The 54479-nt window shown below is 62.5% G+C and carries 62 protein-coding genes, 1 tRNA gene, 3 pseudogenes and 1 riboswitch (2 of these 67 cut by a window edge); of the genes and pseudogenes, 41 read left to right on the forward strand and 25 right to left on the reverse strand.

All coding sequences use genetic code 11. The features are described from left to right. From E0E29_RS02045 to E0E29_RS02050, 3 genes and pseudogenes are all read left to right on the forward strand, one after another. Positions 1-395 (forward strand): annotated as a pseudogene (locus E0E29_RS02045) (DUF5714 domain-containing protein) (its annotated part extends 118 nt beyond the left edge of the window); the annotation flags it as partial. Continuing rightward, positions 387-845, forward strand: a complete 459-nt coding sequence (locus E0E29_RS18550) for an arsenate reductase ArsC (RefSeq protein ID WP_278045145.1) — start codon at positions 387-389, stop codon at positions 843-845. The pseudogene E0E29_RS02045 and the gene E0E29_RS18550, both read left to right, overlap by 9 nt. A gap of 124 nt (positions 846-969) precedes the next feature. Continuing rightward, a complete protein-coding gene (locus tag E0E29_RS02050) occupies positions 970-1419 on the forward strand; it encodes a helix-turn-helix transcriptional regulator (protein WP_130848417.1) in 450 nt (149 codons plus the stop codon). A gap of 139 nt (positions 1420-1558) precedes the next feature. Here the strand turns inward: E0E29_RS02050 and E0E29_RS02055 are convergent, their stop codons facing one another. The 3 genes from E0E29_RS02055 to E0E29_RS17955 all read right to left on the reverse strand — a co-directional run bounded on the left by E0E29_RS02055 (position 1559) and on the right by E0E29_RS17955 (position 2500). Then, on the reverse strand, positions 1559-1909 hold the full coding sequence (locus tag E0E29_RS02055) for a DUF2200 domain-containing protein (protein WP_130848418.1): 351 nt from the start codon (positions 1907-1909) through the stop codon (positions 1559-1561). Positions 1910-2016: 107 nt separating this feature from the next. Further along, on the reverse strand, positions 2017-2337 hold the full coding sequence (locus E0E29_RS02060) for a hypothetical protein (RefSeq protein WP_130848419.1): 321 nt from the start codon (positions 2335-2337) through the stop codon (positions 2017-2019). Next, positions 2327-2500, reverse strand: coding sequence for a hypothetical protein (locus E0E29_RS17955; protein WP_165449760.1), 174 nt, complete (start codon positions 2498-2500; stop codon positions 2327-2329). Before E0E29_RS17955 ends, E0E29_RS02060 begins: the two co-directional genes overlap by 11 nt. 133 nt (positions 2501-2633) lie before the next feature. Between E0E29_RS17955 and E0E29_RS19085 the strand changes: the two genes are divergently transcribed. After that, a complete protein-coding gene (locus E0E29_RS19085) occupies positions 2634-3251 on the forward strand; it encodes a helix-turn-helix domain-containing protein (RefSeq protein ID WP_341273090.1) in 618 nt (205 codons plus the stop codon). 84 nt (positions 3252-3335) lie between these two features. Here E0E29_RS19085 and E0E29_RS02070 read toward each other — a convergent pair whose 3' ends face one another. Both E0E29_RS02070 and E0E29_RS02075 read right to left on the reverse strand, forming a co-directional pair. Then, positions 3336-3992 (reverse strand): hypothetical protein, encoded by a 657-nt coding sequence (locus tag E0E29_RS02070; protein WP_130848420.1) that lies wholly within the window; start codon positions 3990-3992, stop codon positions 3336-3338. 140 nt (positions 3993-4132) lie between these two features. Continuing rightward, positions 4133-5035, reverse strand: a complete 903-nt coding sequence (locus tag E0E29_RS02075; protein ID WP_130848421.1) for a LysR family transcriptional regulator — start codon at positions 5033-5035, stop codon at positions 4133-4135. Between the two features lie 142 nt (positions 5036-5177). Between E0E29_RS02075 and E0E29_RS02080 the strand changes: the two genes are divergently transcribed. Genes E0E29_RS02080 through E0E29_RS02100 form a run of 5 tightly spaced genes read left to right on the forward strand, consistent with a single transcriptional unit; the run spans position 5178 to position 8582 of the window. Then, the gene (locus E0E29_RS02080; protein WP_130848422.1) at positions 5178-5759 is read left to right on the forward strand and encodes a DapH/DapD/GlmU-related protein; all 582 of its coding nucleotides are present in this window, start codon (positions 5178-5180) and stop codon (positions 5757-5759) included. Further along, positions 5756-6295 carry a flavodoxin family protein gene (locus E0E29_RS02085; protein WP_130848423.1) on the forward strand — a complete coding sequence of 180 codons (540 nt, stop codon included), beginning with the start codon at positions 5756-5758 and terminating at the stop codon, positions 6293-6295. Before E0E29_RS02080 ends, E0E29_RS02085 begins: the two co-directional genes overlap by 4 nt. Positions 6296-6308: 13 nt before the next feature. Further along, positions 6309-7283: an alpha/beta hydrolase gene (locus E0E29_RS02090; RefSeq protein ID WP_130848424.1), complete on the forward strand. Its 975-nt coding sequence runs from the start codon at positions 6309-6311 to the stop codon at positions 7281-7283. A 24-nt stretch (positions 7284-7307) separates the two neighbouring features. Further along, the gene (locus E0E29_RS02095) at positions 7308-7817 is read left to right on the forward strand and encodes a cyclophilin-like fold protein (RefSeq protein ID WP_130848425.1); all 510 of its coding nucleotides are present in this window, start codon (positions 7308-7310) and stop codon (positions 7815-7817) included. A gap of 12 nt (positions 7818-7829) precedes the next feature. Continuing rightward, complete coding sequence (locus E0E29_RS02100; RefSeq protein ID WP_130848426.1) at positions 7830-8582, forward strand: carboxymuconolactone decarboxylase family protein; 753 nt, start codon at positions 7830-7832, stop codon at positions 8580-8582. Positions 8583-8660: 78 nt separating this feature from the next. Here E0E29_RS02100 and E0E29_RS02105 read toward each other — a convergent pair whose 3' ends face one another. Both E0E29_RS02105 and E0E29_RS02110 read right to left on the reverse strand, forming a co-directional pair. Further along, positions 8661-9146, reverse strand: coding sequence for a hypothetical protein (locus tag E0E29_RS02105; RefSeq protein ID WP_130848427.1), 486 nt, complete (start codon positions 9144-9146; stop codon positions 8661-8663). Positions 9147-9320: 174 nt separating this feature from the next. Continuing rightward, entirely contained in the window at positions 9321-9944 is a 624-nt protein-coding gene (locus E0E29_RS02110; protein ID WP_130848428.1) for a TetR/AcrR family transcriptional regulator, read from the reverse strand. 152 nt (positions 9945-10096) lie between these two features. Here E0E29_RS02110 and E0E29_RS02115 point away from each other — a divergent pair, with 152 nt between their 5' ends. From E0E29_RS02115 to E0E29_RS02135, 5 genes are all read left to right on the forward strand, one after another. After that, positions 10097-10690, forward strand: coding sequence for a sugar O-acetyltransferase (locus E0E29_RS02115; protein WP_130848429.1), 594 nt, complete (start codon positions 10097-10099; stop codon positions 10688-10690). Positions 10691-10704: 14 nt separating this feature from the next. Next, on the forward strand, positions 10705-11466 hold the full coding sequence (locus E0E29_RS02120; protein ID WP_130848430.1) for an EFR1 family ferrodoxin: 762 nt from the start codon (positions 10705-10707) through the stop codon (positions 11464-11466). A gap of 187 nt (positions 11467-11653) precedes the next feature. Then, complete coding sequence (locus tag E0E29_RS02125; protein WP_130848431.1) at positions 11654-11905, forward strand: hypothetical protein; 252 nt, start codon at positions 11654-11656, stop codon at positions 11903-11905. A 62-nt stretch (positions 11906-11967) separates the two neighbouring features. Then, a complete protein-coding gene (locus E0E29_RS02130; protein WP_130848432.1) occupies positions 11968-13380 on the forward strand; it encodes an MATE family efflux transporter in 1413 nt (470 codons plus the stop codon). Positions 13381-13396: 16 nt separating this feature from the next. Continuing rightward, entirely contained in the window at positions 13397-14002 is a 606-nt protein-coding gene (locus tag E0E29_RS02135) for a cytidylate kinase-like family protein (protein ID WP_130848433.1), read from the forward strand. Between the two features lie 68 nt (positions 14003-14070). Here the strand turns inward: E0E29_RS02135 and E0E29_RS02140 are convergent, their stop codons facing one another. Beyond that, the gene (locus tag E0E29_RS02140; protein ID WP_130848434.1) at positions 14071-14640 is read right to left on the reverse strand and encodes a 3'-5' exonuclease; all 570 of its coding nucleotides are present in this window, start codon (positions 14638-14640) and stop codon (positions 14071-14073) included. A 161-nt stretch (positions 14641-14801) separates the two neighbouring features. On the opposite strand from E0E29_RS02140, the gene E0E29_RS02145 reads away from it, so the two are divergent. Genes E0E29_RS02145 through E0E29_RS02155 form a run of 3 tightly spaced genes read left to right on the forward strand, consistent with a single transcriptional unit; the run spans position 14802 to position 16393 of the window. Next, positions 14802-15629 carry a TrmH family RNA methyltransferase gene (locus E0E29_RS02145; RefSeq protein WP_130848435.1) on the forward strand — a complete coding sequence of 276 codons (828 nt, stop codon included), beginning with the start codon at positions 14802-14804 and terminating at the stop codon, positions 15627-15629. A gap of 20 nt (positions 15630-15649) precedes the next feature. After that, positions 15650-16045, forward strand: coding sequence for a DUF5655 domain-containing protein (locus E0E29_RS02150; protein ID WP_130848436.1), 396 nt, complete (start codon positions 15650-15652; stop codon positions 16043-16045). Between the two features lie 12 nt (positions 16046-16057). Then, entirely contained in the window at positions 16058-16393 is a 336-nt protein-coding gene (locus E0E29_RS02155) for a YqfO family protein (RefSeq protein ID WP_130848437.1), read from the forward strand. Positions 16394-16737: 344 nt separating this feature from the next. Here the strand turns inward: E0E29_RS02155 and E0E29_RS02160 are convergent. Further along, positions 16738-16980, reverse strand: a pseudogene (locus tag E0E29_RS02160) (transposase); the annotation flags it as partial. 10 nt (positions 16981-16990) lie between these two features. Between E0E29_RS02160 and E0E29_RS02165 the strand changes: the two are divergent. Both E0E29_RS02165 and bcp read left to right on the forward strand, forming a co-directional pair. Beyond that, positions 16991-18031, forward strand: coding sequence for an alcohol dehydrogenase (locus E0E29_RS02165; protein ID WP_130848438.1), 1041 nt, complete (start codon positions 16991-16993; stop codon positions 18029-18031). A gap of 23 nt (positions 18032-18054) precedes the next feature. Then, positions 18055-18513 carry a thioredoxin-dependent thiol peroxidase gene (gene bcp / locus E0E29_RS02170; protein ID WP_130848439.1) on the forward strand — a complete coding sequence of 153 codons (459 nt, stop codon included), beginning with the start codon at positions 18055-18057 and terminating at the stop codon, positions 18511-18513. 11 nt (positions 18514-18524) lie between these two features. On the opposite strand, the gene E0E29_RS02175 is transcribed toward bcp, so the two are convergent. Next, on the reverse strand, positions 18525-19187 hold the full coding sequence (locus E0E29_RS02175; protein WP_165449761.1) for a putative ABC transporter permease: 663 nt from the start codon (positions 19185-19187) through the stop codon (positions 18525-18527). A 112-nt stretch (positions 19188-19299) separates the two neighbouring features. On the opposite strand from E0E29_RS02175, the gene E0E29_RS02180 reads away from it, so the two are divergent. After that, the gene (locus E0E29_RS02180) at positions 19300-20343 is read left to right on the forward strand and encodes a linear amide C-N hydrolase (RefSeq protein ID WP_242622338.1); all 1044 of its coding nucleotides are present in this window, start codon (positions 19300-19302) and stop codon (positions 20341-20343) included. A gap of 76 nt (positions 20344-20419) precedes the next feature. On the opposite strand, the gene E0E29_RS02185 is transcribed toward E0E29_RS02180, so the two are convergent. The 4 genes from E0E29_RS02185 to E0E29_RS02200 all read right to left on the reverse strand — a co-directional run bounded on the left by E0E29_RS02185 (position 20420) and on the right by E0E29_RS02200 (position 24306). Further along, the gene (locus E0E29_RS02185; protein WP_130848442.1) at positions 20420-21607 is read right to left on the reverse strand and encodes an ABC transporter permease; all 1188 of its coding nucleotides are present in this window, start codon (positions 21605-21607) and stop codon (positions 20420-20422) included. After that, on the reverse strand, positions 21604-22140 hold the full coding sequence (locus E0E29_RS02190; protein WP_130848443.1) for a hypothetical protein: 537 nt from the start codon (positions 22138-22140) through the stop codon (positions 21604-21606). The genes E0E29_RS02185 and E0E29_RS02190 overlap by 4 nt, the downstream gene beginning before the upstream one ends. Positions 22141-22304: 164 nt before the next feature. Next, positions 22305-23609, reverse strand: coding sequence for a sensor histidine kinase (locus E0E29_RS02195; RefSeq protein ID WP_130848444.1), 1305 nt, complete (start codon positions 23607-23609; stop codon positions 22305-22307). Next, entirely contained in the window at positions 23593-24306 is a 714-nt protein-coding gene (locus tag E0E29_RS02200; protein ID WP_130848445.1) for a response regulator transcription factor, read from the reverse strand. Before E0E29_RS02200 ends, E0E29_RS02195 begins: the two co-directional genes overlap by 17 nt. 114 nt (positions 24307-24420) lie before the next feature. After that, positions 24421-24529: riboswitch (TPP riboswitch) on the forward strand. A 221-nt stretch (positions 24530-24750) separates the two neighbouring features. On the opposite strand from E0E29_RS02200, the gene thiW reads away from it, so the two are divergent. From thiW to thiC, 5 genes are all read left to right on the forward strand, one after another. Next, positions 24751-25275, forward strand: coding sequence for an energy coupling factor transporter S component ThiW (gene thiW, locus E0E29_RS02205; RefSeq protein ID WP_130848446.1), 525 nt, complete (start codon positions 24751-24753; stop codon positions 25273-25275). Between the two features lies 1 nt (position 25276). After that, positions 25277-26104 (forward strand): hydroxyethylthiazole kinase, encoded by an 828-nt coding sequence (gene thiM / locus E0E29_RS02210; protein WP_130848447.1) that lies wholly within the window; start codon positions 25277-25279, stop codon positions 26102-26104. Further along, positions 26085-26726, forward strand: coding sequence for a thiamine phosphate synthase (gene thiE / locus E0E29_RS02215; RefSeq protein ID WP_130848448.1), 642 nt, complete (start codon positions 26085-26087; stop codon positions 26724-26726). The genes thiM and thiE overlap by 20 nt, the downstream gene beginning before the upstream one ends. 81 nt (positions 26727-26807) lie before the next feature. Beyond that, positions 26808-27611: a bifunctional hydroxymethylpyrimidine kinase/phosphomethylpyrimidine kinase gene (gene thiD / locus E0E29_RS02220; protein WP_130848449.1), complete on the forward strand. Its 804-nt coding sequence runs from the start codon at positions 26808-26810 to the stop codon at positions 27609-27611. Between the two features lie 26 nt (positions 27612-27637). Then, positions 27638-28945: a phosphomethylpyrimidine synthase ThiC gene (gene thiC, locus E0E29_RS02225; protein WP_130848450.1), complete on the forward strand. Its 1308-nt coding sequence runs from the start codon at positions 27638-27640 to the stop codon at positions 28943-28945. A gap of 53 nt (positions 28946-28998) precedes the next feature. Here the strand turns inward: thiC and E0E29_RS02230 are convergent, their stop codons facing one another. The 7 genes from E0E29_RS02230 to E0E29_RS02260 all read right to left on the reverse strand — a co-directional run bounded on the left by E0E29_RS02230 (position 28999) and on the right by E0E29_RS02260 (position 35396). After that, on the reverse strand, positions 28999-29700 hold the full coding sequence (locus E0E29_RS02230) for a hypothetical protein (protein ID WP_130848451.1): 702 nt from the start codon (positions 29698-29700) through the stop codon (positions 28999-29001). Then, entirely contained in the window at positions 29697-31109 is a 1413-nt protein-coding gene (locus E0E29_RS02235) for a M20 family metallopeptidase (protein WP_130848452.1), read from the reverse strand. The genes E0E29_RS02230 and E0E29_RS02235 overlap by 4 nt, the downstream gene beginning before the upstream one ends. Before the next feature lie 47 nt (positions 31110-31156). Then, positions 31157-31798, reverse strand: coding sequence for a helix-turn-helix transcriptional regulator (locus E0E29_RS02240; protein ID WP_130848453.1), 642 nt, complete (start codon positions 31796-31798; stop codon positions 31157-31159). Between the two features lie 102 nt (positions 31799-31900). After that, positions 31901-32416: a flavodoxin family protein gene (locus E0E29_RS02245; RefSeq protein WP_130848454.1), complete on the reverse strand. Its 516-nt coding sequence runs from the start codon at positions 32414-32416 to the stop codon at positions 31901-31903. 72 nt (positions 32417-32488) lie between these two features. Further along, positions 32489-33511 carry a glycosyltransferase family 2 protein gene (locus tag E0E29_RS02250; protein ID WP_130848455.1) on the reverse strand — a complete coding sequence of 341 codons (1023 nt, stop codon included), beginning with the start codon at positions 33509-33511 and terminating at the stop codon, positions 32489-32491. A 14-nt stretch (positions 33512-33525) separates the two neighbouring features. After that, the gene (gene glf / locus E0E29_RS02255; protein ID WP_130848456.1) at positions 33526-34686 is read right to left on the reverse strand and encodes a UDP-galactopyranose mutase; all 1161 of its coding nucleotides are present in this window, start codon (positions 34684-34686) and stop codon (positions 33526-33528) included. 137 nt (positions 34687-34823) lie between these two features. After that, positions 34824-35396: an inorganic diphosphatase gene (locus tag E0E29_RS02260; RefSeq protein WP_130848457.1), complete on the reverse strand. Its 573-nt coding sequence runs from the start codon at positions 35394-35396 to the stop codon at positions 34824-34826. Positions 35397-35606: 210 nt separating this feature from the next. Between E0E29_RS02260 and E0E29_RS02265 the strand changes: the two are divergent. The 4 genes and pseudogenes from E0E29_RS02265 to E0E29_RS02280 all read left to right on the forward strand — a co-directional run. Continuing rightward, positions 35607-35963: pseudogene (locus tag E0E29_RS02265) on the forward strand (DUF6017 domain-containing protein); the annotation flags it as partial. Positions 35964-36136: 173 nt separating this feature from the next. Further along, positions 36137-36451 carry an imidazolonepropionase gene (locus E0E29_RS02270; RefSeq protein WP_130848458.1) on the forward strand — a complete coding sequence of 105 codons (315 nt, stop codon included), beginning with the start codon at positions 36137-36139 and terminating at the stop codon, positions 36449-36451. Between the two features lie 50 nt (positions 36452-36501). After that, complete coding sequence (locus tag E0E29_RS02275; protein WP_242622339.1) at positions 36502-37305, forward strand: IS3 family transposase; 804 nt, start codon at positions 36502-36504, stop codon at positions 37303-37305. Positions 37306-37381: 76 nt separating this feature from the next. Beyond that, a complete protein-coding gene (locus E0E29_RS02280; protein WP_242622340.1) occupies positions 37382-38134 on the forward strand; it encodes a DUF3801 domain-containing protein in 753 nt (250 codons plus the stop codon). A 60-nt stretch (positions 38135-38194) separates the two neighbouring features. Here E0E29_RS02280 and E0E29_RS02285 read toward each other — a convergent pair. After that, positions 38195-38279 (reverse strand) — tRNA-Leu (locus tag E0E29_RS02285). A gap of 152 nt (positions 38280-38431) precedes the next feature. Here E0E29_RS02285 and E0E29_RS02290 point away from each other — a divergent pair. After that, positions 38432-39271 carry a pyridoxamine kinase gene (locus E0E29_RS02290; protein ID WP_130848460.1) on the forward strand — a complete coding sequence of 280 codons (840 nt, stop codon included), beginning with the start codon at positions 38432-38434 and terminating at the stop codon, positions 39269-39271. A gap of 50 nt (positions 39272-39321) precedes the next feature. On the opposite strand, the gene E0E29_RS02295 is transcribed toward E0E29_RS02290, so the two are convergent. Together E0E29_RS02295 and E0E29_RS02300 are read right to left on the reverse strand one after the other, a co-directional pair. Next, entirely contained in the window at positions 39322-40080 is a 759-nt protein-coding gene (locus E0E29_RS02295; RefSeq protein WP_130848461.1) for an SDR family NAD(P)-dependent oxidoreductase, read from the reverse strand. A 31-nt stretch (positions 40081-40111) separates the two neighbouring features. Next, on the reverse strand, positions 40112-41668 hold the full coding sequence (locus E0E29_RS02300) for an oligosaccharide flippase family protein (RefSeq protein ID WP_242622341.1): 1557 nt from the start codon (positions 41666-41668) through the stop codon (positions 40112-40114). 169 nt (positions 41669-41837) lie between these two features. On the opposite strand from E0E29_RS02300, the gene pyrE reads away from it, so the two are divergent. The 5 genes from pyrE (at position 41838) to uvrA (ending at position 48800) form a co-directional block, all read left to right on the forward strand. Beyond that, positions 41838-42512: an orotate phosphoribosyltransferase gene (gene pyrE, locus E0E29_RS02305; RefSeq protein WP_130849050.1), complete on the forward strand. Its 675-nt coding sequence runs from the start codon at positions 41838-41840 to the stop codon at positions 42510-42512. A gap of 94 nt (positions 42513-42606) precedes the next feature. Then, on the forward strand, positions 42607-43284 hold the full coding sequence (locus tag E0E29_RS02310) for a JAB domain-containing protein (protein WP_130848462.1): 678 nt from the start codon (positions 42607-42609) through the stop codon (positions 43282-43284). 104 nt (positions 43285-43388) lie between these two features. Then, positions 43389-45356, forward strand: a complete 1968-nt coding sequence (gene uvrB / locus E0E29_RS02315; RefSeq protein WP_130848463.1) for an excinuclease ABC subunit UvrB — start codon at positions 43389-43391, stop codon at positions 45354-45356. Positions 45357-45622: 266 nt separating this feature from the next. Continuing rightward, a complete protein-coding gene (locus E0E29_RS02320) occupies positions 45623-45949 on the forward strand; it encodes a TIGR04076 family protein (RefSeq protein WP_130848464.1) in 327 nt (108 codons plus the stop codon). A 19-nt stretch (positions 45950-45968) separates the two neighbouring features. Then, positions 45969-48800: an excinuclease ABC subunit UvrA gene (gene uvrA, locus E0E29_RS02325; protein WP_130848465.1), complete on the forward strand. Its 2832-nt coding sequence runs from the start codon at positions 45969-45971 to the stop codon at positions 48798-48800. Here uvrA and E0E29_RS02330 read toward each other — a convergent pair. Beyond that, positions 48797-49030 (reverse strand): hypothetical protein, encoded by a 234-nt coding sequence (locus E0E29_RS02330; RefSeq protein ID WP_130848466.1) that lies wholly within the window; start codon positions 49028-49030, stop codon positions 48797-48799. The genes uvrA and E0E29_RS02330 overlap by 4 nt on opposite strands. A 131-nt stretch (positions 49031-49161) precedes the next feature. Here E0E29_RS02330 and E0E29_RS02335 point away from each other — a divergent pair, with 131 nt between their 5' ends. The 6 genes from E0E29_RS02335 to E0E29_RS02360 all read left to right on the forward strand — a co-directional run. Then, entirely contained in the window at positions 49162-49383 is a 222-nt protein-coding gene (locus tag E0E29_RS02335; protein WP_130848467.1) for a hypothetical protein, read from the forward strand. Between the two features lie 652 nt (positions 49384-50035). Continuing rightward, positions 50036-50521 (forward strand): COG2426 family protein, encoded by a 486-nt coding sequence (locus E0E29_RS02340; RefSeq protein ID WP_341273091.1) that lies wholly within the window; start codon positions 50036-50038, stop codon positions 50519-50521. A 45-nt stretch (positions 50522-50566) separates the two neighbouring features. Further along, positions 50567-50908 carry a hypothetical protein gene (locus E0E29_RS02345; RefSeq protein ID WP_130848468.1) on the forward strand — a complete coding sequence of 114 codons (342 nt, stop codon included), beginning with the start codon at positions 50567-50569 and terminating at the stop codon, positions 50906-50908. Positions 50909-50942: 34 nt separating this feature from the next. Further along, positions 50943-53156: an SF1B family DNA helicase RecD2 gene (gene recD2, locus E0E29_RS02350; protein WP_423202427.1), complete on the forward strand. Its 2214-nt coding sequence runs from the start codon at positions 50943-50945 to the stop codon at positions 53154-53156. A gap of 805 nt (positions 53157-53961) precedes the next feature. Further along, complete coding sequence (locus tag E0E29_RS02355; RefSeq protein WP_130848470.1) at positions 53962-54144, forward strand: type II toxin-antitoxin system antitoxin; 183 nt, start codon at positions 53962-53964, stop codon at positions 54142-54144. Beyond that, positions 54141-54479 carry the 5' portion of a ComF family protein gene (locus E0E29_RS02360; RefSeq protein WP_130848471.1) on the forward strand. Its footprint extends 324 nt past the window's final position, so only the first 339 of its 663 coding nucleotides appear in the window; it begins with the start codon at positions 54141-54143; the stop codon falls past the right edge of the window. Before E0E29_RS02355 ends, E0E29_RS02360 begins: the two co-directional genes overlap by 4 nt.

Genomic DNA, 54479 nt, shown 5'->3' on the forward strand with positions numbered 1-54479 from the left:
TAGGAGCGGCTCTGCTCACCGCCTACAAGAACGCCGGTGGGCAGCTAGAGCTGGAGAAGGCCCTTCACGAGATCTACAGCCGGGGGAAAAAGGTCCCCGGTGGGGCCTGCGGCTTCTGGGGTGCCTGCGGCGCGGGGATCGGTACAGGCCAGTTTATGGCCATTGCCACAGCCTCCACCCCCCTGGCCAAGGAGCCCTGGGGCCTGAGCAATCAGATGACCGCCCGGGCCCTGGACAGCATCGGCAGGGTTGGCGGCCCCCGCTGCTGCAAGCGGGACTCCTTCCTGGCCATCCTCTCCGCCATTGACTTTACACGTGAGCACCTGGGGGTGGAGATGACGCGGACTCTCCCCGTCTGCTCTTACAGCAGCCGGAACAACCAGTGCATCGGCAAGCGCTGCCCCTTCTCGGCAGTCAACCACAAAAAGCCCAGAGTGGCCTTCCTCTGCGTTCACAACTCCTGCCGCAGCCAGATGGCGGAGGCACTGGGCAAAAAGCTGGCCGGTGATGTGTTTGAGAGCTTTTCCGCGGGCACCGAGCCAGGCGCCCGCATCAATCCCGACGCGGTGCGTCTGATGAAGCAGGTCCACGGCATCGACATGGAGCAGACCCAGCACAACAAGCCCCTCTCTGATCTGCCGGCGGTGGACATTGTGGTCACCATGGGCTGCAACGTCCAGTGTCCCACCTTCCCCTGCTCCCACCGGGAAGACTGGGGGCTGGATGATCCCAGCGGTAGTGAGGACAGCGCGTTCCTTTCCGTCATGGCGCAGATCGAGAAAAAAGTGCTTGATCTGAAACACCGCATCCAAACGGGCGAGCTGAGCGGCAAAGCATCCCTGTGACCGCCTCCACCTGAACCTCTGAAAATGTCAGGAATCCGGGCAAAAGTGGCCGTTTCCCTTGGTAGATTTTTGGTGCTCCGGACGGTATACTGATCGCAGAAACCAATCACAGGAGGGATGCGCCATGAGTTTGGGAAGCAGCCTGTACCACGCCCGGAAAAAGAGCGGGCTGACCCAGGAGGCTGTGGCGGAGAAGCTGGGAGTGAGCCGCCAGACCATCTCCAAATGGGAGACCAACGAGACCCTGCCCGACATTCGCCAGTCCAAGGGGCTGGCCATGCTCTACCACATGACCCTGGACGAGCTGATCGAGTACGACTTTGATGAGCAGCAGGCCCAGCAGATGATCGAAAGCGTCAGCGACGAGGCCCAGGCCCGGATCGACTGGAACAAGGTGTGGAGCAAGAAGTATCCGGTGCTGGCCACCTATCACCAGAAGGTGCGCATCGATGACTACGCCCCCACTTTACGTGAGATGCTCACCCAGCTGCGGGTGGACTACGGCTACAATCACACCGACGCCCTGCTGGTGCTCAAGGATATTCTGGCCCGGGTATGGAAGGGCCAGGTGTGACACAGGCACCGGTGACTCAAACCGAATGCCTGTACGTCAAATATTCTTTCACCAAAAATCCCCCTATGCTGTGCTTGTCTGGTTTACAAGCGCAGCATAGGGGGATCTTCTCTTTCATGGGCCGCCGGACGGACGCCATTCAGGTCCGCAAGATCTTCTCCATGGACTTTCCCTTGGCCAGTTCATCCACCAGCTTGTCCAGATACCGGATCTCCCGCATCAGCGGGTCCTCGATCTCCTCCACCCGGATACCGCAGATCTTGCCGGTGATGAGGACGCGGTTGGGGTTCATCGCGGGGGCGTTCCGAAAAAAGTCCCCATAGCTGGTGTCGGACTGCTCCAGCCGGGCGATGTCCTCCGCGGTATATCCGGTGAGCCAGGCGGTCACCTGGTCCACCTCGTCCCGGCTGCGGCCTTTCTTCTCCGCCTTGTTCACCAGAAGGGAATAGAGCTTGGCGAAGGGCATCTGCGTCACATCGGTGCGCGGCATGGCGTCAACCTCCCGGAAGCTCTGCAAAGGCAAACAGAGCCTCGTTGATTTTCAAACTCAGTGGTTCCATGATACCATATGTCCGCTCGGCTGGCAGCCGTGGGCGCTCAGTAGAGCGTCCACCAGTACTCCACCAGCCTGCGGTATCGGTTTCCTTTGGGCGGCAGCTCCGTACACCTCCGCACCGCCCGGCTCGTTTTCCGCTTGAGGTACTGCTGGGTGCCGCTGCTTCTGGGCTGCTTGATATGGAAGCCGCTGTGCAGCAGCCTCCCGCTGTCAAAGCCGCCGTCAATATAGCCGATGTGGGGCGCATAGCTCAGATGCCGGATCAGAAAGAGCAGCTTCTCCCCATGCTTGATGCTCTGGAGGCGGCGATATCCCCTGCCGCGGCTCCCTCCCGGCGTCTTGCCGCTCCACTCATGCATCATCCCGACGGTCCCGCTGCTTCAGCCGGTTTCTGTCATATGCCTTCCGGTTTGGCACGGTACGGGTGACAGGACTGAGGCCATACCAGGAGCCCCGCTGCCTGGCATGATAGGCCCGCTGTTCCTTTTTGCTCCGCTTGTCCAACGGCACCATTTGGGTCCTCATGGTTCTGTGTTTCCCCTTTCCTTTGTGACAACTTCTTTACATTTCTCTCCAGCGCCTTGCGTTTCGGCGTCAGATGGGCTATATTGATTCTCCCATGCAACCAACCCGACGGGCAAGAATGGAGGCGATCTTTATGGCGATCATCCAGTTTCCGGTGATCGATCCGGTGGCGACCGGTGCAAACATCACACGGCTGCGCCGTGAGCGCGGTTTCACCGTGCGGGATCTTCAGCAGTTCTTCGGCTTTGAGGAACCCCAGGCGATCTACAAGTGGCAGAGAGGGCAGAGCCTGCCCAGCATCGACAACCTGTACGCCCTCAGCGCATTGCTCCACATCTCCATGAACGAGATCCTGGTTCCCTCTTCTCATATCGATTCTCTTGAGCAGCAGGCCGCGGCCTGCTGCTCAAATCATATCACGGCGGTTTTCTTCCGGGCGCAGGGGGTATGGCAAAGCTTCAGTGCCGCGCAGGCCCTTATCCGCCCGGCGCCCACCGCCCCGCTCCGCCAGATGGCAGAGGGGACATGCGGCATTCCGGACGACTTTTCTTACCACATACCTCAGGCGAACCTGAAAAGGAATGGAGACGTATTGGCGGATTTGGGCAGTGAGCGGATTTACGGTGGACAAATCACGGAGCAGGAAGCGCGCGGTACGAAGCAAATCACGAATCAAGCGACCCGGCACAGCTCATGCCGCTACCTCGTATCAAACATACTAGACTTCTCTGCAGAACACGCAGCCTCATAGTTCATCTGCGCCTGAACCGGCCGCAGCAGCGCCGCCGTTTTGCCATACCCGCCGCGCCCGAAGGCGTGGCGTTTTTTGTCTCTGTCAGGCGCCGGCGTTTCCACCGTCCGCCGCCCGTTCAATCACGTCGTTCAGGATGGTCTCAAAGCTGTCGTTGAGATCAAAGGGAGGCACATAGTCCACCTCCGTATTGACCAGGCATTTATCCATCTCCATGGAGCACGCGTCGGCCTGCTTGCTCAGAGCGGCGGCCAGAGCACGGACCCTCTTCCGGTCAAAGTCGATGGTGACCACCTGCCTGGCATCACATCGATAGGTGACCTGGTTCCCGTCGCTGTTGAACCGGTACCCGGAGCCGCCCCCGGGAATGTTCTTCTCGCTGCTGCGCAGGGCGGTCATGCTGCGGAAGGTCCTGGCCAGGGCCTGCCGCTGCCGGTTGAGCCCTGTCTCACTGTCCAGATCCAGCGTCAATCTGCTTTTGGCGTCCCGGATGGCCCGGCTGAGCTTCTCCCGCTCGCCCATCATCTCCATGAGAAAGCCCACGATCTCATTGGCGTGTCCGGCGTACTCGCTGGAGGCGTTTTCCTCCACCACCACATCCTGATCGTCGGCCATCACCTTGCTGCGCAGGTGCGTCGTCCTGACCTTGAGGATATTCTGCCGGTCCTCCAGGATGTCCATGGCCTGGAGCATGACCGCCTGGAGCTTGTTCTGGACTCGGAACGCGTCTTTCAGGTTCATTTGGCTTGCCTCCCCTTGTCTTTTGTCCCATCCATCATAGCTCCAAGTACACCATCTGTCATTGAACTGCTGGTTTAGTCCAGCCCTTCTCCCCAAATGCCAGTCAGAAAAACGGACAGCGGGATATCCCCGCTGTCCGTTTACATTTCTCCGGTTTCTTCCGTTCCCGCCGCCAGCTGGGCATCCAGGCCCTCCAGGAAGAGCTCCGCCGCCCTGGAAAAGATCTGGGATTTTTTCCACACCAGATACATCCCCAGCTCCAGTCTGGGCTTCAGAGGCCGGAAGCACAGATTGCTGCCGGTGGTGTTCACCAGTTTGTCCAGAGTGAAGGCGTAGCCCATCCCCTCATCCACCATCAGAGACGCGTTGTAGATGAGATTGTAGGTGGCCACGGTGTGGAGCTCGGAGGGCTCCCGCCGAAGCCAGCGGTACAGGCCGCTTTTGTTGTCCACCTGCCGGGAGAGGATCAGAGGCTTGTCCCACAGGTCCCGGGGAGAGACAGAATCCCGGTGGGCCAGGGGGCTGTCCCGCCGCATCAGCACCCCCCAGGTGTCCTTCATGGGCAGCTCCATATAGTGATACTTGGTCTTGTCGATGTCCCCCAGCAGCACCCCGAAATCCAGCAGCCCCTTATCCAGCCGTTCGCACACGTCCACGGCGTCCCCGCTGACGATGTGGAACCGGATGCCCGGATAGCACGCCTGGAGACGGTTGGCGGCCCGCGCGATCTGGCGCACCCCATCCGTCTCGCCGGTGCCGATATAGATGTCCCCGCTGACGGCGTCGTCGGACCGCATGACCTCCCGCTCCGCGCGGTCCACCAGCTCCAGGATCTCCTCCGCCCGTTTCCGCAGCAGCATGCCCTCCTGCGTGAGGGTGATCTTCCGGTTGCCCCGGACCATCAGCTGCTTGCCCAGCTCCTCCTCCAGCTCCCGAAGCTGCCGGGACAGGGTGGGCTGGGTCAGGTGCAGGGACTGGGCCGCCGCCGAGATGTTCTGCTCCCGGGCCACGGCCAGAAAGTATTGCAGCACTCTCAGTTCCATACCGTTCACCTCCTGATGCTCCGATGATAACACAGTTTAGCCATAGTTTTCAAGCATAATAAACTATTCGATATAGGTATTTGTTATCCATTTCAGCAGGTGGTACAATGGAAGCAGAAATTAGTTAAAGTGGGAGTATACGATGGATCTTAACGCATTTTTGGAGCATTTGAACAGCGGAAAGACTGTGCAGGGGGGCAGCGAAGCCCATCAGTTCATGCACGGCGTCAGCCAGGAAGCCCTGCGCATCACCGCCGAAATGAACAGCGGCTACCATGAGCCGGAGGAGCTGCGTGCCCTCTTTTCCCGGCTGATCGGACAGCCGGTGGACGAGAGCTTCGGGCTTTTTCCACCCTTCTACACCGACTGCGGCAAAAACATCCACATCGGGAAGCACGTTTTTATCAACATGGGGTGTAAATTCCAGGACCAGGGCGGCATCTACATTGGAGACGGCGCCCTCATCGGCCACAACGTGGTGCTGGCCACCCTCAACCACGCCAAATCCCCCAAGGACCGGAGCAGCATGATCCCCGCCCCCATCCGCATCGGCAAAAATGTGTGGATCGGCTCCAATGCCACCATCCTGGCCGGCGTGACCATCGGCGACGGCGCCATCGTGGCCGCCGGGGCGGTGGTGGCCAGGAATGTCCCGGAAAACACCATCGTGGGCGGCGTGCCCGCCAAGATCATCCGACACCTGCGTGAGGAGGAAATGCAATGAGCAAGAAAGTCCTGGTCATCTCCACCAGTCTGCATCCCGGCAGCAACTCCGACCTGCTGGCCCAGCGCTTCACCCAGGGCGCCCGGGAGGCAGGACATGAGGTGGAGGTCCTCTCCCTGCGGGGCAAGGACCTGCGCTTCTGCAACGGCTGCCTAGCCTGCCTGAAAGCCCCCCGGTGCGTCATCCAGGACGACGCCAACGACATCGTGGAGAAAATGGGGGCGGCGGAGGTTCTCTGCTTTGCTACCCCGGTCTACTACTACGGTATGTCCGGTCAGATGAAGACCCTGCTGGACCGTGCCAATCCTCTCTATTCCGCCGACTACGCCTTCCGGGACATCTACCTTCTGGCCTCCGCCGCGGAGGAGGACCCGCACACCGTGGACGGCACCGTCACCGGCCTCACCGGCTGGGTCGACTGCTTTGAGAAGGCCCGCCTGGCCGGCACTATCTTTGCCGCCGGCGTCAACGACCCCGGAGAGGTCCAGGGCCATCCCGCTCTGGAGCAGGCCTATGAGCTGGGCAAGCGAATTTGAGGAGGTAACCGATATGCACGCCAAATATAACGGCTATTCTTTTCCGCTCCGGGATACCGTCACCCGGGAGAAGGTCCATTTCCACAACCGCTACGGCATCACGCTGTGCGGTGACCTTTACCTCCCCAAGGCATCCACCGGGAGTCTGCCTGCCATCGCGGTGGCCGGTCCCTTCGGCGCCATGAAGGAGCAGTGCGCCGGGCTCTATGCCGAGGAGCTGGCCAGCCGTGGCTTTGCCGTCCTGGCCTTTGACCCCTCCTTCATCGGGGAGAGCGGAGGCGAGGTGCGGAACGTGGCCTCCCCCGATATCAACACCGAGGACTTCTCTGCCGCCGTGGACTTCCTCTCCACCCGCGATTTCATCGACCCGGAGCGGGTTGGCATTCTGGGCATCTGCGGCTGGGGCGGCATGGCCCTCAACGCCGCCGCCATGGACACCCGCATCAAGGCCACGGTGACCTCCACCATGTACGACATGACCCGGGTGAACGCCAAGGGCTACTTTGATTCCGCCGACAGCGCCGACGCCCGTTATGAGACGAAAAAAGCCCTCAACACCCAGCGGACGGAGGACTATAAAACCGGGACCTACGCCCGGGCGGGAGGCGTGGTGGACCCCCTCCCTGAGGACGCCCCCTTCTTCGTGAAGGACTACTATGACTACTACAAGACGGAGCGGGGCTACACCGAGCGTTCCCTCAACTCCAACGAGGGCTGGAACACCACCTCGTCCCTTTCCTTTATGAACATGCCCATCCTGCGGTACAGCAACGAGATCCGCAGCGCCGTGCTGGTCATCCACGGGGACAAGGCCCACTCCTGCTACTTCAGCAAGGACGCCTTCGCCGACATGGTGAAGGACAATCCCTATGCCGACAACAAGGAGCTGCTCCTCATCCCCGGCGCCGTCCACACCGACCTCTACGACCGGAAGGATGTCATTCCCTTTGACCGGATCGAGACCTTCTTCCGTCAGTACCTGAAGTAAATTTGATACGGAAGGTATGCCGCCATGACCGGAATCCTGACCATGCTCCTGGCCATCCTGGGCCTCTCCGCCTGCTCGGCGGCGGAAGTTCCCGCAGCCCCCGTCACCCCGCCCCCCACACAGGCGGTGGTATCGGAGCAGGAGACGCCCTCGCCCTCCGGAGAGACGGCGTCCGGTGAGGAGGAGACCAAGTTGAAGATCACAGTGGGAGACGAGGAGCTGCTGGCCACCTTCGAGGACAACCCCTCCGCTGAGGAGTTCCGGGACCTGCTGGCCCAGGGCCCAGTGACGGTGGAGATGGACGACTATGGCGGCTTTGAAAAGGTGGGACCCCTGGGCACGACTCTGACTCGGAGCGATGAACAGATCACCACACAGCCCGGCGACGTGATCCTCTACCAGGGGAACCAGATCACCATCTACTACGGCACCAACACCTGGAGCTTTACACGGCTGGCCAGGATCGACGACCCCACCGACCTGCGGGAAAAGCTGGGGGATGGGACGGTCTCGGTCACCTTTTCTCTGGAATAGGAGGTCATTTACATGGCAGTCAAGCAGACCGCGGGCCGGGAGGCCCTGGGGGAGTTCGCCCCCAAATTCGCGCAGCTCAACGACGACGTACTGTTCGGCGAGGTGTGGAGCCTGGAGGACAAGCTCTCTCTCCGGGACCGCTCCCTGGTGACGGTGGTGGCCCTCATGGCCCAGGGGCTGGTGGACAGCTCCTTCCAGTACCACCTGGCCACTGCCCGGAAGAACGGCATTACCCGGGAGGAGATTGCCGAGATTTTGACCCACGCCGCCTTCTACGCCGGCTGGCCCAAGGCCTGGGCGGCCTTCCGCATGGCCAAGGAGGTATGGGCTGAGGATGCCGGCGATGACGGCAAAGCCCGCCACCAGCAGGAGATGGTCTTCCCCATCGGCGCCCCCAATGACGGCTTTGCCCGGTACTTCGTGGGCCGGAGCTACCTGCACCCCCTCTCCACCGACCAGGTGGGGGTATACAACGTGACCTTTGAGCCGGGCTGCCGCAACAGCTGGCACATCCACCACGCCGCCATGGGCGGCGGACAGCTGCTCCTCTGCGTGGCCGGCCGGGGCTGGTACCAGGAGTGGGGCAAGGAGGCCCGGGAGCTGCACCCCGGCGATGTGGTCAACATTCCGCCGGAGGTCAAGCACTGGCACGGCGCCGCCCGGGACAGCTGGTTCTCCCACCTGGCCCTGGAGGTACCCGGTGAGAACACCTCCAATGAGTGGCTGGAGGCCGTCTCCGACGAGGCATTCGGACATCTGGACTGAGTTTCCTGCACACAAAAGCGTTCCCCGTGCGGCTGTAAAGCCGCACGGGGAACGCTTTTGCCCTCTGTTGCCTGTACCTTACTTCTTAGTGAAACGTTCGGTGAAGAAGGTGGTGAAATCCGCCAGCTCCGCCTCCTGAGAGACGTAGACATACAGCTTTTCGTCCTCCAGCCAGTCGTAGGCGTTGATGGCGATGTAACCATGCCGGTCGGGGTAGATGACGAAGGCGTCGGTGGGGTACTTGTTCCGGTAGGCCTTCAGGATCTCCGCCCGGCGGTACCAGGTGGGCTCGCCGCAGCCGGAGAGGTCGGGGACCGTTGGCACCACCACGATGGTCTCGCTGTCTTCATTCCAGCCCACGATGAGATTACCGATCTTGGTCTTGCTGCCGTGGACGAAGCCGTAATTGAACCGGGACACATCCTCGGTATAGCCGAAGATCAGCCGGTAGTCGCCCCCGTTCTCCACCACCTGGTCAAAGAGGGCGCGCATCTTTTTGGCGTTGGCGTTGCTCTTCTCCATGTCGATCTCGGGTCCCTTGAACAGTTTTCCGAAAAATCCCATAGCTGTATCCTCCCAGCGTCCATTTATTTGTAAGCCGCGCAGCCCGGTTTCCGGGCGGCCCGTCGCTCACGCAGAATAAAGATAAAATTTTATTTTTGTATTTATTTAGGGTGAAAAACAGATCCGCCGGGATCAGGCCGCAGCCGTGATGGCAGACGGATCTGGGTATCCTTTTCAGCGGGGCTTGTCGTCCTTCCGCATCTGCTCCAGGCAGTCCACGATGGCTCCGATCTGGACATTCACCGCCGCGTCGGCGGCCTCGGGCACCAGCAGCGGAAGGGAGGAGGGGATGGCCCGGCGGAGGACCATGACTGCCAGGCTCAGGTTGGTGAAGAGGGCCACCCGCCCGTCGTCCGGCCGGATGCCGAAGCACTCCAGAAGCCGTGCAAACAGCCGAAGCTGCTTCTCGCGAAAGTGCCGGTAGCTCTCCTCGGACAGCCTGCGGAAGAGGACCTGCTGCTCCTCAATGGTCATGACGGCGATGCCGTTGCGCTCGCCGTAGCAGCAGGTGCGGAGGAACCCCTCCACCCCCTCCCGCCAGGTGAGGGCCGGGTCCTCCATCAGCTGCCGGGCACAGGCCAGGATCTTGGGCTGCTGGTGGTAGAGAGTCTCCACGATCAGGTCCTCTTTGCTGGAAAAAAAGGTGTAGAAGAAGGTGCGGGAGATGCCCACCTCCCGGTAGATCTGCTCCACCGTGGTGTGCTGGATGCCCTGGCGGGCCATGAGCGCCAGGGCGGTGGTGACCAACGCCTCCCGGATGCGTTCCCGCTCCTCCTCGGAATAGGCTACTTTAGGCACTTCACCACCTCCGCTTCATAAAGATTATTTTTAAAATTTGTCTTTATTTTACCACGCAGGTCCTCACAGGGCAAGAGGAAATGGGACGGTTTGCCCCCAGCGGCCTTTTGTGGTATCCTATACCGGAACAACGACCAAAAAGGAGACCACCCATGGAATATCTGGAGATCGTCAAAGACCCCGCCGGCCATATGGGCCAGAACCGGAACCTGCCGCCGGACCTGAAAACCAAGGCCCGGCAGCTGTGCTGGGAGTTCAACCAGTCCCCGCCTGACGCCGCCGAGCGGCGGCAGGAGATCCTGCGGGAGCTCTTCGGCACCTGCCATCCCCTGACCTTCATCGAGCCCTCTTTCCGCTGCGACTTTGGCTTCAACATCCACACCCACGGCCTAGCCGTCATCAATTATAACTGCGTCATCCTGGACACCTCCCCCGTCCACATCGGGGCGGGGGCATTCCTTGCGCCGGGGGTCTGCCTGAGCTGCGCCGGCCATTCCATCGACCCCGAGCAGCGCTCGTCCGGCATCAGCACCTCCAGGCCCATCACCCTGGAGGAGGACGTGTGGATCGGCGCCAACGCCGTGGTCTGCGGCGGCGTCACCATCGGAAAGGGCTCCGTCATCGGCGCGGGCAGTGTGGTCACACGGGACATTCCGGCGGGCGTGGTGGCTGCCGGGGTGCCCTGCCGCCCTATCCGGCCCATCACCGAGCAGGACAAGATTTCGCCGGAGCAACTGGCCTTTTAAAGGGGGAATGAGATATGATCCTCTATTTTTCCGGCACCGGCAATAGCCGTGCCTGCGCTAAGTGGCTGTCCAATACTCTGGGGGACGACTGCCGGGACGTCTTTTCCTTTCTCCGTGACGGCATCGCGGGGGAGTTCGTCTCCCAGACTCCCTGGGTCTTTGTGGTCCCCACCTACAGTTGGCGGCTTCCCAGGGTATTCGTTTACTTTCTCCGCACCAGCCGTCTCTCCGGCGCACGGGACGCCTACTTCGTCATGACCTGCGGTCAGGACATCGGCGCCGCCCCCCGGTACAACCGCGCCCTCTGCGCCCAGCTGGGCCTGCGCTGCCGGGGGACTCTGACAGTGGTCATGCCGGAAAACTACATCGCCATGTTTTCCGCCCCCACGCCGGAGGAGGCCCTCCCCATCCTGGCCGCCGCCCGTCCCACTCTGAAGCAGGCCGCCGCCTGCATCCGGCAGGGGAGCGACTTCCCCGAGGGGAAGATCGGTCCGCTGGACCGTCTGAAGTCCGGCCTGGTCAACGACCTCTTCTACCGTTTCCAGGTGAAGGACCGCCCCTTCACGGTCTCCGATGCCTGCATCGCCTGCGGCAAGTGTGAGCGGGACTGTCCCCTGGGCAACATCCGCCTGGAGGGCGGCCGACCGGTGTGGGGTGGGCGGTGCACCCACTGCATGGCCTGCATCTGCGGCTGCCCCACGGCGGCCATCGAGTATGGGAAGGTCAGCCGGGGCAAGTCCCGGTATCAGTGTCCCGAGGAGCCCTTCCGCCCCTGACCCCGTTGGGCAAATCGCCCTTTTCGGCCCGCCGTTTTTCAGAGAGAATTTTGTTCAAAAACACCTTTGAAAATCCATCTTCCCTTTGGTATGATAAATGTACAACGTGTGGCTATCATCGGCGTAAATCCGGTTGATGGCCACACGTTGTTTTCTTTTCCGCCAAACATTTGAGAGGAGGCAGCCTATGAAAAGGAACCAAGCGGCTTGCATCTGTCAGACTCTGCATTTCCAGCTCAAAGAGGACGTGGAGCATACCTGCGCCGTAAGAGCCGTCAGAGAAGAGGTGAGCCATTACAAGCACCGACTGGACAGGAGCTGCACAAAATACAGGATTCTGTCTGAGACCGAGCAGCCCGATGGCTCCGTAATCGTGAAAATCATCAAGCAATACAACCACAGCCCAGTCGGCGAATACCTGGATCTGAACAAAACCTAAAAACCGTGCGGCCACCGGAGTCTTTTCCTGTGGCCGCACCTCTTCGGCTTGGAGGCATTCCCATGGAACAAAAATCCAATGTTTTTCTGGAGCAAGAGCCCGTTGGAAAGCTGATGGGCAAATACGCGATCCCCTGCATCATCTCCCTGCTGGTGGCCGCCCTTTACAACATCGTAGACCAGATCTTTATCGCCAATGCGTCCTATCTGGGTTCCTACGGCAACGCCGCCAACACCGTGGTTTTCCCGCTCACCGTAGTGGCCCTGGCTCTGGCCGTCCTCATCGGGGACGGCTGCTGCGCCTACGTGAGCATCTGTCTGGGCGCCAACGAGCGTGAAAAAGCACAAAGGAGCATCGGCAACGCCGTGGTGCTGTGCGTGGCGGTGAGTATCCTGCTCACTGTGCTCTATCTGGTTTTCCAGGATGCCATCCTCACCATGTTCGGCGGCCGGGTCAACGAGGAGACCTTTCAGCATTCTGAGGAGTACTTCTTCTATATCACTCTGGGCGTCCCCTTTTATATGTTCGGTCAGGCCATGAATCCCATCATCCGCTCCGATGGCAGCCCCAAATTTGCCATGGCCGCTACTCTGGCCGGCGCCGTGGTCAACATCATCCTGGACCCTGTCTTTATTTTTGGCTTCCAATGGGGCATGATGGGCGCCGCCGTGGCCACCGTCCTGGGCCAGATCCTCACCGCCATTCTCTCGATCGGATACCTCTGCCGCATGCGCTCCGTCACCCTGGACCGGAGCTGCTTCCGCCTGCACTGGAACCTCATAAACAAGTTCCTCCCCCTCGGCATCTGCAGCCTGCTCTCCCAGATCTCCCTTGTCGCCGCCATGGCCGCCATCAACAACATGATCCGCCAGTACGGCGCCCTGGACCCTATTTTCGGCCAGACTCAGTACGCTCAGATCCCCATGGCGGTGGTGGGCATCGTCATGAAGTTCTTCCAGATCGTCATTTCCATCGCTGTTGGCATGGCGGCGGGATGCATCCCAATCGTGGGCTACAACATCGGTGCCGGACGGAAGGACCGGGCCAAAGACCTGTTTACCCATCTGCTTTTGGCTGAGGCAGCGGTGGGCGCCGTGGCCCTTCTCATCGTGGAGCTTCTCCCCATGCAGCTCATCTCCATCTTCGGTGCCGCCAACGAGAGCACCTACTACACCGAATTCGCCATCAAGTCCTTCCGTATCTACCTCTGCATGATGATCTTCGCCTGCGTCAACAAGGGCACCTTCATCTACCTTCAGTCCCTGGGCAAAGCCCTGGCCTCCACCGCCCTCTCCATGCTCCGTGAGGTGGTCTTCGGCGTTGGCTTCGCCCTTCTCCTGCCCCGCTTCTACGGTCTGGACGGCGTCCTCTATTCCATGCCGGTGTCGGATATTCTGACCTTCCTGGTGGCGGTTATCATGATCCGCTACACCTATCGCCAGCTCTCCCAGCCGGAGCAGCCATCCCCCCAGTGACCCAAGGAGGTGTGTCATGAAATACAGAATCATCACCATCAGCCGCGAGTTCGGCAGCGGCGGCCGCACCATCGGCAAGCAGGCCGCGGAGCGGCTCGGGCTTTCCTGCTACGACCATGAGCTCATTGACCGCATGGCCGAGGAGAGCGGCTTTGCCAAGGAATATATTCAGGAAAAAGCAGAGTACGCCAACTACGGCAGCTGGCTGGCCAACGCCTTTTCCAACCGGGCCATGGAGGGCATCTCCAACCGGGACTACCTGTGGAGCGTCCAGCGCAGGGTCATCCTGGACCTGGCCGGGCAGGGTCCCTGCGTCATCGTGGGCCGCTGTGCCGACTACATTCTTCGGGAGGAGGCCCAGTGCCTCAAGGTCTTTGTTCACGCCGACCTGGACAAGCGTGCCGACCGCATCGTCCGGCTCTACGGCCAGCGGGAGGAGGCGCCCGTCAAGCGCCTCAAGGACAAGGATAAACGCCGGGCCGCCTATTACAAATTCTATACCGACCTGGACTGGGGCGACTTGCGCAACTACCACCTGGCCCTGGACAGCGGCGCCCTGGGCATCGATACCTGCGTAGACATCATCGTGAACACCTACCGTCAGATGTCCTCCGGCACCTGAATCAATTCCGACCTCTAAACAGCAGACGGGCGGAACGGCCACCGGCCGTTCCGCCCGCTTTTTGTTTCTCACCGGCCCGCCTTTACCGTGCGTGCCTTCATCAGGTCGTAGGTACGCAGGAAGGGCGTCACTGCCGCTCCCGCCTCCAGGTGGTGGAGCAGGATGCGCCCGCAGGCCTCGCTGTCGCTGCCCGCCCGGTGGTGATCCAGCTCAATGCCCAGGTGGTCACACAGGGTGTTCAGCCGGTGGTTGGGAAGCCCCGGCAGCAGCCGGCGGCTCATCTGGCAGGTACAGGCGTAGGGGACCTGCTCCCGCCAGAAAAGCCCGTAGGCCCACAGGCACTTGGCCAGCACCGACATATCGAACTGGGCGTTGTGGGCCACCAGCAGCCCGCTCTCAAAGATGGGACGCAGCCTTTCCCACGCCTCCAGGAAGGTGGGCTGTCCGGCCACCATCTGAGGGGTGATGCCGGTAAGGGCGACATTGAAGGACTCAAAGGGGACCTCCGGGTCCACCAGAAGATCATAGGTCTCCGTCACCCTTTCCCCCTCCACCACCGCCACACCAATGGCGCTCATGCGGTCGTTGTTGTGGTTGGGGGTCTCCACATCAAAGGCGATATAGCGCTGGTATCCCATGCCCTGTCTCTCCATTCCCTTCGGGCCGAGGCCCGGCGTTTTCCCCTCATTCTACCACAGTTCGACCCGCCCTGGAAGAGACGTCTTTACAGTACCGGGCATTGTGCGTATACTAAAGTCAGAACTTGTATCAATGGGAACGACCCAGCAGAGGAGGAGCCATGGCCCAGATCATTACCGTCACCGACCTCACCCACCCCGGGCTCTCCCCCTACGCCCGGCTCACCGAGCGGCAGCTCCGCAGCAAGCGGGACCCGGAGGAGGCCCTTTTCATCGCCGAGAGCCCCAAGGTCATCGGCCACGCCCTGGATGCCGGCTATGTGCCCGTCTCCCTTCTCATGGAGGAAAAACACCTTCGTGGTCAGGGAGGTGCACTCCTGGACCGGTGCGGAGATATCCCCGTCTACACCGGGGAGAGCGCCCTGCTGGAATCTCTCACCGGCTATCGGCTGACCCGGGGCATCCTGTGCGCCATGCGGCGGCCTACCCTGCCCACGGTGGAGGACATCTGCGCCGGCGCCCGGCGGGTGGCCGTGCTGGAGGGTATCGTGGACCCCACCAACGTGGGGGCCGTCTTCCGCTCCGCCGCCGCCCTCCATATGGACGCCGTACTGGTCACACCCACCTGCTGCGACCCCCTCCACCGCCGCTCGGTGCGGGTGAGCATGGGCACCCTCTTCCAGGTCCCCTGGACGGTGATCGGCAGCCAGGCCGGCGACTGGCCCCATCCGGGGCTGGAGCGGCTGAAGGCCCTGGGCTTCGCCACTGCCGCCATGGCCCTGGACGCCCGGGCCGTCACCATCGAGGACCCCCGGCTCCGCTCGGAGGAGCGGCTGGCCATCGTGCTGGGCACCGAGGGGGACGGCCTCTCCAACCACACTATCGTCGGGTGCGACTACACCGTGTGCATCCCCATGGCCAACGGAGTGGACTCCCTCAACGTGGCGGCGGCCAGCGCCGTGGCCTTCTGGGAGCTGCGGGCGCGGTAGGTCCGAAAGGAGACGTGAGCATGGAGCGAAACGAGCACTACGAGAGCGACCTTCTCTTTTTCTTCGACGGAAAGCCCCTGGAGTTGGGCCTCTATGAGGCCCTCTTTGCCCAAATGGAGGCCGCCTTCCCACAGGCCTCAGTGAAGGTGCAGAAGAGCCAGATCAGCTTTTATGATCGTCACCTCTTTGCCGCCGCCTCCCTCCCCGTCCGGCGGAAGAAAAGCTGGCCGGAACACTGCCTGGTTGTCACCGTAGGCCTGAACCGGCGGCTGGAATCCCCGCGGGTGGCGGTGGCAGTGGAGCCCTACCCCGGCCGATGGACCCACCACATCCTCCTCACCGCCCCGGAGGAGATCGACGGCGAGCTGATGTGCTGGCTGGAGGAGGCCCGGAACTTCGCCGTCAGCAAGCGGTAATCGAGGTGCTGTATGTCTCTCTCCTATTGCAAACTGGAAATTTTTATACCCGAGAGCCATCTGGAGGCCCTGCGGGCCGCCCTTCAGTCGGTGGACGCGGGCCATATCGGCGCCTATGACGGCTGCCTCTCCTATTCCCCTGTCACCAGCTGCTGGCGTCCCCTCCCCGGCACCACTCCCTATCTGGGCCGTGTGGGGGAGCTGTGCACCGCCACCGAGCTGAAGGTGGAGGTCACCTGCCGGGTGGCCGATCTGGAAAAGACCGTCGCCGCCGTCAAGGCGGTCCATCCCTATGAGGAGCCTGTCATCAACGCCATCCCCCTGCTGGCCACCGGCCTGGGGGAGTAATCAGGAAAGTCCAATGGTAATAAGTCAAGAGGGAGACACAAGAAAAATTTGAGTAAAACAGTATGGAAACAGCTAAGTGGGCAGCAAAAAGGCAACACCAACCAAAGCCCTGCCCCGGAGTTTTTTGAAACAGGGCCTAAACGTCAGAACGGCAAGCGATATGCTTAGCCCTCCGGCGGGATATACAGNTCCAATGGTAATAAGTCAAGAGGGAGACACAAGAAAAATTTGAGTAAAACAGTATGGAAACAGCTAAGTGGGCAGCAAAAAGGCAACACCAACCAAAGCCCTGCCCCGGAGTTTTTTGAAACAGGGCCTAAACGTCAGAACGGCAAGCGATATGCTTAGCCCTCCGGCGGGATATACAGGCGGTTGTCTTTCAGCAGTCGAAAGACCAACCGGACCAATTTTCTGGCAGTTAAAGCGAGTGCGCGTTTATGCTGGTACTTGTTGACCTCATGGTATTTGAGGTCATAGTAGCGCCGGAACTCGGAGTCGCATCTTCTCACGGAGTTGGCGGCTTCCAGCAGGTAGTACCGAAGATAGCGGTTGCCGGATTTAATCATTTGGGAGTGTTCGGCTTCAAATTCANGGCCTATGCTGGCCTATACCTACATGGGCCGGGGCGACCTCCGGCTGCTGGAAAAACCCAAGCCGGTGCTGCTGGAGGACGGGGACGCCATCGTCCGGGTGACCCTCGCCAGCATCTGCACCAGCGACCTCCACATCAAGCATGGCTCGGTGCCCTGTGCGGTGCCCGGCATCACCCTGGGACATGAGATGGTGGGCGTCGTGGAGGAGGTGGGCGCCGCCGTTACCCGGGTGAAGCCCGGCGACCGGGTGGCGGTGAACGTGGAGACCTTCTGCGGGGACTGCTTCTTCTGCCACCACGGCTGGGTCAACAACTGCGTTCACCCACAGGGCGGCTGGGCCCTGGGCTGCCGCATCGATGGCGGACAGGCCCCCTTTGTCCGGGTGCCCCTGGCCGACCAGGGTCTCACCCCCATCCCCACCGGGGTGAGCGATACCCAGGCTCTCTTTGTGGGAGACATCCTGGCCACGGGCTACTGGGCTGCCCAGATCACCCCCGTGGGGCCGGAGGACACCGTCCTCCTCATCGGCGCCGGGCCCACCGGCGTGTGCACCCTCCAGTGCCTGCTGCTTCAAAGCCCCAAGCGGGTCATCGTCTGTGAGCGGGACCCCCAGCGCCGGGCCTTTGTGGAACAGCACTATCCCCAGGTGCTGACGGTGGGACCCGAAGAGGTCCTCCCCTTTGTCCTGGCACACTCCGACCACGGCGGCGCCGACGCCGTCATCGAGGCGGCAGGCACCGAGGACACCTTCCGTCTGGCCTGGCAGTGCGCCCGGCCCAATGCCGTGGTGACGGTGGTGGCCCTCTACGACGGTCCCCAGGTCCTCCCCCTCCCCGATATGTACGGCAAAAACCTCACCTTCAAGACCGGCGGGGTGGACGGCTGCAACTGCGCCGAGACCCTGGACCTCATTGCCGCCGGGAAGCTGGACACCACGCCCCTCATCACCCACACCTATCCCCTCCGGGACATCGCCGCCGCCTACGATCTCTTTGAGCAGCACGAGGACGGCGTCATCAAGGTGGCCATCGACATGGCCCTGTAATCAACGAAAAGGAGCGATCTCATATGCTGGAAGCCGGCGTCAAAGCCCCCGCCTTCACCCTGCCCGACAAGGACGGCACCCCCGTCTCCCTCGCCGACTTTTTGGGCAAAAAGGTCATTCTCTACTTCTACCCCAAGGACAACACCCCCGGCTGCACCCGGCAGGCCTGCGCCTTCGCCGGCAGCTATGACGCCTTCCGGGACCTGGACGCTGTGGTCATCGGGGTGAGCAAGGACTCCACCGCCTCCCACCAGAGGTTTGCCGAAAAATATAACCTCCCCTTCCTCCTTCTCTCCGACCCGGAGCTGGGCGTTCTCCAGGCCTACGGCGTCTGGCAGGAGAAGAAGCTCTACGGCAAGGTGAGCATGGGGGTGGTCCGCACCACCTTCATCATCGATGAAAACGGCATCATTGAGAAGGTGATGCCCAAGGTGAAGCCCGACACCAACGCCGCCGACATCCTGGCCTATCTCCAGGGCTGAACACCGGTGTCTCAACGGGGGTCCATCAGATTCTGGTACCGGCTGTGAAGGACCTGGTCAGGATACCACCGGTCCAGGGCGGCGGCCACCGGGCCGGCGGCTGGATGCCCCTCCCGCCGCTCCTCCATCCGCAGCATGGCGGCGGCAGAGAGAACGGTGTCCGCCGCCAGCAGCAGGGAGATCACCTGGAGGACGGTCCGCTCCACTCTGGGCGGCAGGCGGTCGGTCTGGGCGGTGAGGGCCGGAAAGCCCCGATAGATCCACAGCACGGCGCCCAGCCCCCACAGCAGGGCGAAGAGCAGATTGGTCCGCCCTTCCAGATGGAAGGGCATATAGGAGTAGTCCCAAAAGATCCTGTGGAACATGGCCTCCCCGGCCGCGCTGGCCACATACTCAAAGCCGCCCCCCAGCAGTCCGCCGGTCAGCAGCAATACCCAAGGTCCCCGGTAGCGAAAGGGCCACAGGCACCAGGTCACCATTACGGCGCCCAATCCCCATACCAGACTGAAGGGGCCGTAGATCAGGCTGCTGCGGCTCATGACCACTCCCGTGGCGCTCCAAACATACAGCACCTCCAGCCGCTCCCCTATAAAGGCAGCGGTCAGGAAGGTCCAGATCAGATGCCGGAACGCCGGCGGGTCAGACCGATTTAGAGTCAAAACATCCCGATCCACAGCGGCACCTCCAAAAGCAGTCTGTCCCGCTGGACCGGGCATGATGCGTCCATACGCCTGCATAACTTTTTCCATTTCACACACACTGATGCATATGAGAGGAGGCACAGACATGGAGCGTGGATTCTGCACGGCCGGCTGCAGCGCCCTGAGCTGGCATACGAAAGATGGCAAACACCTCTGGGGCAGGAACTACGACTTTGACCGCCTGGCAGAGGGGACGCAGGTCACGTTTCTCCCCCGGGGCACCGCCTATGCTCCGGTCGCCGGCGGCAGCGGAGAGACCCTTCGTTACGCCTGCGCCGGGACCGGCCTGCTCCTTCCCCAAAACCCGGTGCTCTACGAGGGGTTAAACGAGCAGGGACTCATGGGCGGGCAGCTCTACTATCGGAGCTTTGCCGCCTATCCAGACGGTCTTGACACCGGCAAACGGCCCGTCCAGCCCCCCTTCCTCCTCCTCCATCTGCTGGGTCAGTGCGCTACGGTGGAGGAGGCCGTCCGCTGCCTGGAGGAAGAGATCTGTTTGGCGAACATCCCCTTCCTGGGGGCGGTGCCGCCCCTCCACTGGTCCTTTTCCGACCGGACCGGGGAGACCGTGGTGATAGAGCCCGACGCCGCCGGTCTCCACATCTACCGGAACACCATCGGCGTCATGACCAACAGCCCCGGCTACCCCTGGCACCGGACCAACCTCCTCAACTACGCCGGACTCCGGGATCTGGACTACGCCCAGACCCCCTTCGGGGACGGCCAGGAGCAGTGCTTCTCCGGCAGCGGCGCCCAGGGCCTCCCCGGCGACTGGAGCTCTCCCTCCCGCTTTGTCCGTTTGGCCTTCCTGCGGCGCTTCGCCCTGCCCGGCGAGGACGAAGAGACAGGAGTGAGCCGAATGTTCCGCCTCTTCCAGAGCGCCGCCTTCCCTCTGGGGGCGGTGCAGGTGAGCCACCAGACTCCCGCCACCGAGCTGGATGCCTCCGTTCTCCCCTATGACTACACCGTATACACCGGCGTCTGCTGCGCCGAATCCCTCCGGTACTACTGGGCCACCTACGAGGGCCAGCAGATTCGGTATCTGGATCTGGGCGCTCTGCTGGAGCATCAGACGCCCCTCCAGTTTCCGATGGAACAGACCCTGGGTTTCTTTCCAGTTACTCCATGAAATGTGCAGCGGCCCTCCCACAGAAAGCCTGTGGGAGGGCCGCCGCTATATGAGGTGGAAAGAGAGAAAAGCATGGTCAATCGGTCCGCAGGGCGGCCACCGGTGTGAGGCCGGAGGCCATGATGGCCGGGTACATGCCGAAGGCGATGCCCAGCACCACCGAGAAGAGGAAGGCCCCCGTAGCCAGAACGGGGTCCGGGAAGAGAACCAGTTTCAGGATGAGCTTGCCCGCGATGAGGGTGCCGATGAGTCCCATGAGGATGCCCAGCACTCCGCCCAGGCCACACACCATGGCCGACTCCACTAGGAACTGGAGGAGGATGGAGGCACGGGGCGCGCCGATGGCCTTGCGGATGCCGATCTCCCGGGTCCGCTCCGACACGGTGACCAGCATGATGTTCATGATACCGATGCCGCCCACCAGCAGGGAGATGCCAGCGATGCCGCCCAGCACCAGGCTCATGGTGGTATTCTGCTGCTTGGCGTCATCGATGAACTGTTCATCCGACTGCACCGAGCAGTTGTCCTTGCCCACCAGGCCCTCCAGATAACCGCTCAGGAGGGTGATGGCCTGCTTCACTGCCGCCCGGTTCTTGGCCTTGGCCGTGAAGCTGGTGATGCGCTCCTGGTTATTCAAAATGCGGGTGGCCGTCTCCGGCACCACCGCCATATTGTCCATGGAGTAGTCCGAATCCGGGTCCTTGGCCCGGTAGACCCCGATGACCTGGAAGGGCTGACCGCCGATGCGTACCTTTTTGCCCACCGGGTCCACATGGTCAAAGAGATAGGAGGCCGTCTTGGCACCCAGCACCACCACATTCCGGCAGAGCTTGCTGTCCAGGTAGCTCAGGTCCCGGCCCTTGCCGATCTGGAAGTTGTTGCAGATGGAGTAGGATGTATTCCCAAGGTGGATGCTGGGTCCGCCGGTCTCCATCTTGGTGGTGTTCCTGGCACCGTAGCTGATGGGCATGCTCAGGTCCACATCCGGCGTAATACCGGAAAAGACATCCTTCCGCCGGTCACAGTACTCATAGATCAGCTCCTTGAGCCCCGGCCGCTCCCGGCCATGGATGAACACCGTCACCTTGTTGTTGCCCAGCCGCTCAAAGTACTCCAGCATCTTCTGGTTGGAGCCCTTGACCACCGACACCATAATGACCACGGATGCTACGCCGATGATGATGCCCAGCATGGTGAGGATGGCCCGCACCTTTTTCGCTGTGATAGACCGGAGGGCCATTTTAAAGGCCTGTACGATGTTCATATCTGCTCCCTTCCGCCGCATTTCGGCGTCTTTTGATCAAGGCCCGCCCCATGGCGGATCATCATCCTCTCCAGGAAGGGCCAGAAGTGTTCCGGCTCTCCCCGGGTAAAGCCGCTGTTTGCCACCACAATGGCCTCCCCGCTGTCCAGCTGGAGCACCGAGAGAGTGCTCAGCCGCTTTACCCGGACGATCTGGTCGTAGTCGGCCCAGAAGGTCTCCGCTCCCTCGGTGATCCGGATGCGGGGCCCAAACTCCACGATACCCACACGCTCCGGGCCGGTTTTGGTCCGGCCCGCCCGCAGGCGGGGCAGCAGCCGGGCGCTGACGGCGGCGGCCAGGGCCAGCAGCCCCAGCCCCAGACACAGTCCACCCTCCAGCCAGAGTCCGGCCCGGGTCAGCAGGGCGTACATCAGCACGCCGATCGCGCCCAGAATAAGGCAGCCCCAGCTCAAATCACGGGCCACCGACTCCCGCAGATAGGCCTGGAGCAGTCCCTCTCCGGCGGGATATTGATTGACATATGGACAGAGCAAGGCTGTGTCCCCCTTTTCCGGCGCTTGACTCCGGCACCGTTCTTTTCTGAACACAGAATAGCACGCAAATCTTACCGTTCCCCTAAAGCCCTTTCTTAATTTTTCTTAACTGCGCAAAAAACTGCCCCGGAGACGTGCCGCAGCACGTCTCCGGGGCAGCTTTTCTATACTGCTTTGAAAAAGAGGGTGATCTGGAAGCCGTCATCGGTCTCTGTACGGTCCAGCCTTCCCCCCATCTGCTCCATGACTCTGGAGGCACTGGCCAGACCTACGCCGCTGCTCTCCGCCCCGTCGTAAGAGGCGCGCAGGGCGTTGGCGATCCGCACCCCCATGAAATCCTCCTGGTCCAGGAGCGCAATGGTCACAGGCTTGCAGGGATCGGCGTACTTCAGCAAATTGGAGGTCAGGTTGTCCAGCACCCGGGCAGCCCCCTCGCAGTCCACGGCCACCTGACGGCCGCTCCAGGGCAGGTCAGCCTCCACCCGGAAGCCCCGCTGGGTAAGGCAGACCGCCAGCTCGGAGAGGGCGTCCCCCACGCCGGCCTCCATGCTCACCGTCTCGGTATGCCCCGCCTGTGTCTCCTCACTGGAGCGCGCGTAGCGGAACAGGTGGTCGGCCAAGGAGCGCATCTGCTCCACCTTGCCCTCCAGCCGGTCCAGGTACTCCTCCCGCTTCTCCGCTTCACCGCCGTTCCGGCGCAGGAGCTCCACGTAGAGAAGAATGGCGGTGAGGGGGGTGCGCAGGTCGTGGGACATCTCAGTGACCATGCGCTGGTTGGCCTGGGTCAGCTCCCGTTCCCGCTCCCCCTGCCGTCGGAAGGAATCCCGCATGGCGTCCAGCCCCCGGGCCAGGTCGGTGAGCTCGTCCTGTCCCCGGATGGTAATGGGCACATCCAGGGTCCCTCCCTCCAGCACACCGATCTCATGGCTCAGCTGGCGGATGTAGGTGATGGTGCCCTGAATTCCCGCCATGACGATCCCCAAAAACACCAGAAAGGCCCCCGCCAGGGAGATCACCAGCAGCCGCATGTCATACTGATAGTAGTAATAGCCGTACAGCCAGACGGTGGCCGGCCCATCGGCAAATGCCACATCGTGGTAGTTCCCCCACTCATAATACTGCCCCGCAGACGGGTAGGCAGTAAAGTCGGCTTCGGGATAGAAGGAGTCATAGGTCACCATACCATCCCGCACCACCTGAATGGACACCACATTCTGACGGTAGACCCACTGAGTGAGTTTGTCAGCGTCCCAGGCCGTCACCGACTCCGCCTGGATATAGCTGCGCAGGTCATCCAGATACCGCTGGTCCTGCCGCTGGACAAAGTCCTCGCTGGTGAGGTAGCGCTCCAGCAGGGTGCGTCCCGCCAGATCCAGCCCCAGATAGCACAGCCCCGCCACCAGTGCCGCAAACAACAGCAGCCGGCCCAGTCTGGCCCGGATAGAGCTTCGCCTATTCCACAGCTTCAAAGCGATACCCCTTTCCCCACTCGGTGACAATGCGCCTGGGCTGCTGCGGGTCCCGCTCCACCTTCAGCCGCAGCTTCCGCACATGGACCATCACGGTGCCAGCGCAGCTGTAAAAATAGGGCTCCTCCCACACCCGCTCGTAGAGGGTCTGGGCGGAGAAGATGGTCCCGGGATACTCCATCAGCAGCCGCAGCAGCCGGTACTCCAGCCCGGAGAGCCGCACCTCCCTGCCGTCCACCCAAACCTGGTTGCCCACGGTGCTCAGCCGGATGCCGCCGGCGTTGAGAATGGACGGCTCCTCCCGAACAGGAGAGGCGTTTTTCCCGCGGTAGACCCGGTAGCGCCGCAGCAAGGCCCGGGTGCGCATCAGCAGCTCCGTATAGGAAAAGGGTTTTGTGAGGTAGTCGTCCCCACCGGCCATGAGGCCGATGAGCTTGTCCGACTCCTGGGCCCGGGCGGTGAGAAAGAGGACCGGCACGTTGGAGACCTTCCGCAGTTCCTGGCACACCTTCAGACCCGACATGCCCGGCATCATCACGTCCAGGATCACCAGGTCGGTATTCTCCCCCGCCAGGGCCAGCCCCGTCTCACCGTCCGCCGCCTCGTCCACAACGTAGCCCTCGCTCTCCAGCAGCAGGCGCACTCCCTCCCGGATGTCCGGGTCATCTTCGATCAGGAGAATTCTGGTCTCATCCACGGCGTTCCGCCCCCTTCCCTCCGGTCCAGCCGGAGATGTGCTCCCATTGTACCCGGTATCTCATCGGGATGCAACACGATTCCATTCCCGGGTTGACATTCTTCGTCACCGTGCTATAATTTTCCGGGGAGCTCGTGCGGCGGGCTGAGAGGGAGTCATCCAACTCCGACCCTTTGACCTGATTTGGGTAATGCCAACGTAGGGATGTGAGCTTGGTGAAAGCGGACGCGTCATGTTGGCGCGTCCGTTTTTTTCATTTTTCGGAGGTGAGCGACGGTACAGCAGCGAGCATGCTCAGCCTTGGGCATGGCGGCAGAGGGGGAGCGCCCTGTGCCGCGGGCAACGACCGCGATGGGAAGCCGTGTTCCGGCGTGAGAGGAGGCCAGCAAGCCTCGACCGTTCGGCGCGTCATGCGCCGGAAAACCGAAAAAGGAGCTGTTATCCATGGATCACACCCGCGTCAAAAAGCTCTCGGCCGCCGGTCTGCTCACCGCCGTGGCCGTGGTGGGGAGCCTCTTTTCCTTCCCCGTGCTGGGCTCCCAGTGCGCCCCCGTCCAGCACATGGTCAACATCGTCTGCGCCGTCTGTTTGGGGCCCTGGTACGGTGTGGGGGTGGCCTTCGCCGCCAGCCTCATCCGCAACCTCCTGAGCCTGGGCACCCCCATGGCCTTCCCCGGCAGCATGCTGGGCGCCCTCCTCTGCGGCCTCGTGTACGCAAAATTCCCCCGGCTGCCGGCCGCCTGCCTGGCCGAGGTCTTCGGCACTGCCGTGCTGGGCGGCCTGTGCGCCTACCCCGTGGCCATCTTCATCGTGGGTAAGAACGTCGGTGAGATCGCCTTCTACGCCTACATCGTCCCCTTCCTCATCTCCACCGCCGTCGGCGCCATTCTGGCCGGCGCCGCCCTGGGTGTGCTGGATCGGGCCGGAGTGCTGCGGACCTGGCAGCTCCGACGGCCCCAGGAGGGATGATATGGACGGCACTGTTGTAGAGGCGGTGCGGGAAACCGCCCCCCTCATCCACTGCATCACCAACTATGTCACCGCCAACGATGTGGCCAACCTCCTGCTGGCCATCGGCGCCCGGCCCGTTATGGCCGACGATCCTGCAGAGGCCGCCGAGATTACCCTGGCCGCTCAGGGCCTCTGCCTCAACCTGGGCACCCTCCACAGCGCCTCTGTTCCCGCCATGTACGCCGCCGGCGCGGCGGCCGTCTCCAGGGGCATCCCCCTGGTGCTGGACCCGGTAGGGGCGGGGAGCAGCACCTTCCGCACCCAGACCGCCCGGGAGCTGACCCGGGCCCTCCGTCCCGCCGTCCTCCGCTGCAACCCCACGGAGCTGGCCGCTCTGGCGGGGCGTGAGGGAGGCGGCGCCGGGGTGGACACCGCCCCCGCCGACCGGATCACCGAGGCCAATCTGGGCGACTCCGCCCGGCGCATCGCCGCCCAGGCCCGAGAACTGGGCGCGGTAGTGGCCGTCACCGGCGCCGTGGACCTGGTCACCGATGGCACCACCTGCTATGCCGTGCGCAACGGCCGGCCCGAGATGGGCCGGGTCACCGGCACCGGCTGCCAGCTCTCCGCCCTCCTCACCGCCTTCCTCGCCGTCCAGCCATCCAAACCACTGGAGGCCGCCCTTGGTGCGGTATGTGCCATGGGTCTGGCCGGAGAGCTGGCCTGGGGGCGGATGGCACCCGGCGACGGCAACGCCGCCTACCGGGGCCGCATCATCGACGCCGTCTATCACCTGTCCGGCCAAGCGCTGGAGAAAGGAGCCAACTATGAAGCTCTCCCCCTCTGACCTGCGGCTCTACGCCGTCACCGACCGCCGCGCCCTTCCCGCCGGGTTCACCCTGGCCCAGGCGGTGGAGGCCGCCCTGGGCGGCGGCGTCACCTGCCTCCAGCTCCGGGAGAAGGAGGCCTCCGCCGGGGAGATCCTGACCCTGGCCCGCACCCTCCTCCCCCTGTGCCGGACCAGGATGGTCCCCCTCCTCATCAACGACCGGGTGGACATCGCCCTGGCCGCCGGGGCCGACGGGGTACACCTGGGCCAGGAGGACCTGCCCCTCCCCGAGGCCCGGGCCCTGCTGGGTCCCGACCGCATCCTGGGGGCCACCGCCCACACCGTGGAGGAGGCCCTCCGGGCCCAGGCGGAGGGGGCGGACTACCTGGGGGTGGGGGCCATGTTCCCCACCGGCACCAAGACCAACACCATCCCCACCTCGGCGGACACCCTGAAGTCCATCTGTGCCGCCGTGTCCATCCCTGTGGTGGCCATTGGCGGCGTCACCGCCCAGAACCTGCCTACCCTGTCCGGCACCGGCATCGCCGGGGCCGCCGTGGTGAGCGCCATCTTCTCCCAGAGCGACCTCACCGCCGCCGCCCGCACCCTGCGGGCTGCCGCGGACCTGGCCGCCCGCTGACACAAGTTCACCCATCGCGGCGGATTGGGGGCACCACCTTCCGTCGCGTAACAAAACGGCACTGCCGAAAGGAGCATTCTTATGGTCACAGCATTGACGATCGCTGGGAGCGACCCCAGCGGAGGCGCCGGTATCCAGGCAGATATCAAGACCATGACCGTCCACGGCGTGTACGCCATGAGCGCCATCACGGCCCTGACCGCCCAGAACACCACCGGCGTCACAGGCATTCTGGAAGTCCCGCCCGACTTCCTGGAACAGCAGCTGGGGAGCATTTTTACCGACATCCCGCCCCAGGCGGTGAAGGTGGGGATGGTCTCCTCCGCCCCCCTCATCCGTACCATCGCCCGGGTTCTGGCCAAATACCGGCCCGCCCACGTGGTGGTGGACCCGGTGATGGTGGCCACCAGCGGCTCCCGGCTGCTGTCGGAGGAGGCGGTCTCCACTCTGAAGTCGGAGCTGCTCCCCCTCGCCGAAGTCCTCACCCCCAACATTCCCGAGGCAGAGGTCCTCTCCGGCCGGTCCATCTCCTCTGAACAGGACATGGAGGCCGCCGCCGCGGCCATCGGCTCGGCCTACGGCTGCGCCGTGCTGTGCAAAGGGGGACACCAGGTGAGCACCGCCAACGACTGCCTCTGGCAGCCCTCCGGGGTCAAATGGTTCCGTGGCCGCCGCATCGACAACCCCAACACCCACGGCACCGGCTGCACCCTCTCCTCCGCCATCGCCTCCAACCTGGCCAAGGGCAAGGACCTGGAGACGGCGGTCTATGAGGCCAAGTGCTACCTCTCCGGCGCTCTGGGGGCCATGCTGGACCTGGGCAGGGGCAGCGGACCCATGAACCACGCCTTCGCGGTCTCCGGTACCTATACCGACACATTCTGACTGGATACGAAAGGAAGTTTATGACCATGGAACGGATCTATGCCACACAGATGGAAGCCGCCCGGAAGGGCATCGTCACCCCGGAGCTGGAGGCAGTGGCCAAAAAGGAGCGGATGACCACCGAAGAACTCCTCCCCCTGGTGGCCGCCGGCAAGGCGGTCATCCCCGCCAACCGCCTCCACACCTGCCTGGACCCCCAGGGTGTGGGCTCCATGCTGCGCACCAAGATCAACGTCAACCTGGGCGTCTCCCGGGACTGCAAGGACTATGACGTGGAGATGCAGAAGGTGATGTCCGCCGTGAACATGGGGGCGGAGGCCATCATGGACCTCTCCAGCCACGGCAACACCCAGCCCTTCCGCCGCAAGCTCACCAGTGAGTGTCCCGCCATGATTGGCACCGTGCCGGTGTACGACAGCGTCATCCACTACCAGCGGGACCTGGACACACTCACCGCCCAGGACTTCATCGACGTCATCCGCCTCCACGCTCAGGACGGTGTGGACTTCGTCACCCTCCACTGCGGCATCACCAGAAAAACCATCGACCAGATCCGCAAGCACAAGCGGAAGATGAACATCGTCTCACGGGGCGGCTCCCTGGTGTTCGCCTGGATGTGCATGACCGGCGAGGAGAACCCCTTCTACCAGTACTACGACGAGATCCTGGATATCTGCCGGGAGTACGATGTCACCATCTCCCTGGGCGACGCCTGCCGGCCCGGCTGCCTGGCCGACGCCACCGACGTGTGCCAGATCGAGGAGCTGGTACGGCTGGGCGAGCTCACCAAGCGGGCCTGGGAGAAGGACGTGCAGGTGATGGTGGAGGGCCCCGGCCACGTGCCCATGGACCAGATCGCCGCCAACATGAAGGTCCAGCAGACCATCTGCATGGGCGCTCCCTTCTATGTGCTGGGTCCCCTGGTCACCGACATCGCCCCCGGCTACGACCACATCACCGCCGCCATCGGCGGGGCCATGGCCGCCATGAGCGGCGCCGCCTTCCTGTGCTATGTCACCCCCGCCGAGCACCTGGCCCTCCCCAACCTGGAGGACGTGAAGCAGGGCATCATCGCCTCCAAGATTGCCGCCCATGCCGCTGACATCGCCAAGGGCATCCGTGGCGCCCGGGAGATCGATGACAAAATGGCCGAGGCCCGGCAGAAGCTGGACTGGGAGGGGCAGTGGGCCTGCGCCCTGGACCCGGAGACCGCCAAGGCCATCCGTGCCGACCGCTCCCCCGAGCACGATGACACCTGCTCTATGTGCGGCAAGTTCTGCGCCGTCCGTTCCATGAACAAGGCCCTCAGCGGCGAGCACATCGACATCCTCTGAGCCAGACATACAAAACGGCCGCGCCCTTTGAAGGGCGCGGCCGTTTTTTGTCTTCAGTAGGGCAGGATCAGGGCGGAGAGATTGGAAAAGTCGTTGTCGCCCATGGTGTAGAGCCCGTCTTCATCGGGGGCCACCAGCACCAGAATGCTCTCCACATCCCCGTAGCCCACAAGGCCCAGACGGCTCCGGCACAGCTCCACGATGCCGTTGGCCCAGGCGTTTTCATACTCGGTCTCCAGGCTCGTCCGCTCCTCCGCCGACAGATCGTCCAGGTCTACCCCGGCATACTGCTCGGCAAACTCCGTCTGGAAGTCGGCCAGGGCATCCTCCCGGACCTGGATAAAGAGGTCCATGGGCCGCACCGACACCTCCACGGCGTACCGGGTGTCGTCCAGGGCCACCGCCTGCTGGACGGTGTACTGGGCCATGGCCGACACCTCGGCCAGCAGGTCCAGGGCCGACTGGCGGGTCTCCTCGGTGAGGAGGCTGTCGTTGATGTCAAACTGGTAGGCAAAGCGCAGGTACTCCTCGTTCAGGGAGGCCTCATAGGCGTCCTGTGCCTCCCCGTCGGTCAGGTCAACCAGGTCCAGAAAGGCGTTGTCCCAGGTGCCCTTGTAGGTCTCATCCAGCACGCCCTGCACATAGGCGGTGGCGTCAAAGGCGGTCATGGTCTCCCCCTGGCAGGCGGTGAGGGACAGGCTCAGCACCAGAGCCGCCCCGGCGGCGCCCCAGCGGCGGATGACAGACCCTCTCACCGGCACAGCTCCGCGATGGCCTGGGTGAAGATCTTGCAGGAGAGGAGGAGGTTCTTGATGCTGGCCTGCTCGTCGGCGGCGTGCATCTTGGGGTCAAAGCCGGGGAAGTCGCAGCCGAAGGCCACACCGCCGGGGATGTCGTGGACGTAGGTGCCGCCGCCGATGGCAATGGGCTTGGGGTCCTTCACACCGGTATAGGTGGAATAGCAGTTCAGCAGGGTCTGCACCAGAGGGGAGCCGGCCTCCACACAGTGGACGGTGGTCATATCGGGGGAGCCGGTGACGGCGATGCCGTGAGCGGCAAAGCTGGCCTCGCAGGCCTTCTTGCAGTTGTCCTCGTTGGCGCACAGGGGGAAGCGCACGTCGAACTTGGCGCTGAAGCCGGTCTCGGTGAGCTTCATGATGGCCAGGTTCAGGGTGAGGGGGCCGGACTCGGCGTCCTCCTGGGCGATGCCCAGGGCCTTGCCCCGGTTGTCACCGAAGGGGAAGAGGGTATGCATGGCCTTGATGGCCTTGGTGGAGCCGCAGTCGGCCAGCTCCAGGCCGGCCAGGACCTCCAGCAGGGCGGCGATGGCGTTGATGCCGTCGTCGGGGGAGGCAGCGTGGGCATTCTTGCCGGCGCAGTGGATATGGCAGCCGCTGGCGGAGCCGTTCACGGTGAAGACGGCGCCGGTACGCTCGGCCACAGCGTCACAGAGGGCCTGGACGTCGGCGGGGAAGACGCCCAGCACCATGGCCTCGGCCTCCGGGGGCACCACGTTCTGGCGGAATCCGCCGGTCATAGCCGCCACCCGGGGCAGAGCAGAGGATGCTTCCCACTCCGCGCCGAAGTCGGGGTGATAATGTCCCTTCTCGATGTTGATGACAGGGAAGTCGGCGTCGGGGGTGAAGGCATAGGGGGCGTAGGGCTCCTTGCTGTAATAGTAGGCGATGTCCTCGGAGCCGCTCTCCTCGTCGGTGCCCAGGATCATCCGCACGTTGGCGGTGAGGGGCAGGCCCAGATCCCGCACGGCCTTCATGGCCAGCAGGGCGCACACCACGGGGCCCTTGTCGTCGCTGACGCCCCGGCCGTAGAGCATGCCGTCCTTTTCCACACAGGTGTAGGGGTCGGTGGACCAGCCGGAGCCCTCGCCCACCACGTCCAGGTGGCCCAGGATGTGGAGACGGGTCTCCTTGTCGTTGAGGTCGGCCAGGCCCACATAGTGGTCGTAGTCGGTGGTGGTGAAGCCCAGCTCGGCGCAGAGCTTCAGGGCCTCATCCAGGGCGGCAGCAGGACCGGCACCGAAGGGCTTGCCGGGCTCAGCCTCCCCCTTCACACTCTTCACGGCCACCAGCCGGGAGATGGCGGCCACCAGCTCCCGCTCACGGGCGGGGTCGCTCCAATAGGCTTCGATCTTTTCCTGATACATTGCTGATCCTTCCTTTCCAGCGGAGGGGCTCCCCTCCGTCTGCTGTTTCATTGAGATGCTTCTCCGTCCTTCCTGGCCAGCTCATCCAGATACTTGTAGACCGTGTACCGGCTCACCCCCAGGCGGCGGGAGACGAAAGGCACACTCTTGCGGTAGGAGAAGGCGTTTTTCTGCTCCATCATTGCCACCAGCTTGAGCCGGTCGGCCTTGCCCAGGGCGTCCACCGGCTTGCCCAGAGCGGCCAGACACTCGTCAAAGAGATCGCTGAGGGCGCTGTCGCCCCCCTGCCACAGGGCCGTCTTCAAATCGGCCTCGGCGCTCATCAGGTCCACCAGGATGCGGTTGGCGTACACCAGGGAGGTGTAGTCAAAGTTGATGCCCAGGGCCAGGTTGTAGTCCTCCCCGATGAGGTGGAAGGTGGAGGACTTGATCTGGGCTCCAGAGGGGGTGGTGGCATACAGGTTGACCTGGTCGCTGGTCCGAGCCTCCGGCTCCAGCTCCCGGTCGGTGCCCAGGATATCCAGGGTGGAGCCCACGGTGCGGCCGGACACATGGCCGTTATAGATACTCAGGATGGGGTGGCTGGGCACCCCCATATCGTGGACCAGGGTCTCACAGGAGGACCCGAACATCTCAGCGATGCCCCGGGCCGCCCGGTCCAGGAATTCAAAGGCTTCCTCTCGGGTCATGGCGGACCGCCTGCCCTCCTTTCCGCCCCGACACCGGGGCACTTGCCGCATCAGACGTTGGCAGACATTATTTTACCCACAGGCTGTGGAAAATGCAAGGCCTCATCCCAGGGCAAACTGGCAGAGCTTCTTCTCCTCCCCCGGACGAATCTTGATGGAGCGGACCTGGTTTCCCTCGGGGACGCACAGACGCAGCCCCGCCAGCTCCGGCGACTGCTCCAGATCCCCTACTACGAAGAGGAGGACCTGCTTTCCATGGAAGCGCAGGGAGGAGAGGTAGTCCTTCAGCGGCCGGCCCACCTCCCCCATATAGACGCTGCCGCCGAAGATGAGCAGGTCGTAGCTCTGGGGATCGTAGCCCAGCACCGGGGAGGGATAGTTGAGGGTGACGGTATGGCCCGCCCTGGCCAGGGCTCTGGCCAGCGCCCAGGCGATGGCGTGGTTTTTGCCCCGGTTGGAGGGCTGGTAGATGAGCAGGGTCTTCCGGGCACCGTAGCCCACCCGCTTCTCCACCGGCCGCCGGACCAGATCCCGCCGCCGGGCCGTCCAGTAAAAGACGGCGGCCAGCGCCAGTCCGCCGCCCAGCAGCGCCAGTAATAAGATCAGCCAGGGCGACATATCCACGCCTCCTTTCCTCCATTTTTCTTGAAAGAGCGCGGCCCGTGGCTGGACCGCGCTCTCTGCCTTACGTCAGTTGAATTTGTAGATCCGCCGGGCCAGCCGGTACAGGCTCACAGAGAGCTTGCGCCCCTGGTAGCCCGGGAAATTGCTCACAGCGGAGATGGCCCGGTATTTCATCTTGTGATAGATGCCCGGGTCCACTGTGCGCATGTACTCCCACAGCTCAGTCTTCTTTCCCAGGGCGGCGGGGGAGCCGTCGATGAGAAGGAAGATGGAGGAGATGGTCATCATCATGGCCAGGTAGTTGAACATATACCGGCTCAGGCGGCGGTGCTGGGCCGCCACCTTCCGGAGGTCATGGGCCTCGATCATCAGCTTGGTCACCCGGACCTGCTGGTCCACCCGCTTGACCATCACCTGCTCGTTGACGCTCTGGTCGGCCCGGCCGATGAAGTAGCGGTAGAAGTCCAGGTCCATATAATAGATGGTCTCCACGAAGGGGAGGGGCTGATAGACGAAGATGTTGTCCACATAGAAGGTGTGCTTGGGCAGCTCCAGGCCGCAGTCCCGCAGCAGCTGGGTGCGGTAGAACACCGAGTGCATCAGCAGGTACTGGGAGGGCCGGAACCGACCGATCTCCTCCCAGGTGAAGACCTTCTCCCGGGGGAAGACGTTGGCATAGCCCATGACCTTCTGGGTGTTGTCCTCCACGTGCTCATAGACGTAGTTGCACACGAGCAGGTCCACCGGCTTCTCCATCTGGGAGAACTCCCGCAGCTTCTCCACCACCTTTTTGAGGGCGTCCACATCGGCCCAGTCGTCGGAGTCCACCACCTTGTAGTAAAGGCCGGTGGCCCGGCGCAGACCCTGGTTGACACCCTCGCCGTGGCCGCCGTTCTCCTGGTGGACCGCCTTGACGATGGTGGGATACTCCGCCGCGTAGCGGTCGGCGATGGCGCCGGTGTTGTCCTTGGAGCCGTCGTCAATGAGGATGATCTCCACATCCTCCCCGCCCTCCAGCAGGGTTTGGATGCAGTGTTCCATATAGGCCTCGGAATTATAGCAGGGCACCGCGAATGTCAGCAATTTCACAAAATCCGCTCCTGTCACTTCTGTAAAAGCCCGTCGCACAGCTCCAGGGCACGGAGGGCGATGGCATCCATGTTGTAGTATTTATACTCGGCCAGACGCCCCAGCAGGCGGAGGTCGCCGCAGCCCTCGGCCAGAGCCCGGTACTTCTCATAGAGGGCGTTGTTTTCCGGGTTGATGATGGCGTAGTAGGGGGTCTCACCCGCCGCGCCGGTATAGGCGCGGGAGTACTCCTTCATGATGGTGGTCACACCGGGCAGCTCCTGGCCGGTGAGTTGCTTGTACTCGGTGATGCGGGTGTAGTCCTCGCTCACCGTGTAGTTCACCGTAGCCGCCGGCTGGAACCGGTCCATGGCCAGGGTCTCAAAGCCGAAGTCCAGGGTGCGGTAGGGCAGACGGCCATACCGGAAACCGAAGAGCTCGTCCACCTGGCCGGTGTAGATCACGGTACCGGCAAAGGGCGCTCCGTCCAGCTTGGCGCCCTGCTCGGTCAGCTCCAGCCGGTCCCGGGCATCCACCCCCAGCTCCACGGTGATATTGGGGTGGTCCAGGATCTTCTGGAACATGGGGGTGTAGCCCTCCAGGGGCATGCCCTGGTAAGGGTCTTGGAAATACCGGTCGTCCCGGCTCAGCAGCACGGGCACCCGGGCGGTGGTGGCCGGGTCGATCTCCTCCGGGGTCTGGCCCCACTGCTTCATGGTGTAGTGGACGAAGACGTTTTCATACACATAGTCGGCCACCGCCCGGATCTCCGGGTCGTCGTTCTCCCGCAGGGCCAGGATGGTGACCCGTGCCCCCTCCCCATACGCGGAGAGGAGCTTCTCCTCCAGCCGGGCGGCCTGCTCGGCCGGGAAGGCCATGTGGAGCGAGGTCAGGTTGAAGGGGACCGGCATGTACGCGCCGTGGACGTTGGCCAGCACCCGGTGCTGGTAGTCCCGCCACTGGGTGAACCGGCTGAGCCAGTCGTACACCCGCTTGCTGGCGGTGTGGAAGATATGGGGGCCGTACTGGTGAATGAGCACGCCGCTTTCGTCCAGGCAGTCATAGGCATTGCCGCCCACATGGTCCCGGCGCTCCAGCACCAGCACCCGCTTTCCGCCGCGCTCCGCCAGCTCCCGGGCCGCCACCGCACCCGCGTAGCCCGCGCCGATCACCAGACAGTCAAAGGTCCGCTCCATCCGTTGTCCTCACTTTCTCCGCCTCCGCCCTTGGGCAAAAAGAGGCGTGTATTCCTGTCAATGGTCTATATTTTACTACAGGAAAGTATAAAAGGGAACGAAAAAAGTCTTAAGGTTTGATGAAAATACCGTCCCGCTCAGCGGTTGGAACTGGGCTTTCCGACGGAGGAGCGGGTCACACCCAGGAAGCTCTCGCTGTAATGGTCCATGGCCCGCTGGATGACCTCCACGGCGGCCTTCCGGTCGCTGACGTCGCCGGCCACGGCCTCCTTCCCCTCCAGGGCCTTGTAGACCGAGAAGAAGTGGGCCATCTCGTCAAAGATGTGGCCGGGCAGCTCCCAGATGTCCTTATAGTTGTTGTAGGTGGGGTCGGAGAAGGGGATGGCGATGATCTTCTCATCGTTCTTTCCGCCGTCCAGCATGGAGATGAAGCCAATGGGATAGACCCGCACCAGGGTCAGGGGGTCCATGGCCTCAGAGCAGAGGACCAGTACGTCCAGCGGGTCTCCGTCGTCGCCGTAGGTGCGGGGAATGAAGCCGTAATTGGCGGGGTAGTGGGTGGAGGTGTGGAGGACCCGGTCCAGAATGATGAGGCCGGTCTCCTTATCCAGTTCGTACTTCTTCTTGCTGCCCTTGGGGATCTCAATGACGGCCACGAAGTCTTCGGGCTTGATGCGGTCAGGGCTGATATCGTGCCAGATGTTGGACATGAGGACACGCTCCTTTTCTTTCTCAATCTCTGCCGGGTCAGGCGGCCCGGAACAGTTGTTCAGTTTATTATACCTGCTTTTCATTGGAAATACAACCGCGCCCCCGATCCTATGTGAGACAAAAAGGAGGCCGGCGGCGCAGTTTGAACAGCTCCAGTAAAACCGGACAATAGACAAAAGGCCCCCTAATGTAGGAAAATAAAGCTACATTATCGGGAATTGATTTTGGAGAACATCGAGTATGACTACCTCATCCAGAGCCATCAGCTTGACCGGGACCGCCTGGACGAGCTGGTGGAGCTCATGGTGGACACGGTATGCTCCCGTCGGGAGACCATCCGCATTGCCGGGGACGACTATCCGGCGGAGGTGGTCAAGTCCCGGTTCCTGAAGCTGGACAGCTCCCACATCGAGTATGTGCTGGACCGGATGCGGGAGAACACCACCTATGTCCGCAACATCAAGAAATACCTGCTGGCCGCCCTGTATAACGCCCCGGCCACCATCGGCAGCTACTACACCTCCCTGGTGAGCCATGACCTGTACGGCGGCGGAGAAAGGAGGTAGTGCCTATGCAGGAAGAAATCACCCAGGGCGCGGTCTCCCTCTCGGTGGAGGCGGGCAAGATGACCGCGGACCTGCTCCAAAAGGCCCTGAAGAAGTGAACAGATCCAGTAAAAACGGACAGTGACAAAAGCCCCCCTGATGTAGGAAAATAGACTACATCAGGGGGTTTTGTCATGAAGAAACGAAATTACACACACGTTCAAATGCTTTTACCAGAGATCAAGGCCATGTTGGCAGAGGGGAAAACACAGCGGGAAGTCGCAGAATACTATGGCTTCCGGAATAAGCAGGTGGTAAAAAGACTACTTGAGCGTGAGCGCCGTAAAGAACGAAAACTGGAAGCCGGAATCCGCCCACGACCGAAAGGACGGCCGAGAAAAGATGCTGCGCCAGGAGACGTTGTGGCAGAGCAGGCCTGTGAGATCCAACGGCTTCGCATGGAAAATAAACTACTGCGGGATTTTCTGCGCTTCACAGAAAGGAAGTGAGAGCAAAGGTAAAGTATCATATCATCTATCGTCACAGGACAGAGTATCCAGTGGCAGTCATGTGCAAATTCTTTGGAGTGTCCAGAAGCGGCTACTATGCTTTTGTCCATCGCCTAGGCAAGCCAGAAAAGGATGCGGCTCTTGCGGGGCTCATCGCACAGCAGCGGGAACGCAGCTTCCGCACCTACGGCTACCGGCGGATGTGGCTGTGGCTGAAAAGCCGGAATATCTTCTGCAATCCCAAAACTGTGCTGCGAATCATGAAGAAATATGATCTGCTCTCGGAGATCCGCCGCCGCAGGAAATGGCAGCAGATGGGGCGGCAGGCACACAAATACAGGAATCTGCTGAACAGGGAGTTCCATGCGGACAAACCTAACAGCAAATGGGTAACAGACATCTCCTACATCCACACCAGGCAGGGTGTGCTGTACCTTTCCATAATCCGGGACCTCTATGACAACAGCATCATCGCCTACAAGACTGGAACCCAGCAGACAGTGAATTTGGTTCTGGATACCGTTCATCTGGCAATGAAACAGGAGAAAAAGAGGGTCGCTGCGGAGTTGCAGCTCCACAGCGACCAAGGATTTCAGTACACCTCTGCAGCATACTTCAATCTGACTCAAGCATACGGAATCACACCATCCATGTCAAGGAAAGGAAACCCGTACGACAACGCCATGGCGGAAAATTTCTTCTCTATCCTCAAAACAGAATGTATTTACCGCCACAAACCGGCGACCTTTTCCGAAGCCAATGAGATGATTGACCGCTATATTTACTTCTATAACCATGAGCGCATCCAGTTAAAAACTGGAGAGGCGCCGCTGGCGCGACGCCTCTCCGCTTAAAACTTAATCTTTCCTACTAAGGGCTCTTTTTTGTACTGTCCGCACAATCTGGGGCAGTTCAAAGGTGCTGGAGGAGATGCAGAAAAAGCCCTCCCAGCGCACCCTCCACCAGGGGAAACAGACCCTTCACCAGCTCAAACAGCATGGGGCCTCCCTGACCAACATTGAGATCACGGAGCAGAACATCAAGGCGTTTTCGGCGGTGGCGAAGAAGTACGACATCGACTACGCCCTGAAGAAGGACCCCCATACAGAACCCCCGCATTATTGCGGTGATATTCTTAACTTCAAGACCTACTCCAAGTCGTACAAGAACAAAAAGCGGCTTGCCAATAACCGGGAAAACTGGGTCATCTTCCAGGACGTCCACGAACCCATCATTGAGCGGTCGGTCTTTGAACAGGTCCGGCAGAAGCGCGGCAAGATCCGCAAGCGCCGTACCCATGAGGGGGAACGCAATATGTTCTCCGGCCTTCTGGTCTGCGCCGACTGCGGACACAACCTGCACTTTCATTTCAATCAGGGCAACCCCGACATCAAGTATTTTAACTGCTCCAACTACAAGGGCAACCGTGGGACCTGTACTTCCACCCATTACACCCGCGCCCGCAAGCTGACGCCCCGGATGCTCAACGAGCTCATCGAGAAGATCGAGGTATTCAACGCCGAGAAGGTAGACGGGGTGTGGGAGCAGCGGCTCCGCATCCACTACAACTGCGTGGGCGCCATCGAGATCCCCGACCTCATCCCGCTGCCCGCCCCGGAGGTGTCCGTAAACGCCAGAAAGGGCGTAGTCGTCAACTACGCCCCATCCACCATCGCCGGATGAAAACAACAAAAAAAGACGAGTGTTCTTACAGCGTTTCAAATGCTATAAGAACACTCGCCATGGTGCGCCTGAAGGGACTCGAACCCGCACGTCTCTCGACACGAGAACCTAAATCTCGCATGTCTACCAATTCCATCACAGGCGCGTATTTGACATTTCTTCTCTGTCGAACACAGGTCATATTCTACCATTTCACATGCAAAAAGTCAATTGCACAGCGCTGTGGAACGTGGTATCATGGGGGCACAAGAATACGCGTCTCACCCCAGCCGGGGGCAGACGCACGGGAGGGATTCCATGAACCGTACGCCAAAGGTGGCCGCCGTCCAGGATCTGTCGGGATTGGGCCGCTGTTCTCTCTCGGTGATCCTGCCGGTCCTCTCTGTCATGGGCGCCCAGTGCTGTCCGCTGCCCACGGCGGTCCTCTCCGCCCACACCGCCTTCCCCGCGCCGGAGACCGCCGCCTTCCAGGACCTCACCGGCACGATGGAACAGACCCTGCTACACTGGGAGGCCCTCCACACCTCCTTTGACGCCATCTACTCTGGCTTTCTCGGCTCTCTGCAGCAGATCGATGTGCTCCGCCGCCTGATCCGGCAGTTCCGCCAACGGGAGACCCTGGTCCTCATCGACCCCGTTATGGGCGACCACGGCCGGGTCTACCGCACCTACACCCCTGAGATGTGCCAGCAGATGATCCAGCTCGCCGCCGAAGCCGATCTCATCACCCCCAATCTCACCGAGGCCGCCCTCCTCTTGGGCGAGCCCTTCGATCATATCCCCACCAGCCAGGCCGGTATGGAGGAGTGGCTCCGCCGTCTCTCCCTGGACGGCAAACGCTCTGTGGTGGTCACCGGTGTCAGCTTCGCTCTCAAGGCACTTGGCGCCGGCTGTCTGGACTGCCGCAGCGGCAAGATCCGCTTTGCCATGGCACCTCTGGAGCCGGGCCGTTTCTTCGGCACCGGCGACCTCTTCTCCGCTGTTCTCCTGGGCAGTCTCCTCCGGGGAGAGACCCTGTCTGAGTCCACCGCCCGTGCCGTGGATTTTATCCAGAAATCTGTGGCACGCACCCTGGCCGCCGGCACACCTATACTGGAAGGCGTCCAGTTCGAGCCCCTTCTCCGTGAGCTGCTGTAACGACATGAAACGCCCGCTGTCCCGACGGACAGCGGGCGTTTGCTTTCCTGTCAGTCCAATCCGCTCTTCCGCCGCTGCACCCGCCAGCACAGCCGTGCCAGCACCGGGTCGGGCACAAAGCGCTGGAAGAAGTGGACCGCCTTCATCCGCACTCCGGGCAGGATGAGGAGCTGCCCCCGGAGGGTGCCAGCCACCGCCAGCCGGGCCACTGAAGTACTGTCCATCCCCGGGATGGAGAACCGCACATCGGCCACCTGGTCAAACTCTGTGGGCACCGGCCCGGGGCAAAGGACACTGATGGTCACCTTACTTTTCGCCCGGCGCAGCTCCTCGGCCACCGCCTCAGAGAGCCGGAGGACATAGGCCTTGGAGGCGTAGTAGGAGGACAGGAGAGGCCCCGGCAGGAAGGCCGCCGAAGAGGCCACATTCAGAATGTGTCCCCGTCCCCGGGCCTTCATCTTGGGCAGGAACAGCTTGGTGAGGGTGTGGAGGGCCACGATATTGACCTCCAGCATCTCCAGCTCGGTATTCAAATCGGTCTCGTCAAAGGGCCCAAAAAGCCCCCGGCCGGCGTTGTTCACCAGAATGTCGATGTCCTGATCCTTTACCTGCTCCCACAGGGCCTTCACCTGAGCCCGGTCAGTGAGATCGGCGGGGATCACCTCCACCTTCACCGGCAGCTCATCCGCCAGCTCCCGCAGTCGGTCGGCCCGCCGGGCAGTCAGGATGAGATCATACCCCCGCTCCGCCAGTACCTTCGCGATCTCCCGTCCGATGCCCGAGCTGGCGCCTGTCACTAGTGCTCTCATGACCCCATCTCCTTTTCTGTTTTTCTTTAGTTTACCACGTCCTGCCCCGGTGGCATACCCTTTTTTTCTTCACTCCCAACAGCTCTCCCAGGGAAATGCCCTGGGCGGACAGCGTGGCCAGATAGATCAGGGCGCCGAAAACGAGGCAGACCACTCCACTCCCGCCCTTGGAGAGTCCCCGATCCTGGAGGATGTGGAAGAGGAGGTTAACGTCCAGGCCCATAAGGACGGCAGCCAGACCCGGAGCGGTGAGCCAGCGGAAGAATTCCGGCCGGAGTCCGGCACACCGGCACAGGGAAACCAGGTTGAGACACACCCCCAGCAGCTCACTGACCAGTGCGGCGGCCACATAGCCCTTGAGCCCCACTCCGGGGATGCCCACGGTGAGGGCGGTGAGTCCCAGTTCCGCCGCCCCGGCGATGAGGGCGTTGCGGGCGGCGGCAGCCTGCCGCCCCACCCCGTTGAGGGAACAGGCCAGGACGGAGCGGTAGCAGGAGAGGGCCACCGACACCGCCAGCGGGGGCAGGTAGGCCCCGGCAGCCTGCTCCCGGAAGAGCAGGACGGCCAGGTCTGGGCCCAGCACCGACAGCAGGGCCATGGCCGGGAGCATGAGCACCGAGGTGGCCAGCATAGCACCGCTGACCCTCCTGCGCACCTCCTCCCAACGGCCCAGGGCGGCGGCCTGGGAGAGCCTGGGCATGAGGACCAGCCCCAGAGCGGAGATGAAAGCGGTGGGCAGGCCCAGCATGGGCAGCGACATACCGAACATGACGCCGAAGGAGGAAACGGCCTGGGAGACCTCCATGCCCCCCGCCACCAGCTTCTGGGGGATGAGGACGGCGCAGGCCGAGCCCATCAGGTTGCCCAGCAGGGCGGTGGCCGCTACCGGCAGGGCCACCTTGGCGATGCACCGGTCCAGGACCCTCCCCGGCTCCGGCGCTCCGCCGCCCCGCCGCTGACGATGCCAAAGCGTAGTCAGGGTACAGGCGGAAAAGACCTCACAGATCACCATACCCGCCACGATGAGGCCCACCGTCCGCTCCGGGTTCTGGGGCAGGAAGAGGAGGAGGAGGCCTAGCACGGCGGCAGTGCGGACCACCTGCTCCAGCACCTCGGAGAAGGCGGGGGGCCGCACCAGACCGGCACCGTAGAAGGCGTGCTTGTGGAGGTTTTCCACACCGGTGAGGAGAACGCAGGGGGGCAGCAGCAGCAGGCCCAATCGGGTCCGGGCATCCCCCAGGATATAGACCGAGATGGGGTCGGAGAGGAGGATGAGAGCCAAGGCGGGCAGGGCCAGCAGACAGACCAGGAGCACCAGGCAGCGCCTCAAAACCTGCTCCGCCGCCGTCTCCCTGCCCAGGGCACGGTACTGAGCGGTAAGGTTGGCCACCGCCGCCGTAAGGCCGATGGCGGTCACGGAGAGCAGCACGGAAAAGACCGGCATGACCAGTTGATAAAGCCCCATGACCTCCGCCCCCACCAGCCGGGAGAGGAGGATCCGGTAGACAAAACCCAGAAGCTGATTCACAAGGCCGGTAGCGGTGAGCAGCAGGGTGCCGTACCGCATCGACGTGGAGTCCCACTTCAAGGGAACACCTCCCTTCTCGGGGAAGTATATTCCACAGCCTGTGGAAACTTGCCTGGGCCTTCTCCCATTGTCAAGAAGTCCCGAATGTTGTATAATGGTATTTACTGACCAGACCGCCCGGGCTGCCGCCCAGGGCGCAAAACATGGGAAAGGGTGCCATCACATGTCCATGACCTACAAAGAGGAATTCATCACCTTTATGGTGCGCTCCGGCGTGCTCACCTTCGGTGACTTCACCACCAAGTCCGGCCGCAAGACCCCCTACTTCATCAACACCGGCAACTACAAGACCGGCGCTCAGGCCGCCAAGCTGGGCGACTACTACGCCGCCTGCATCCAGCAGAATCTGCCCGACGGCGTCACCTGCCTCTTCGGCCCCGCCTACAAGGGCATCCCCCTGGCCGTCTCCGCTGCCGCCTCCCTCTACCGCAACTATGACCGTGACCTCCCCTATTGCTTCAACCGCAAGGAGGCCAAGGACCACGGCGAGGGCGGCTCCATGGTGGGCTACAAGCCCCAGGACGGCGACGACGTGGTCATCGTGGAGGACGTGGTCACCGCCGGCACCGCCGTCCGGGAGTCCATCGAGCTCTTCAAGCACGTGGCCGACGTGCACATGAAGGCCCTCATCGTCTCCGTGGACCGGATGGAGCGGGGCACCAAGGACTGCTCCACCCTGGACGAGCTGCGCCAGGACCACGGCATCGCCGTCTACCCCATCGTCACCGTCCGGGAGATCATCGCCTTCCTCCACAACCGGGAGATCGACGGCAAGGTCTACATCGACGACGAGATGAAGGCAAAGATGGAGGCTTATCTGGAGCAGTACGGCCCCAAGGCGTAATCAGGCATTGACATCATGGCGGCCCTCAGCCCCCGCCGCGGCGGGTCCGGCGGAGGGCCGCTTCTCAACTGCGCAGGAAAGGAGGGGCGTCATCATGGGACTCCACGACGGCCACCGCAAGCGGCTCAAGGAACAGTTTCTCAACCACAGTGACGGCTTCCATGACCACCAGCTCCTGGAGCTGCTGCTGTGCTACGCCATTCCTCAGGGAGACGTGAACGGTCTGGCCCACCGGCTGCTGGACCGGTTCGGCTCACTGGCCGGGGTGCTGGACGCCCGCCCCGAGGCCCTGGAGCAGGTCCCCGGCGTGGGGGAGCATACCGCCGTCCTCCTCAAGCTCATTCCCGTGCTCTCCGGCCGCTACCAGGCCGACCGGGCCGGTATGGGCACCATCCTGGACTCCACCCAGGCCGCCGGGCAGTACCTGCGGCCCTATTTTTCCCAGGGCGCCCGGTACGAAATGGCGTATCTGGTGTGTCTGGATGGGAAATATAAGGTATTGGGCTGCCACAAGCTGGATGAGGGCACGGTGAACGCCGCCGAGATCACCCCTAGAAAGATGGTGGAGATTGTGCTGGCCCACAACGCCACCGCCGCCATTCTGGCCCACAATCACCTCTCCGGTCTGGCTCTGCCCTCCAACGCCGACCTCATGAGTACCCAACAGCTCCGTGCCATCCTCCGGAGCGTGGATGTGGAGTTGCTGGACCACCTTATTTTTACCGATGACGACATGGTCTCCCTGAAGGACAGCGGATTCTTTTCCGACTGAGGAAAAGCCTTCCTTTTTCTATTGCAATAGAACAAATGTTTTGTTAGAATGTTGGTGCATCGGGCGCTGTAGGCGCCCAAATCCATGTGAGGAGGTCTTTGCCCGTGCCAGATTTTGAAGTCGTCTCTCCCTATCAGCCAGCCGGCGATCAGCCCGAGGCCATCGCCGCCCTGGCCGCCGGCATCGAAAACGGCCTCTCTGAGCAGACCCTGCTGGGCGTCACCGGCTCGGGCAAGACCTTCACCATGGCCAAGGTCATCGAGGCCGTCCAGCGCCCTACCCTGGTGCTGGCCCACAACAAGACCCTGGCCGCCCAGCTGTGCGCTGAGTTCAAGGAGTTCTTCCCCCACAACGCGGTGGAGTACTTCGTCTCCTACTACGACTACTACCAGCCTGAGGCCTATATCCCCCACACCGACACCTTCATCGAGAAGGACTCTGCCACCAACGACGAGATCGACCGGCTGCGGCTCTCCGCCACCGCCTCCCTCATCGAGCGCCGGGACGTCATCGTGGTCTCCTCCGTCTCCTGCATCTACGGCCTGGGCGAGCCCGACGACTACGCCAAGATGATGGTCCCCCTCCGGGTGGGCGCCGAGTTCCCCCGGGACGAGCTTTTGAAGCGGCTCATCGAGATCCGCTATGAGCGCAACGACATCGCCTTCGAGCGCAACATGTTCCGGGTCCGGGGGGACACGGTGGAGCTGTGGCCGGCCTACTACAAGGACACCGCCATCCGGGTGGAGTATTTTGGGGACGAGATCGACCGCATCAGCGAGATCAACGTGGTCACCGGCACCCCTGTCCGCCGGCTGGAGCACATCCCCATCTTCCCCGCCAGCCACTATATCACTCCCAAGGAGAAAATGGACAAGGCCATCAAGGAGATCTACAAGGAGCTGGAGGAGCGGGTGGCCTGGTTCCAGGAGCGGGACATGCTGGTGGAAGCCCAGCGCATCAAGCAGCGGACCATGTACGACATTGAGATGATGCAGGAGCTGGGCTACTGCTCCGGCATCGAGAACTACTCCCGGCCCATCGCCGGCCGGCCCGCCGGCTCCGCTCCCATGACCCTCATGGATTACTTCCCGAAGGACTTCCTCATGTTCATTGATGAGTCCCACGTGACCCTTCCCCAGGTCCGGGCCATGTACAACGGCGACCACGCCCGCAAGACCACATTGGTGGATTACGGCTTCCGTCTGCCCTGCGCTTTTGATAACAGGCCGTTGAAATTTGACGAATTTGAACAGAGAGTAAATCAAGTTGTGTACGTTTCGGCCACGCCTGGCGAGTATGAAAAGACCCGCTCGGGCCAGATCGTGGAGCAGGTCATCCGCCCCACCGGTCTGCTGGACCCCAAGATCGACGTGCGCCCGGTGGAGGGCCAGATCGACGACCTCATCGGGGAGATCAACCAGCGGGTGGAGCGCAAGGAGCGGGTGCTGGTCACCACGCTGACCAAGAAGATGGCAGAGGACCTGACCGCCTACCTGAAAAATGCCGGCATCAAGGTGCAGTACATGCACCACGACATCGATACCATCGAGCGTCAGGAGATCATCCGGGACCTGCGGCTGGGCACCTACGACGTGCTGGTGGGCATCAACCTGCTCCGCGAGGGCCTGGACCTCCCGGAGGTGAGCCTGGTGGCCATTCTGGACGCCGACAAGGAGGGCTTCCTCCGGTCTGAGACCTCCCTCATCCAGACCATCGGCCGGGCCGCCCGAAATGCCGATGGCCTGGTCATCATGTACGCCGACAAGATGACCCCCTCCATGATGGCCGCCATCGGGGAGACCGAGCGCCGCCGGAAGAAGCAGGACGCCTTCAACAAGGAGCACGGCATCGTCCCCAAGACCATCATCAAGTCGGTGCGGGACGTCATCGAGCTCTCCGCCGCCGAGGAGGAGAGCGAACAGCTCCTGCGGAACAAGACCAAGCTCTCCAAGAAGGAGCGGGACGCCGCCATTGAAAAGCTGGAGAAGGAGATGAAGGAGGCATCGAAGCGTTTGGAGTTCGAGTACGCCGCTGTCCTCCGAGACCGCATCATCGAATTGAGAGGCAAGTAATAGCCTCCTTCAGCTCCTTCGGGACCCCGCAAAGCGGGGCGGCGCAGGGCGAATTCACTTCGCCCGAGCATGTGAAATCTCCCACCGGGTCCCCTGCACGGCCTTGGCCGTGCGGGGCGAGGAAGGAGGTTAGCAAGCGGCTGGAGTTCGAGTACGCCGCCGTCCTCCGCGACCGCATCATCGAATTGAGGGGCAAGTAATAGCCTCTTTCCACTCTTTGATCCGGCCAAATGGCGGGAGGACTGCTACTATGAGGAGGATATCCGATGAAAAAGGTAAAAATTACGGTGCTGAAAACTGAATTTTACCCAGAGCTGGCTGACCGCTACCTCACCGAGGGCCGGGAAGCCGGTCCCTGCCCCTTCCAGAACGTCGGAGATGTGTTCTACTACGAGGGCGGCGCGGAGAAGCCGGAGGGTCTGTGCCCCTGGGCCTGGATTGACCTCTACCGGGGTATCTCCACCCTGGCCAACGGGCCTCTCGTCAACGACTGGTACTCTCACGAGGACCGGCGCATCCTCTGCTGTACCGACGGCGTCCGTCCGGTGATCTACGAGCTGGCCGTCCTGGACGAGGACGCACAAAATAATTGAACAGGCAAGGAATGACTTTATGCTCGACCATATTTATGTCAAGGGCGCCCGCGCCAACAATCTGAAAAACATCGACGTCACCATCCCCCGGGACAAGCTGGTGGTGCTCACGGGCCTGTCCGGCAGCGGCAAGTCCTCCCTGGCCTTCGACACCATCTACGCCGAGGGCCAGCGGCGGTATGTGGAGTCCCTCTCCTCCTACGCCCGGATGTTTTTGGGCCAGATGGAAAAGCCCGATGTGGACTACATCGACGGCCTCTCCCCCGCCATCTCCATCGACCAGAAGACCACCTCCAAAAACCCCCGGTCCACCGTGGGCACCGTCACCGAGATCTACGACTACCTCCGCCTCCTGTGGGCCCGGGTGGGCACCCCCCACTGCCCCAAGTGCGGCAAGGAGATCAAGCAGCAGACCATCGACCAGATCATCGACCAGGTGATGGCTCTCCCCGAGGCCACCCGCATCCAGGTCATGGCCCCCGTCATCCGGGGCAAGAAGGGCGAACACCAGAAGATCTTTGAGGACGCCCGGCGCTCCGGCTATGTCCGGGTCCGGGCCGACGGCTCCATCTACGACCTCACCGAGGAGATCAAGCTGGACAAGAACAAAAAGCACAACATTGAGGTGGTGGTGGACCGACTGGTCATCCGGGCCGACATCGCCCGGCGGCTCACCGACTCGGTGGAGACCGCTTCCAACCTCTCCGGTGGGCTGGTCCTCATCAACATCGTGGGGGAGGACCGGGACATCCTCTTCTCCCAGAACTACGCCTGTGAGGACTGCGGCATCTCCATCGAGGAGCTCTCCCCCCGGATGTTCTCCTTCAACAACCCCTTCGGCGCCTGCCCCACCTGCACCGGCCTGGGCTCCCAGCTGAAGGTGGATGTGGACCTCATCATCCCCAACAAGGACCTCTCCATCCTGGAAGGCGCCATCACCGCCAGCGGCTGGAACAACGTGAAGGGGGACTCCATCTCCCGGATGTACTTCGAGGCCCTGGCCAAGCAGTACAAGTTCAAGCTCACCACCCCGGTGAAGGACCTGCCCCCCGAGGTGATGGACATCATCCTCTACGGCACCAAGGGGGAGAAGCTCAAGCTCACCTATGAGCGGGAGAACGGCCAGGGCACCCTGATGCAGGCCTTCGAGGGCGTGGTCAACAACCTGGAGCGCCGCTACCGGGAGACCCAGTCCGACGCCATGCGCCGGGACCTGGAGGACTGCATGAGCCAGCGGCCCTGCCCCGACTGCGGCGGCAAGCGGCTCCGGAAGGAGGCCCTGGCCGTCACCGTGGGGGATATCAACATCGACGATTTCTGCCACAAGTCGGTAACCGAGGCCCTGGCCTTCATCGATAGCCTCACCCTCAGCGAGCAGAAAATGCGCATCGCCGAGCGCATTTTGAAGGAGATCAAGAGCCGCCTGGGCTTCCTCCAGTCGGTGGGCCTCCAGTACCTGACCCTGAGCCGGGCCGCCGCCACCCTCTCCGGCGGCGAGAGCCAGCGCATCCGCCTGGCCACCCAGATCGGCTCCTCCCTCATGGGGGTCCTCTATATCCTGGACGAGCCCTCCATCGGCCTCCACCAGCGGGACAACGACATGCTGCTGGACACCATGAAGCACCTGCGGGACCTGGGCAACACCCTGCTGGTGGTGGAGCACGACGAGGACACCATGCGGGCCGCCGACTATATCGTGGACATCGGCCCCGGCGCCGGCGTCCACGGCGGTCAGGTGGTGGCCTGCGGCACCGCCGAGGAGATCATGAACACCCCCGGTTCCATCACCGGAGATTACCTCTCCGGGCGGAAGAAGGTGCCCGTTCCCGACCACCGCCGGGCGGGCAACGGCCATTTCCTCACCATCCGGGGGGCATCGGAGAACAACCTCCGCAGCGTGGATGTGTCCATCCCCCTGGGGACCTTTACCTGCGTCACCGGCGTGTCCGGCTCCGGCAAGTCCTCCCTGGTCAACGAGATCCTCTACAAGCGGCTGGCCGCCGACCTGAACCGGGCCAAGACCCGCCCCGGCAAGCACGCCGGCATCGAGGGGGAGGAGTACCTGGACAAGGTCATCGACATTGACCAGTCCCCCATCGGCCGGACCCCCCGGTCCAACCCGGCCACCTACACCGGTCTCTTCAACGACATCCGGGACCTCTTTGCCTCCACCCCCGACGCCAAGGCCCGGGGCTACGGGCCGGGCCGGTTCTCCTTCAACGTCCGGGGCGGACGGTGCGAGGCCTGCTCCGGCGACGGTCTCATCAAGATCGAGATGCACTTCCTCCCCGACATCTACGTCCCCTGCGAGGTGTGCAAGGGCAAGCGGTACAACCGGGAGACCCTGGAGGTCCGCTACAAGGGCAAGAACATCTACGAGGTGCTGGACATGACGGTGGAGGAGTCCCTCCCCTTCTTCGAGAACCTCCCCCGGCTCTACAACAAGATCAAGACCCTCCAGGAGGTGGGCCTGGGCTACGTGAAGCTGGGCCAGCCCTCCACCGAGCTCTCCGGCGGCGAGGCCCAGCGGGTCAAGCTGGCCACCGAACTGGCCAAGCGCTCCACCGGCCAGACCATCTATATCCTGGACGAACCCACCACCGGCCTCCACACCGCCGATGTCCACAAGCTCATCGAGGTGTTGCAGAAGCTGGTGGAGGTGGGCAACACCGTGGTGGTCATCGAGCACAATCTGGACGTCATCAAGACCGCAGACCACATCATCGACCTGGGTCCAGAGGGCGGAGACGGCGGCGGCCAGATCGTGGCCACCGGCACCCCCGAGGAGGTGGCGCAATGCGCCGCCTCCTACACCGGCCACTACCTGAAAGCCGTGCTGGAGCGGGGTTAAGCACCTCCTTTGGGCCAAAAGCTCTCCGACAGGCCCAGCCCCGTCCGCAGCCCCAGCACAAAGGCCTGGAGGGAGAAAAACTCCCGGCTCTTGTCGAAGTTCACCCGCTCCTCCGGGTCCAGATTACCGTCCATGAGGGAGAGGTCCAGCTCGTAGCCGCTCCCCTGGACGTGCTCCTCCTGGTAGGGATAGATATAGCGGGCATAGAGCCATGGCAAGAATTGATCCATCATGATCACCTCAATATTATTATATAGCATAGTTATAAACTATTCAACTGTCAAATTCGACATAGTTAATGACTATTTATTGTGCCCTTTCATGATGGGATAATGTGGCTACACATTGGAGGGACAGTTATATGGCGTACTCGCAAAAGGCGGTCAATGATTTTCACCGTCGCCGCTACTATCAAATTGTTGCGAACGTGCCAATCGAATACAAAGAGACAATCAAAGCCGCTGCCGCCGAACGGGGTGTGTCGGTGTCCCGGCTGGTGTGTGATCTTTTGGGACGGGAGTTGGGTCTGGACCTGACTTTGGATGGCGTTTTTCCCGGCGCCAAAAAAGCGGAAGAGCCATAGGGGCGGCTTGTGGCCGCCCACCGGTGGTCCCCTATCCCTCGAGCACCGACGGCGTTACGGAGTGAGCCGTCGGTGCAAATAGCGCAACAATAGAAGAGCTCGGGAGGTACTTCCAATAGGGGGGAGCCGCAGCTCCCCCCTGTGTTTGGTCGTTTTAAGGGGAGGATTGTCAAGGAGGGGGAAATCGAAATCCCCCTCCTTGACTGACTCTTTCGCCCCTTTCTGGTCATTCAGAAAGGGGCCCGCCGGAGGCCGCTCTCCATCGGAGATGGTCGCAAAATGATTTTCTTCTAAACAAAAGTGATTTCTGTTCGCGGTGTTGTCCACCCTGCTGGAGGCGTTCCTTTCTGCTTGTGCAGAAAGGAACCAAAGACACCCCAGAGAGGGGGGATTCCGATTTCCCCCCTCTCTGGACTCTCCCCCTTGAAACGGCCAAGCACAGGGGGCTGCGGCCCCCCTATTGGATGTACCCCCCAAGTCTTCTATTGCTACGCTGCTTGCACCGTCGGCTTACTTCGTAACGCCGCCGGCGCACGGGGGGCAGGGGACCGCCGGCGGGCGGCCTCAGGCGGCCCCTGCCAAAGATTTCACAAAATCTTTATCGTCAACCGCCCGTCCGGTATGGTACAATGGTCCCTGAGGTGAACGAATCTTGGATCTCCTGCAAGCTTTGAGCGACACGGAGCTGGGCGCCGCCCTCTCCACCATATTGGTCTCCATGGTACCCGTCCTGGAACTGCGCTTCGGCATCCCCTGGGGAGTGGCACACGGACTGTCCCACTTTGCTGCTTTTGTGGCCGCCGTCATCGGCAACATGATCCCTCTGCCCTTCATCGTGGTCTACATCCGCAGCATTTTCAAGTGGATGCGCCGCCATCTGCCCCAGTTTGACCGGCTCCTGGACAAGCTGGAGGCCAAGGCCCACCTGAAGGGCCGCAAAGTCACCAAATACCGCTATCTGGGCCTGATGATCTTCGTGGCCATCCCCCTGCCCGGCACCGGCGGCTGGACCGGCGCCCTGGTGGCCGCCTTCCTGGACATGCGCCTGCGAAAGGCCATGCCCGCCATCTTCGCCGGCGTCCTCATCGCCGGGTTCCTGATCACCGGTATCACCTACGGTTTCACCTCAATCTTTTGACCTTTTCCCACCTCCGCGCATAGGATGGCGCGGAGGTGGATCGTTTTGCTGTACGCTGCTGGAGAGATCATTCTGTCCCTGCTGGCCGTTTTTGGCCTCTTTTCCGCCCTGTGGCTTCTCTTCCGCCGGGCCATGTTCGCCCAGGCCGGTGACCAGCCCGGCGCCTGCGCCGTGGTGGCCGCCCGGGGGGACGGCTCCGGCCTGGAGCAGACTGTGAAGGAGCTTTTGTGGCTGCGGCTGGGGGGAGCCCGGCACTATGCCGTGCTCATCGCCGATGCCGGTCTGGACACGAAGGGCAAGGCCGTAGCCGCCGCCCTGGCCAACAGCCTGCCCGAAGTGCTGGTCTGCCCTATGGAGCGGCTCACCGATTACCTGGACCTCATATAAGGTCCTATCTAAACTGGAAGGAAGTAGGATGCACGTGGAGGCGACCAAAGAGCTCACCCTGATGGAGGGGACGGTGGAGTCCGTCATCTTCCGCAACGAAGAGAACGGCTACACCGTCCTCCGCCTCAGCGTGGGGGACGGGGAGCCGGTGACGGTGGTGGGCTGCATGCCCGGCGCCGCCCCCGGCGAGGGTCTGGCCGTCCAGGGCACCTGGGGCCGCCACTCCTCCTACGGCGAGCAGTTCAAGGCCGAGATCGTGGAGCGGCGCATCCCCGTAGGAGAAAAGGCCATCTTTGAATACCTGGCCTCCGGCGCCATCAAGGGGGTGGGTGCCGCCACCGCCCGGCGGCTGGTGGAGGAGTTCGGCTCCGACACCTTCAACGTCCTGGAGGAGCACCCCGAACAGCTCACCAAGATCAAGGGCATCACCCGCAAGCGGGCCCTCCAGATCGGAGAGGCCTTCCGGCTCCAGATGGGAATGCGGCGGCTGCTGGATTTTCTGGGGGAGCATGGACTGCCCCTCCAGCTGGGCATGCCCCTCTACCGCCGCTACGGCGACCCGGCCCTGGATGTGATCCGGGACAACCCCTACCTGCTGGTGGACGAGGAGCTTGGTGTATCCTTCTCCACCGCTGACGAGCTGGCCCTGGCCATCGGCCTGGATGGGGAGGACCCCCAGCGGCTGGAGGCCGGCATCCTCTTCGAGCTCACCCACAACCTGAACAACGGCCACACCTTCCTCCCCGTCCAGAAGCTGCTGTGGGCCACGGGACAGCTCATCGGCGTGGAAGGTCCAGGGCTCACCGAGGCCCTGGACTCCCTGGAGCACCAGGGGCTCCTCACCCGGGAGGAGGTGGCCGGGGAGGACGCCTGCTACCTCTCCTCCATCCAGGAGGCGGAGGAGTATGTGGCCTGGCGGCTGGAGGAGATGTGCACCCGGGAGCTGCTGCCCCCCGCCCACCTGGACCGGCTGCTGGAAACCATCCAGGCTGACCAGGACATCACCTACGCCCCCCAGCAGCGTGAGGCGGTGGCCTTGGCGGCGGAGCGGCAGGTGATGCTGCTCACCGGCGGACCCGGCACCGGCAAGACCACCTGTCTCCGGGGCGTTCTGGCTCTCTTTGACGCTCTGGGGCTGGAGACCGCCCTGGCCGCTCCCACCGGACGGGCCGCCAAGCGGTTGGGCGAGGCCTGCGGCACTGAGGCCGCCACCATTCACCGGCTGCTGGAGACCCAGTTCGACCAGCACACCGGGCAGCTCATCTTTGCCCACGACGAAGACGAGCCCCTCTCCGCCGACGCCGTCATCGTGGACGAGACCTCCATGGTGGACGTGCCCCTCATGCGGGCCCTCCTCTCCGCTCTGCGCAGCGACTGCCGCCTCATCCTGGTGGGCGACCCCGACCAGCTTCCCTCCGTGGGGCCGGGCAACCTTCTCTCCGACCTTATCCGCAGCGGCAAGGTGCCCACCATCTGCCTCACCGAGATCTTTCGGCAGGCCGCCGAGAGCGCCATCGTCATGAACGCCCACCGGGTGGACCGGGGCGAGCTCCCCGACCTCACCAACCATCAGAAGGACTTCTTCTTTCTCCGCCGCCGGGACCCGGTGCGGACGGCGGAGACCATCGTAGAGCTGGTCAAGACCCGGCTTCCCGAGAAAATGGGCATCCCCGCCGACCAGATCCAGGTTCTCTCCCCCACCCGCAAGCATCAGAGCGGCACCCTGGCCCTCAACCAGCGGCTCCAGGAGGCCCTCAACCCCGCCCAGCCCGGCAAGGGGGAGCGGCGGTTCGGCCCCTATCTCTTCCGCCTGGGGGACCGGGTCATGCAGGTGAAGAACAACTACGACATCATGTGGAAGGACCGGGAGGGCCGCTCGGCGGGTCTGGGGGTCTTCAACGGCGACATCGGCCGCATCACCGACATGGACCCCCGGGGCGAGGTCATCACCGTGGACTTCGACGGGCGGCTGGTGGAGTACGGCCCCGAGATGCTGGGCGAGCTGGAGCCAGCCTACGCCATGACCGTCCACAAGGCCCAGGGCAGCGAGTACCGGGCCGTCATCCTGGCCGTCAGCGACGGCTCTCCCATGCTCCTCTCCCGGGGCGTCCTCTACACCGCCATCACCCGGGCCCGGGAGCTCTTTATCCTGGTGGGTGACGAGGAGAAGGTGGCACAGATGGTCCACAACGACCGCCAGCAGCGCCGCTACTCCGGCCTCAGGGCCCGGCTGGCCAGGGGATCGTAAGGAGACACGCACCGGGTCGTACGCCCCGCACTTTTATAAAACCTTCCCCCTTCCAGTGGGAAGAAGGTAGTACTGCCATTATGGGGTCCCCGCGCGAGCCCAGCGGAGCGGGTCGCGTGGGGAGAGGACGAGCAAGGGAGCGGAGTGAGAAATGCCCGCCAGGGCGTTTTGAACGGTGCGGACTTTGCGAGGACGACAAAACCCGTTTCTTTTTCCCTGCTGGAAAAAGAACGGTTTTTGGAATCCAAAGAAAAAGGGGCTCCCGTGCGGGTTGAGTGGTCCCAAATAGGAATCCGGCGGCCCGTCTTTACGCCCCCGTTGAGGACCAGCACCGTCCACAGGAGACTCCGTTGGCGGAACAGGGAAAACGAGTGGTTCTATCCCCAATTTTTTCGCCGCCTGCGTGAGTGGGCGTCGGGGCGTGGTGACGCTGCTCAGTATTCTCTCTGTTGCGGCGTAGGTAGGCATCGGGGCGTGGCGGTGTTGCTTGGTGTTCCCCCTATTGTAGCGCGCAGCGATTGAAGGCCCCGGGGGTACATCCAATAGGGGGGCCGCAGCCCCCCTGTGCTTGGTCGTTTCAAGGGGAGGATTGTCAAGGAGGTGGAAATCGAAATCCCCCTCCTTGACTGACTCTTTCGCCCCTTTCTGGTCATTCAGAAAGGGGCCCGCCGGAGGCAATGCATAGCAAAAACCTTCCAAAAAGATTTTGTGCGTGCAATTGCACGCTTTCCTCCGTTTCGACACGGAAATCACATACCATAGCCTAAGAAGGTGCACGCATTTTTGTGCAGTTAAGGAGTATGGTATGGCTACAAAAGATGTGAAACACATTGGGCTCCGTGTCAGCCCCGAAGTCCACAACAAGCTGCGCTATCTCGCCACATATGAGGGACGGACCATCAACGGCCAGGTCCAATATCTCATTTTGCAGTGCATCCGGGATTTTGAAAAGGAGCACGGTCCCATCGACCTGGAGGAGCCGTCATGACCGGGCCGGTGGAGGTCCTGCTGGACCTGATCTTCCCGCCCAAGTGCGTCTTTTGCAAAAAGCTGCTGCGTAAGGGCGAGGAGGGCATCTGCGCCCGCTGTCAGGAGCACCTGCCCTGGTGCGTGGGTCCGGAGGCCGAACAGACCATGGAGTTCATCTCCCTGTGCGCCTCCCCCCTCTGGTATCAGGACGAGGTGCGGGAATCCTTCCACCGATACAAATTCAAGGGCTCACGGGGCTATGCCAAGGTCTACGGTCGCCTCATGGCCCAGTGCGTCCAGGACCACCTGGCGGGGCGGTACGACCTCATCACCTGGGTACCATTGTCTGAGCAG

This window comes from Intestinimonas timonensis, from assembly GCF_900626145.1.
Taxonomy (GTDB): Bacteria; Bacillota; Clostridia; order Oscillospirales; family Oscillospiraceae; genus Intestinimonas; species Intestinimonas aquisgranensis.

Excerpts from the sequence above, each read along its gene's own strand:
- pyrE (WP_130849050.1), top strand. The coding sequence starts at position 41,838 with ATGACCTACAAAGAGGAATTCATCACCTTTATGGTGCGCTCCGGCGTG.
- E0E29_RS02290 (WP_130848460.1), top strand. The coding sequence starts at position 38,432 with ATGAACCGTACGCCAAAGGTGGCCGCCGTCCAGGATCTGTCGGGATTG.
- glf (WP_130848456.1), bottom strand. The coding sequence starts at position 34,686 with ATGGAGCGGACCTTTGACTGTCTGGTGATCGGCGCGGGCTACGCGGGT.
- E0E29_RS02085 (WP_130848423.1), top strand. The coding sequence starts at position 5,756 with ATGAGCAAGAAAGTCCTGGTCATCTCCACCAGTCTGCATCCCGGCAGC.
- E0E29_RS02165 (WP_130848438.1), top strand. The coding sequence starts at position 16,991 with ATGCTGGCCTATACCTACATGGGCCGGGGCGACCTCCGGCTGCTGGAA.
- uvrA (WP_130848465.1), top strand. The coding sequence starts at position 45,969 with ATGCTCGACCATATTTATGTCAAGGGCGCCCGCGCCAACAATCTGAAA.
- E0E29_RS02185 (WP_130848442.1), bottom strand. The coding sequence starts at position 21,607 with ATGAACATCGTACAGGCCTTTAAAATGGCCCTCCGGTCTATCACAGCG.
- thiC (WP_130848450.1), top strand. The coding sequence starts at position 27,638 with ATGGAACGGATCTATGCCACACAGATGGAAGCCGCCCGGAAGGGCATC.
- E0E29_RS02075 (WP_130848421.1), bottom strand. The coding sequence starts at position 5,035 with ATGGAACTGAGAGTGCTGCAATACTTTCTGGCCGTGGCCCGGGAGCAG.
- thiM (WP_130848447.1), top strand. The coding sequence starts at position 25,277 with ATGGACGGCACTGTTGTAGAGGCGGTGCGGGAAACCGCCCCCCTCATC.
- E0E29_RS02180 (WP_242622338.1), top strand. The coding sequence starts at position 19,300 with ATGGAGCGTGGATTCTGCACGGCCGGCTGCAGCGCCCTGAGCTGGCAT.
- E0E29_RS02355 (WP_130848470.1), top strand. The coding sequence starts at position 53,962 with ATGGCTACAAAAGATGTGAAACACATTGGGCTCCGTGTCAGCCCCGAA.
- E0E29_RS02115 (WP_130848429.1), top strand. The coding sequence starts at position 10,097 with ATGGAATATCTGGAGATCGTCAAAGACCCCGCCGGCCATATGGGCCAG.
- E0E29_RS02235 (WP_130848452.1), bottom strand. The coding sequence starts at position 31,109 with ATGTATCAGGAAAAGATCGAAGCCTATTGGAGCGACCCCGCCCGTGAG.
- E0E29_RS02055 (WP_130848418.1), bottom strand. The coding sequence starts at position 1,909 with ATGCCGCGCACCGATGTGACGCAGATGCCCTTCGCCAAGCTCTATTCC.
- E0E29_RS02245 (WP_130848454.1), bottom strand. The coding sequence starts at position 32,416 with ATGTCGCCCTGGCTGATCTTATTACTGGCGCTGCTGGGCGGCGGACTG.
- E0E29_RS17955 (WP_165449760.1), bottom strand. The coding sequence starts at position 2,500 with ATGAGGACCCAAATGGTGCCGTTGGACAAGCGGAGCAAAAAGGAACAG.
- E0E29_RS02130 (WP_130848432.1), top strand. The coding sequence starts at position 11,968 with ATGGAACAAAAATCCAATGTTTTTCTGGAGCAAGAGCCCGTTGGAAAG.
- E0E29_RS02080 (WP_130848422.1), top strand. The coding sequence starts at position 5,178 with ATGGATCTTAACGCATTTTTGGAGCATTTGAACAGCGGAAAGACTGTG.
- E0E29_RS02050 (WP_130848417.1), top strand. The coding sequence starts at position 970 with ATGAGTTTGGGAAGCAGCCTGTACCACGCCCGGAAAAAGAGCGGGCTG.
- E0E29_RS02150 (WP_130848436.1), top strand. The coding sequence starts at position 15,650 with ATGGAGCGAAACGAGCACTACGAGAGCGACCTTCTCTTTTTCTTCGAC.
- thiD (WP_130848449.1), top strand. The coding sequence starts at position 26,808 with ATGGTCACAGCATTGACGATCGCTGGGAGCGACCCCAGCGGAGGCGCC.
- E0E29_RS19085 (WP_341273090.1), top strand. The coding sequence starts at position 2,634 with ATGGCGATCATCCAGTTTCCGGTGATCGATCCGGTGGCGACCGGTGCA.
- E0E29_RS02100 (WP_130848426.1), top strand. The coding sequence starts at position 7,830 with ATGGCAGTCAAGCAGACCGCGGGCCGGGAGGCCCTGGGGGAGTTCGCC.
- E0E29_RS02060 (WP_130848419.1), bottom strand. The coding sequence starts at position 2,337 with ATGATGCATGAGTGGAGCGGCAAGACGCCGGGAGGGAGCCGCGGCAGG.
- E0E29_RS02330 (WP_130848466.1), bottom strand. The coding sequence starts at position 49,030 with ATGGATCAATTCTTGCCATGGCTCTATGCCCGCTATATCTATCCCTAC.
- E0E29_RS02095 (WP_130848425.1), top strand. The coding sequence starts at position 7,308 with ATGACCGGAATCCTGACCATGCTCCTGGCCATCCTGGGCCTCTCCGCC.
- E0E29_RS02135 (WP_130848433.1), top strand. The coding sequence starts at position 13,397 with ATGAAATACAGAATCATCACCATCAGCCGCGAGTTCGGCAGCGGCGGC.
- E0E29_RS02280 (WP_242622340.1), top strand. The coding sequence starts at position 37,382 with ATGCAGAAAAAGCCCTCCCAGCGCACCCTCCACCAGGGGAAACAGACC.
- E0E29_RS02070 (WP_130848420.1), bottom strand. The coding sequence starts at position 3,992 with ATGAACCTGAAAGACGCGTTCCGAGTCCAGAACAAGCTCCAGGCGGTC.
- E0E29_RS02145 (WP_130848435.1), top strand. The coding sequence starts at position 14,802 with ATGGCCCAGATCATTACCGTCACCGACCTCACCCACCCCGGGCTCTCC.
- E0E29_RS02310 (WP_130848462.1), top strand. The coding sequence starts at position 42,607 with ATGGGACTCCACGACGGCCACCGCAAGCGGCTCAAGGAACAGTTTCTC.
- E0E29_RS02260 (WP_130848457.1), bottom strand. The coding sequence starts at position 35,396 with ATGTCCAACATCTGGCACGATATCAGCCCTGACCGCATCAAGCCCGAA.
- E0E29_RS02090 (WP_130848424.1), top strand. The coding sequence starts at position 6,309 with ATGCACGCCAAATATAACGGCTATTCTTTTCCGCTCCGGGATACCGTC.
- E0E29_RS02270 (WP_130848458.1), top strand. The coding sequence starts at position 36,137 with ATGAAGAAACGAAATTACACACACGTTCAAATGCTTTTACCAGAGATC.
- E0E29_RS02155 (WP_130848437.1), top strand. The coding sequence starts at position 16,058 with ATGTCTCTCTCCTATTGCAAACTGGAAATTTTTATACCCGAGAGCCAT.
- E0E29_RS02320 (WP_130848464.1), top strand. The coding sequence starts at position 45,623 with ATGAAAAAGGTAAAAATTACGGTGCTGAAAACTGAATTTTACCCAGAG.
- E0E29_RS02335 (WP_130848467.1), top strand. The coding sequence starts at position 49,162 with ATGGCGTACTCGCAAAAGGCGGTCAATGATTTTCACCGTCGCCGCTAC.
- E0E29_RS02240 (WP_130848453.1), bottom strand. The coding sequence starts at position 31,798 with ATGACCCGAGAGGAAGCCTTTGAATTCCTGGACCGGGCGGCCCGGGGC.
- E0E29_RS02120 (WP_130848430.1), top strand. The coding sequence starts at position 10,705 with ATGATCCTCTATTTTTCCGGCACCGGCAATAGCCGTGCCTGCGCTAAG.
- bcp (WP_130848439.1), top strand. The coding sequence starts at position 18,055 with ATGCTGGAAGCCGGCGTCAAAGCCCCCGCCTTCACCCTGCCCGACAAG.
- E0E29_RS02105 (WP_130848427.1), bottom strand. The coding sequence starts at position 9,146 with ATGGGATTTTTCGGAAAACTGTTCAAGGGACCCGAGATCGACATGGAG.
- E0E29_RS02140 (WP_130848434.1), bottom strand. The coding sequence starts at position 14,640 with ATGGGATACCAGCGCTATATCGCCTTTGATGTGGAGACCCCCAACCAC.
- E0E29_RS02295 (WP_130848461.1), bottom strand. The coding sequence starts at position 40,080 with ATGAGAGCACTAGTGACAGGCGCCAGCTCGGGCATCGGACGGGAGATC.
- thiW (WP_130848446.1), top strand. The coding sequence starts at position 24,751 with ATGGATCACACCCGCGTCAAAAAGCTCTCGGCCGCCGGTCTGCTCACC.
- E0E29_RS02125 (WP_130848431.1), top strand. The coding sequence starts at position 11,654 with ATGAAAAGGAACCAAGCGGCTTGCATCTGTCAGACTCTGCATTTCCAG.
- thiE (WP_130848448.1), top strand. The coding sequence starts at position 26,085 with ATGAAGCTCTCCCCCTCTGACCTGCGGCTCTACGCCGTCACCGACCGC.